Annotated in this window: 51 protein-coding genes, 6 tRNA genes and 1 pseudogene; 48 read left to right on the top strand and 10 right to left on the bottom strand. The window is 47.3% G+C overall.

From position 1 onward, the window contains the following. Positions 1-152 precede the first annotated feature (152 nt). Positions 153-1076 carry an AEC family transporter gene (locus tag V3C63_RS08910; RefSeq protein WP_329887440.1) on the bottom strand — a complete coding sequence of 308 codons (924 nt, stop codon included), beginning with the start codon at positions 1074-1076 and terminating at the stop codon, positions 153-155. A 166-nt stretch (positions 1077-1242) separates the two neighbouring features. Here V3C63_RS08910 and V3C63_RS08905 point away from each other — a divergent pair, with 166 nt between their 5' ends. Then, entirely contained in the window at positions 1243-1914 is a 672-nt protein-coding gene (locus tag V3C63_RS08905) for a GntR family transcriptional regulator (RefSeq protein ID WP_329887439.1), read from the top strand. Between the two features lie 47 nt (positions 1915-1961). On the opposite strand, the gene V3C63_RS08900 is transcribed toward V3C63_RS08905, so the two are convergent. Both V3C63_RS08900 and V3C63_RS08895 read right to left on the bottom strand, forming a co-directional pair. Beyond that, positions 1962-3254, bottom strand: a complete 1293-nt coding sequence (locus V3C63_RS08900) for an S-methyl-5-thioribose kinase (protein WP_329887438.1) — start codon at positions 3252-3254, stop codon at positions 1962-1964. Between the two features lie 182 nt (positions 3255-3436). Then, positions 3437-4714, bottom strand: coding sequence for an ATP-binding protein (locus tag V3C63_RS08895; RefSeq protein WP_329887437.1), 1278 nt, complete (start codon positions 4712-4714; stop codon positions 3437-3439). Positions 4715-4821: 107 nt separating this feature from the next. Between V3C63_RS08895 and V3C63_RS08890 the strand changes: the two genes are divergently transcribed. The 3 genes from V3C63_RS08890 to V3C63_RS08880 are packed head-to-tail and all read left to right on the top strand — an operon-like array spanning position 4822 to position 7289. Next, on the top strand, positions 4822-5586 hold the full coding sequence (locus tag V3C63_RS08890) for a regulatory protein RecX (protein WP_425355370.1): 765 nt from the start codon (positions 4822-4824) through the stop codon (positions 5584-5586). Between the two features lie 23 nt (positions 5587-5609). Beyond that, positions 5610-6557 carry an NAD(P)-dependent oxidoreductase gene (locus V3C63_RS08885; RefSeq protein WP_329887435.1) on the top strand — a complete coding sequence of 316 codons (948 nt, stop codon included), beginning with the start codon at positions 5610-5612 and terminating at the stop codon, positions 6555-6557. A gap of 18 nt (positions 6558-6575) precedes the next feature. Further along, positions 6576-7289, top strand: a complete 714-nt coding sequence (locus V3C63_RS08880) for a GTP pyrophosphokinase (protein ID WP_329887434.1) — start codon at positions 6576-6578, stop codon at positions 7287-7289. An 83-nt stretch (positions 7290-7372) separates the two neighbouring features. On the opposite strand, the gene V3C63_RS08875 is transcribed toward V3C63_RS08880, so the two are convergent. The 5 genes from V3C63_RS08875 to V3C63_RS08855 form a co-directional block, all read right to left on the bottom strand. Next, positions 7373-8614, bottom strand: coding sequence for an ABC transporter permease (locus tag V3C63_RS08875; protein ID WP_329887433.1), 1242 nt, complete (start codon positions 8612-8614; stop codon positions 7373-7375). Further along, positions 8611-9348 (bottom strand): ABC transporter ATP-binding protein, encoded by a 738-nt coding sequence (locus V3C63_RS08870; protein ID WP_329887432.1) that lies wholly within the window; start codon positions 9346-9348, stop codon positions 8611-8613. The genes V3C63_RS08875 and V3C63_RS08870 overlap by 4 nt, the downstream gene beginning before the upstream one ends. A gap of 9 nt (positions 9349-9357) precedes the next feature. Further along, positions 9358-10344, bottom strand: a complete 987-nt coding sequence (locus tag V3C63_RS08865; protein ID WP_329887431.1) for an efflux RND transporter periplasmic adaptor subunit — start codon at positions 10342-10344, stop codon at positions 9358-9360. Between the two features lie 487 nt (positions 10345-10831). Continuing rightward, the gene (locus V3C63_RS08860; protein ID WP_329887430.1) at positions 10832-10966 is read right to left on the bottom strand and encodes a hypothetical protein; all 135 of its coding nucleotides are present in this window, start codon (positions 10964-10966) and stop codon (positions 10832-10834) included. Between the two features lie 108 nt (positions 10967-11074). Continuing rightward, positions 11075-12490 (bottom strand): MATE family efflux transporter, encoded by a 1416-nt coding sequence (locus tag V3C63_RS08855; protein ID WP_329887429.1) that lies wholly within the window; start codon positions 12488-12490, stop codon positions 11075-11077. Positions 12491-12978: 488 nt separating this feature from the next. Between V3C63_RS08855 and V3C63_RS08850 the strand changes: the two are divergent. The 40 genes and pseudogenes from V3C63_RS08850 to V3C63_RS08655 all read left to right on the top strand — a co-directional run. After that, positions 12979-13389: pseudogene (locus V3C63_RS08850) on the top strand (biotin transporter BioY); the annotation flags it as partial. A 186-nt stretch (positions 13390-13575) separates the two neighbouring features. After that, entirely contained in the window at positions 13576-13914 is a 339-nt protein-coding gene (locus V3C63_RS08845; protein ID WP_329887428.1) for a metal-sensing transcriptional repressor, read from the top strand. An 18-nt stretch (positions 13915-13932) separates the two neighbouring features. Then, a complete protein-coding gene (locus tag V3C63_RS08840; RefSeq protein ID WP_329887427.1) occupies positions 13933-14304 on the top strand; it encodes a heavy-metal-associated domain-containing protein in 372 nt (123 codons plus the stop codon). A 17-nt stretch (positions 14305-14321) separates the two neighbouring features. After that, on the top strand, positions 14322-16910 hold the full coding sequence (locus V3C63_RS08835; protein ID WP_329887426.1) for a heavy metal translocating P-type ATPase: 2589 nt from the start codon (positions 14322-14324) through the stop codon (positions 16908-16910). Between the two features lie 167 nt (positions 16911-17077). Beyond that, positions 17078-17162, top strand: a tRNA-Leu gene (locus V3C63_RS08830). Positions 17163-17391: 229 nt separating this feature from the next. After that, complete coding sequence (locus V3C63_RS08825) at positions 17392-19839, top strand: hypothetical protein (protein ID WP_329887425.1); 2448 nt, start codon at positions 17392-17394, stop codon at positions 19837-19839. A 44-nt stretch (positions 19840-19883) separates the two neighbouring features. After that, a complete protein-coding gene (locus V3C63_RS08820) occupies positions 19884-20555 on the top strand; it encodes a response regulator transcription factor (protein WP_329887424.1) in 672 nt (223 codons plus the stop codon). Further along, on the top strand, positions 20548-21852 hold the full coding sequence (locus V3C63_RS08815; RefSeq protein WP_329887423.1) for a sensor histidine kinase: 1305 nt from the start codon (positions 20548-20550) through the stop codon (positions 21850-21852). The genes V3C63_RS08820 and V3C63_RS08815 overlap by 8 nt, the downstream gene beginning before the upstream one ends. Positions 21853-21880: 28 nt before the next feature. Then, on the top strand, positions 21881-24091 hold the full coding sequence (locus V3C63_RS08810) for an ATP-dependent helicase (RefSeq protein ID WP_329887422.1): 2211 nt from the start codon (positions 21881-21883) through the stop codon (positions 24089-24091). 15 nt (positions 24092-24106) lie between these two features. Continuing rightward, positions 24107-26065 carry an NAD-dependent DNA ligase LigA gene (ligA, locus tag V3C63_RS08805; RefSeq protein WP_329887421.1) on the top strand — a complete coding sequence of 653 codons (1959 nt, stop codon included), beginning with the start codon at positions 24107-24109 and terminating at the stop codon, positions 26063-26065. Positions 26066-26197: 132 nt separating this feature from the next. After that, on the top strand, positions 26198-26485 hold the full coding sequence (gatC, locus tag V3C63_RS08800; protein ID WP_329887420.1) for an Asp-tRNA(Asn)/Glu-tRNA(Gln) amidotransferase subunit GatC: 288 nt from the start codon (positions 26198-26200) through the stop codon (positions 26483-26485). 9 nt (positions 26486-26494) lie between these two features. After that, complete coding sequence (gene gatA / locus V3C63_RS08795; protein ID WP_329887419.1) at positions 26495-27946, top strand: Asp-tRNA(Asn)/Glu-tRNA(Gln) amidotransferase subunit GatA; 1452 nt, start codon at positions 26495-26497, stop codon at positions 27944-27946. Positions 27947-27961: 15 nt separating this feature from the next. Beyond that, positions 27962-29404, top strand: coding sequence for an Asp-tRNA(Asn)/Glu-tRNA(Gln) amidotransferase subunit GatB (gene gatB, locus V3C63_RS08790; protein ID WP_329887418.1), 1443 nt, complete (start codon positions 27962-27964; stop codon positions 29402-29404). Between the two features lie 8 nt (positions 29405-29412). Beyond that, positions 29413-30147: a ribonuclease PH gene (gene rph / locus V3C63_RS08785; protein WP_329887417.1), complete on the top strand. Its 735-nt coding sequence runs from the start codon at positions 29413-29415 to the stop codon at positions 30145-30147. Beyond that, positions 30144-30758 (top strand): RdgB/HAM1 family non-canonical purine NTP pyrophosphatase, encoded by a 615-nt coding sequence (gene rdgB / locus V3C63_RS08780; protein WP_329887416.1) that lies wholly within the window; start codon positions 30144-30146, stop codon positions 30756-30758. Before rph ends, rdgB begins: the two co-directional genes overlap by 4 nt. A 20-nt stretch (positions 30759-30778) precedes the next feature. Then, positions 30779-31264, top strand: a complete 486-nt coding sequence (locus V3C63_RS08775) for a metallophosphoesterase family protein (protein WP_329887415.1) — start codon at positions 30779-30781, stop codon at positions 31262-31264. 41 nt (positions 31265-31305) lie between these two features. Then, positions 31306-31890 carry a Maf family protein gene (locus V3C63_RS08770; protein ID WP_329887414.1) on the top strand — a complete coding sequence of 195 codons (585 nt, stop codon included), beginning with the start codon at positions 31306-31308 and terminating at the stop codon, positions 31888-31890. Positions 31891-31985: 95 nt separating this feature from the next. Beyond that, positions 31986-32059 (top strand) — tRNA-Gly (locus tag V3C63_RS08765). Between the two features lie 9 nt (positions 32060-32068). Continuing rightward, a tRNA-Arg gene (locus V3C63_RS08760) sits at positions 32069-32145 on the top strand. A gap of 18 nt (positions 32146-32163) precedes the next feature. After that, positions 32164-32239 (top strand) — tRNA-His (locus V3C63_RS08755). Positions 32240-32245: 6 nt separating this feature from the next. After that, positions 32246-32321, top strand: a tRNA-Gln gene (locus V3C63_RS08750). Between the two features lie 10 nt (positions 32322-32331). Beyond that, positions 32332-32407: transfer RNA gene (locus V3C63_RS08745), tRNA-Lys, on the top strand. A gap of 298 nt (positions 32408-32705) precedes the next feature. Continuing rightward, positions 32706-36218 carry a pyruvate:ferredoxin (flavodoxin) oxidoreductase gene (gene nifJ / locus V3C63_RS08740; RefSeq protein WP_329887413.1) on the top strand — a complete coding sequence of 1171 codons (3513 nt, stop codon included), beginning with the start codon at positions 32706-32708 and terminating at the stop codon, positions 36216-36218. A 190-nt stretch (positions 36219-36408) separates the two neighbouring features. Continuing rightward, a complete protein-coding gene (rho, locus tag V3C63_RS08735) occupies positions 36409-38025 on the top strand; it encodes a transcription termination factor Rho (RefSeq protein ID WP_329887412.1) in 1617 nt (538 codons plus the stop codon). A 95-nt stretch (positions 38026-38120) separates the two neighbouring features. Beyond that, entirely contained in the window at positions 38121-38330 is a 210-nt protein-coding gene (rpmE, locus tag V3C63_RS08730; protein WP_329887411.1) for a 50S ribosomal protein L31, read from the top strand. A gap of 48 nt (positions 38331-38378) precedes the next feature. Then, a complete protein-coding gene (prmC, locus tag V3C63_RS08725; protein ID WP_329887410.1) occupies positions 38379-39236 on the top strand; it encodes a peptide chain release factor N(5)-glutamine methyltransferase in 858 nt (285 codons plus the stop codon). A 111-nt stretch (positions 39237-39347) separates the two neighbouring features. Next, positions 39348-39905, top strand: a complete 558-nt coding sequence (gene efp / locus V3C63_RS08720; RefSeq protein WP_329887409.1) for an elongation factor P — start codon at positions 39348-39350, stop codon at positions 39903-39905. An 11-nt stretch (positions 39906-39916) separates the two neighbouring features. After that, positions 39917-40405: a CD1247 N-terminal domain-containing protein gene (locus tag V3C63_RS08715; protein ID WP_329887408.1), complete on the top strand. Its 489-nt coding sequence runs from the start codon at positions 39917-39919 to the stop codon at positions 40403-40405. 11 nt (positions 40406-40416) lie between these two features. Beyond that, on the top strand, positions 40417-40764 hold the full coding sequence (locus tag V3C63_RS08710; RefSeq protein WP_329887407.1) for an Asp23/Gls24 family envelope stress response protein: 348 nt from the start codon (positions 40417-40419) through the stop codon (positions 40762-40764). Next, the gene (gene nusB / locus V3C63_RS08705; RefSeq protein ID WP_329887406.1) at positions 40761-41282 is read left to right on the top strand and encodes a transcription antitermination factor NusB; all 522 of its coding nucleotides are present in this window, start codon (positions 40761-40763) and stop codon (positions 41280-41282) included. Before V3C63_RS08710 ends, nusB begins: the two co-directional genes overlap by 4 nt. Further along, on the top strand, positions 41266-42288 hold the full coding sequence (locus V3C63_RS08700; RefSeq protein ID WP_329887405.1) for a Kae1-like domain-containing protein: 1023 nt from the start codon (positions 41266-41268) through the stop codon (positions 42286-42288). Before nusB ends, V3C63_RS08700 begins: the two co-directional genes overlap by 17 nt. Beyond that, on the top strand, positions 42281-43474 hold the full coding sequence (gene xseA / locus V3C63_RS08695) for an exodeoxyribonuclease VII large subunit (protein ID WP_329887404.1): 1194 nt from the start codon (positions 42281-42283) through the stop codon (positions 43472-43474). Before V3C63_RS08700 ends, xseA begins: the two co-directional genes overlap by 8 nt. 12 nt (positions 43475-43486) lie before the next feature. Continuing rightward, positions 43487-43744 carry an exodeoxyribonuclease VII small subunit gene (locus tag V3C63_RS08690; protein ID WP_329887403.1) on the top strand — a complete coding sequence of 86 codons (258 nt, stop codon included), beginning with the start codon at positions 43487-43489 and terminating at the stop codon, positions 43742-43744. Continuing rightward, positions 43716-44651 (top strand): polyprenyl synthetase family protein, encoded by a 936-nt coding sequence (locus V3C63_RS08685; RefSeq protein ID WP_329887402.1) that lies wholly within the window; start codon positions 43716-43718, stop codon positions 44649-44651. Before V3C63_RS08690 ends, V3C63_RS08685 begins: the two co-directional genes overlap by 29 nt. Before the next feature lie 19 nt (positions 44652-44670). Then, on the top strand, positions 44671-46455 hold the full coding sequence (gene glgB, locus V3C63_RS08680) for a 1,4-alpha-glucan branching protein GlgB (RefSeq protein ID WP_329887401.1): 1785 nt from the start codon (positions 44671-44673) through the stop codon (positions 46453-46455). 137 nt (positions 46456-46592) lie between these two features. Continuing rightward, entirely contained in the window at positions 46593-47093 is a 501-nt protein-coding gene (locus V3C63_RS08675; protein WP_329887400.1) for a hypothetical protein, read from the top strand. Positions 47094-47183: 90 nt separating this feature from the next. Beyond that, on the top strand, positions 47184-47465 hold the full coding sequence (locus tag V3C63_RS08670; RefSeq protein WP_329887399.1) for an arsenic metallochaperone ArsD family protein: 282 nt from the start codon (positions 47184-47186) through the stop codon (positions 47463-47465). A gap of 70 nt (positions 47466-47535) precedes the next feature. Continuing rightward, positions 47536-47859, top strand: coding sequence for a hypothetical protein (locus V3C63_RS08665; protein WP_329887398.1), 324 nt, complete (start codon positions 47536-47538; stop codon positions 47857-47859). A 110-nt stretch (positions 47860-47969) separates the two neighbouring features. After that, positions 47970-48146 carry a hypothetical protein gene (locus V3C63_RS08660; RefSeq protein ID WP_329887397.1) on the top strand — a complete coding sequence of 59 codons (177 nt, stop codon included), beginning with the start codon at positions 47970-47972 and terminating at the stop codon, positions 48144-48146. Between the two features lie 75 nt (positions 48147-48221). Then, entirely contained in the window at positions 48222-48575 is a 354-nt protein-coding gene (locus V3C63_RS08655; RefSeq protein ID WP_329887396.1) for a hypothetical protein, read from the top strand. A gap of 56 nt (positions 48576-48631) precedes the next feature. Here the strand turns inward: V3C63_RS08655 and pta are convergent, their stop codons facing one another. Next, positions 48632-49654, bottom strand: a complete 1023-nt coding sequence (gene pta, locus V3C63_RS08650; protein WP_329887395.1) for a phosphate acetyltransferase — start codon at positions 49652-49654, stop codon at positions 48632-48634. Between the two features lie 139 nt (positions 49655-49793). Continuing rightward, positions 49794-50513: a tRNA threonylcarbamoyladenosine dehydratase gene (locus tag V3C63_RS08645; RefSeq protein WP_329887394.1), complete on the bottom strand. Its 720-nt coding sequence runs from the start codon at positions 50511-50513 to the stop codon at positions 49794-49796. A 123-nt stretch (positions 50514-50636) separates the two neighbouring features. Here V3C63_RS08645 and V3C63_RS08640 point away from each other — a divergent pair, with 123 nt between their 5' ends. The 4 genes from V3C63_RS08640 to V3C63_RS08625 all read left to right on the top strand — a co-directional run bounded on the left by V3C63_RS08640 (position 50637) and on the right by V3C63_RS08625 (position 54232). After that, the gene (locus tag V3C63_RS08640; protein ID WP_329887393.1) at positions 50637-51482 is read left to right on the top strand and encodes an ABC transporter substrate-binding protein; all 846 of its coding nucleotides are present in this window, start codon (positions 50637-50639) and stop codon (positions 51480-51482) included. Positions 51483-51601: 119 nt separating this feature from the next. Then, entirely contained in the window at positions 51602-52327 is a 726-nt protein-coding gene (gene trmD / locus V3C63_RS08635; protein ID WP_329887392.1) for a tRNA (guanosine(37)-N1)-methyltransferase TrmD, read from the top strand. An 86-nt stretch (positions 52328-52413) separates the two neighbouring features. Further along, entirely contained in the window at positions 52414-52923 is a 510-nt protein-coding gene (locus V3C63_RS08630) for a MarR family winged helix-turn-helix transcriptional regulator (RefSeq protein WP_329887391.1), read from the top strand. Beyond that, positions 52898-54232, top strand: a complete 1335-nt coding sequence (locus V3C63_RS08625) for a citrate/2-methylcitrate synthase (protein ID WP_329887390.1) — start codon at positions 52898-52900, stop codon at positions 54230-54232. The genes V3C63_RS08630 and V3C63_RS08625 overlap by 26 nt, the downstream gene beginning before the upstream one ends. The last annotated feature ends 166 nt before the right edge of the window (positions 54233-54398 follow it).

The following is a 54398-nucleotide window of genomic DNA, read 5'->3' as shown; positions in this document are numbered from 1 at the left end:
AATAACGAACGGATCCAGAGCAAAACAAAATGGATGCCTCCTGTAAAATACAGGAGAACATCCATCTATTGCTAACCTAGGTTCCAATGATGTGTCCAGGATTTTGGGTACATATCAAACAGTCGGGATGTTTTTAATGGAAGTAATTTGATCTATCGTTGATAAAGCAAAGTCAGCAAGGGCATGGTCACGATGCAAATTAAGGTCGTGATGACATTGATAGAACTGGCATAATCGGCATCGCGGCCGTAAAGCTGGGCCATCTGCGGAATGGTGGCACCGGATGGGGCAATCACAGCCAGCAGGCTGACCAGCAAAATCATCCGGCCTTGGGGAAGCAAAGTGTGAAGCGGTGCGTATTTTAATATCAGGAGAATAATGGCCGGCAGAACAATCATTTTTAATGCAACGATCCAATAAATACGGCGGTTGGTGAAAAGCTTGCCCCATTGAACATTGGCCAAGATCATACCGATGGCGATCATCGAGATGGGCCCGATCATCGCAGCGACGCCGGAGATGGTGTCGGCAACAATGCCGGTCAATTCGATTTGGCAGAAAAAGAGCGCAGCACCTATAAGCGTAGCGACAATGTTGATATTACCCAAAATCTGAAGCAGGTTAAATTTTTTTTGCCGCTGCATCATGGTTTTGCCATGAGACCAAAGCAAAATGCTCTGGACAAACATGAAGGCCAAAGCGTAGATCACCCAGGACGCGCCGAAAATGGCTGTGACCAGCGGGACGATCAAATTGCCGGCATTGGAATAGAGGATGCTGCCCGTTTCCTCATCTGTTAAATGAAGGGGCCGCTTAAAGACATAGGTGATGGCAAAGAGCAAAATATGAATGAACACGGCGGCGGTTAGTGATAGTAAGAACCCGTTGCGGATAGTGTCTGTGTAGTGAACCTGGAAGGCTTTGATTTGCATGCAGGGGACGACCAGATACAGGCAGATCGTCGACAGAATTTTGCTGTCGTCCGATTTTAAAAATCGACACTTAACAATGGTGCAGCCCATGCTCATCATGAGAAAGAGAACGAAAATTTGTTTAAAAAGCAGCAGTGCAATCATAGGGCCTCCCAAGTTGTAGTTGTGTGAAATGATGATCTTTATTATTGTAGCGTATTTTAGATGGATTGTGTCAATATTCGCGGGATTTATACCACACAAAACTTGTCTGGCGCCGCAAAACAGCCTATAATAAGGTATCAGCAAAAAACGAGGACCGGATGAAGTGATGAAAGCAAATTATCTTTTACAGGAAAAAGCCTACGAGACGATTAAAGAAATGATTAAAAACGGGGAACTTGAGCCCGGAGAGATCTATTCGCTGAATAAAATGGCAAGCCAGTTTGAAATTTCGCGGACGCCGTTTCGGGATGCGGTGTTGCGCTTGGAGCAGGAGCGCTATGTGGATGTATTGCCAAGCAAGGGATTTCAGGTGCATTTGATGACGCGGGAAGATATTGTAGAGACCTATCAAATGCGTGAAGCGCTAGAATTTTATTGCCTCAAGCACTTGATTGCCAACCAGGGTACGGAAGACGGTCAATTCTTTTTGCGTAAACTGGAAAAAAAGGTGAAGGCTCAGGTGACGATCATTAACGGGAACAGAAACGCAGAAGCTTTTGCCCGCAAAGATTACGAATTTCACCGATCAATGATTCAATCGATGCACAACGAATCGATGCTTGCCGTCTATCGGAATTTTATGTATCGAATTTTCTGGCTGAACGTCATGTCGTTTAAACAGCCGGGGCGCATCGACGATACCTTAACGGAACACCAGCAGATACTGAAGATGATCTATGATTGTGATTTAGAAGCGTTGGCAGTTTTGCTTCACGAACATCTGGTGGTGGCGGAAAAGATTAATTTGCGAAATATCGAAGCAAAAAATGAAAATTAGAGAAAAACATTAAAAAACCGCTCATGAATGAGCGGTTTTTTAATGCATTACCGGGCATCCGCCCTTTTAAAGAGCAGACGGCTTTGGATGGTCAGCGTTTTGATTGTGTCAATCAAAGTGTTGATGGAATTGAGCTCGTCGCGGTGCATAATCAGGTACTGGCCGATGATCAGACTGATGCGGCAAGCTTCGTATTGGTCTTTTCGGCTGGGTAACGTATCAAAATCCGGCAGAGGAACACATCCGCCGACACGGCTCATGATCTGACAGCCGATAAAACCAATGGATTCGTGAAAGAATTGTTCCAACAAATAATCACAATAGTCGCCAAAACCGCGATAAGTGAGGCGAACATCCTTTTGCCAGCAATCTTTAAAGACCTTGCGGTAGCTTTCGAGGAAGATCCGGATATAATGCAAAGCTTGGTGGCGCATATGCTTGGCTGTTCCCGCATGATCGGCATCATCAATATAAAACCAGCGCAGGTACTCATAGATGAAATTGCCTATCAGATAGCCGGCATCAGCCGAACAGGGCCCGACAAAAGCATATTCCATATCGATGGTTTTGAGGTGGTCATCGTCAATCATGATATTGGATGTATGAAGGTCAGAATGAATTAAGCATTCGGATTTGGCCATATAGATATGGCGAAGCTTGAGCATCTCTGTGCGGAATGCGTGGCTTTTCCACGGAATGTCACCCATCGCCAGCCGAATTGGATCGGCGTTTGGATCGTTGTGGGGATCCCCCAGTGGGTGTTCGTCGTGGAGGAAGAGGATCGTTTCAAAAAGATTGCGCATCTCGGGATTGGCAAAGCGCGCCGTGAGCTTTTGATGGAGATCTGGCGATAAATAAAGTTCTGAGGTGTAAAAATTATTTTTGGCCACGAGTTCCCCGATCATATAGGGGACTTTTTCCGGGGCGTGACCGGCCATCATTTCAAAACGGAGAATTTTGAGGTCGCTGCAATCCTCGCAAATATAAAGATGATTGGCGGCATCCACCCGATAGATTTCCGGAATATATTCCGGGGTGATGGCGTACTTGATTTTCAAAATTTCGGCTTCAATGGTATTGCGTTCCGGAAGATACCGCATTTGAATGTCGCGGGCAGTATCAAAGGTGCGGGCGTAGTTCCGGGCCTGTTTGACAATTACAGAGCGATTGGTGGCTTCGTCCCATACGCGAAAAACAAAATTAATAAAGCCGTCGCCGTCGGCCGCACTGCCATTGATGCCGATTTCGTAAGATTTTAAAATAGCATTATCCGGGAAAAGTTTGGTCTCCTGTTTAATATAGGGAATGACGCTTTCTGCGGTTAAATTTTGATAATCCATTGCAGCCTCTTCTTCGCAAAACGATAAATCCGCTTGAATCCATTAGTAATGTAACATTGAAAACGTCTATAATAAAGGCAGAAATTGGAGAAGATGCAGCAAAAAAGTGTTTAAAAAGACATGATGACGAAAAAAACGTGCGAAAGAAAACGCCCCAAACAGATGCTCGAGGCGTTGGCGGCTTAATTTTTGTGAATCAGCAGATAATTGATGAATTGTTCGGCGGTGCGTCCGGAACGATTCAAATGCCGCAATTCCCATTGGATGGCCTTTCGGTCCAAATCTTTGGGATCGATGCTAATGCCGGCGATCGCAGCCATTTGATGCACAATGCTGAGATATTCTTTTTGATTCGGCGCGGTGAAAGGGATCACCAATCCGAAGCGGGAACTCAGACTGAGTTTTTCTTCGATCACATCCCGCTGATGAATAGCGTCGTTGCGTTCGCTCATGGTTTCCGTGATCAAATGTCGCTTATTGGACGTTGCATAGATCAAAACATTTTGAGGGTTATCTTCAAGAGATCCTTCCAGAATATTTTTAAATAGTTTAAAATCATCTTCTTTGTCATCAAAAGAAAGATCGTCGACAAAAAGAATAAAGGGATAAGGGCGGTCTTTAATGGTAGCGATGACACCGGGAATGGCCCCGATCTGATCCTTTTTGAATTCGATCATGCGCAGTTTGGTGCCTTTAAAGGTTTCGAGAAGGGCTTTGATCATCGTGGATTTTCCGGTGCCCATATCACCTTGAAGCAAAACATTCAGACCGGTATAATGGTTGATAAAGGATTTGGTGTTTTGAATTAATTCCTTTTTTTGACGCTCGACGCCGACGAGGTCGTCCATCGATTTATAAATTCTCGCGGGAATGGGGACCAATACGCCGGTGTCGTCGATCTTAAAACAAATATTATTTTCAAAAATACCCAGGCCGTAATCGTGAATATAATGGTTGACAGCAGTGAAAATCACATCGATATCTTTCGCTTCAAAAGCACGGGCGATGGTGTCGTGAGGGGGTATGGGAAAGAAAATAACAGCGTCGAAAATATTATTTTCATCCAGATCGGTGAATGCTAAAAAAGTTTGCCAATCAAAATGGTACAAGCGCATCAGAATTTGAAAATCTGCCAGCATGCTCCCTCTGAAAGGATGGTTTTTCTGAATGATCCCGCGCTCGAAAAGTCGGCCCAAGGGGTTATCATCGCCGATGATAGCCGCGACGATCCAGTCTTTCCAAGGTGTTTTAGCATATTGATAGGCTTCGTTTTTATCAAAACTGTAGGCCAGAAGGGCGGCCTTCAATTTAAAATAATCATCTTGGATCAGCACCGTATTGCCAGGTTGCGACTGATAATCCTTGGCGAGCTTTCGGAAAAGGTCCATAATCGGATCGTTTAAAAGATCGCGGAAGAAAGAGAAGGATTCGACTTCCGGAAAAGTAATGGTGGATTGCATAGAGACCTCGATTCAATTAAAGTTTGAATTTGGGAAAATGATATATCATAATTAAAAAGAAGTAAACCCATTCAAACGATCAATTTTATTTTTTAAAGGAGGATTTGATGGGGCAGAAATTTATCGTGGACGATCAGGGAAAAGTAAGTCGCATCGCGAATAACGCTCCGGAGACGAAACAAAGAAAAAACAATCAGCGCCGGCTTGCCTTTGACGTGGCGATGGATTATTTATCCTATCGCGACCGTACAGAGCAGGAGATGGCTGAGTATTTGGGGAAAAAAAATTATACGGCGAAAGAAATCGCGGCTTGCATGGCAGAGCTGAAAAGTTATGGTTACGTGGATGATCAAGCTTATATCGCGCGGGTATGCGAAGAAAATCAATTGTATAAACATTTCGGAAAGTCACGGTTGCGCTGGGAACTCAAACGCAAAGGGGTGTCTGAACAATCCTTGCATACATTGGAAGATTATATCTCCGAAGACGATGAGATGAAAAATGCGCTTGCAGCCTTTGAGGCTGCAAACGACAAATATCGCACAGTTATCGATGCTAAGCGCAAGCAAAAAATAGCGGCATGGATGCAGCGACGAGGTTTTGCCTTTGAAACCATTCGCCCGCTTTTGGCTCAGATCAATCGGGAAGAGGACCAGGATGTTGATGAACAAAACGAGATGGATTCGGCGAAGCTTGAGCAGGATTATGCAAAATATTACCGGATGCAAAGTCGAAAGGGATATCATGGATGGGAGCTCAAGGCACGAATCAAGCGCAATTTAATGTCTCGAGGCCATTGCGGTGCAGCTGTGCAAATTATGATGGAACGGCATACATCAGATGGTGCTTTTGATGATGAACAGAAAGATTAAATAGATGTATGAAAGGTCGATAAATGAGGATTGTAATAATGGAGCCATTGGGAATCAGCAAAGACGCTTTCAAAGCGTTGGCAATGTTGCTTCGCGCAGATGGCCATGAAATCGTGGCTTATCCGAATCGTGCGGCAACAGTTGAGGCGCTGATTGAACGGGTTTGTGATGCAGACGTCATTATTTTGGCGAATCAACCTCTGCGCCGCGATGTCCTGTCCCATTGCAGCGTGCTGAAGATGGTGGATGTTGCCTTCACCGGGGTGGACCATGTGGATGTGGAGTATCTGCGTGAGCGGAAGATTCCAATCTGTAACGCGGCGGGGTATTCTACGGTAGCTGTGGCGGAACTGACGGTGGGGCTTGCCATCGATCTATTTCGAACAATTTCCTTTTCGGATCGTACCCTTCGGCATGGATCGGGAGCCTTTGCAATGGGTAGAGAGCTATCGGGAAAAACTTTTGGCATTATCGGAACAGGGGCCATTGGCTTGCATGTGGCTCGACTGGCGAAGGCTTTTGGTTGTCACCTCATAGGGTTTAACCGCACAGAGAAAGAAGAAGCCAAAGCTCTTGGGGTTTGCTATACCGATTTGGACACCTTGATGTGCGAAGCGGATTTGATTTCCCTTCATGTGCCGATGACAAAGGCAACGACCCATTTGATTGGCGAAAGTCAAATACAATTGATGAAATCGGATGCGGTTCTTATCAATACAGCACGGGGACCTTTGGTGGATTATCAGGCATTAGCTGATGCTTTGAGCAGTCACCGCATCGCCGGAGCGGGTATTGATGTATTTGAAACAGAACCGCCATTGCCGGTGGACCATCCGTTGCTTAAAGCACCGAATTGTATTTTGACACCGCACATGGCATACGCCACAAAGGAAGCCCTTTATCAGCGGGCCGTAATTGTTTTCGATAATGTTCGATACTGGCTCGAGGGCAATCCTCAGAATTTGATTTAACAGGGAAGCAGGAGTTGTATGCTCAATGAAAAAATAACCGATAAAACCCCGATGCTCGAAATTTTGGAAAATGTCGATCCGACGATTATTGCCAATGATAGTGAGCTGGATCCGCATAAACAGGCGCAACATCTTTTGAAAGAAATGTTTGATCTGCAGATGGTCTACCGATCGGCCATTCGAGAGATCAGCACGAAGCTGGAAATTTTAAATGATGAATTTCAAAGTCTGCATGAACGCAACCCGATTCACACCATGAGTTCTCGGGTCAAATCGCCGAAGAGCATCGTCGAAAAATTGGGGCGAAAGGGCTATCCGATCTCGGTGGATTCCGCAGTTGAAAATTTAAACGATATTGCCGGCGTGCGCGTGGTCTGCCCTTATATCGAGGATATTTATGCCGTTAGTCAATTGTTAAAATCTCAGGATGACCTTGAAGTTTTGCGAACGACGGATTATATTAAAAATCCCAAGCCCAGCGGTTACCGCAGCCTGCACATCGTGGTCAAGGTTCCGATTTTTCTGTCGGATCATAAGCAGCCGGTGAAGGTGGAAGTGCAGATTCGTACAATCGCCATGGATTTCTGGGCCAGCCTTGAACATCAGCTGCGCTATAAATCGGCGAGTAAAGTGGTTCCGGAAGTGACGGCCGCAGCGTTAAAAGAATGTGCGGACACCATTGCAGAGACGGATCGCAAAATGCAGGATATTCACAATCAAGTGATTCGATAGTCGGCGATTACAATAAAAATTCAACAAAAAACTCCGCTCCCAACTGGCGGAGTTTTTATTTGTAAGTCTATTGTTGAGAGGCTCTATTCGTAGCGCAGTGCGTCTATGGGGTTAAGCTTGGCCGCTTTGCCAGCCGGATACGCACCGAAGAAAATGCCGATCCCCATGGAAAAGAGCACAGCAGTAATGATTGACGACAGTGTAGGGTAGACTTTAATGTGAAGAAGAATGCCGCCCAAGGCACCGAGGCCGCCGCCGACAGTAATGCCGATCAGTCCGCCGATAATGCAAATGATGATCGCTTCGATAATAAATTGCATCCGGATATCGGCGTTGCTGGCACCGAGAGCCTTGCGAATGCCGATTTCCCGGGTGCGTTCGGTGACGGAAACAAGCATAATATTCATGACACCGATGCCGCCGACCAGAAGGGAAACGCCGGCGATCAGTGCAATGCCGGTCGAAAGGGTGTTCATCTGCTGATTGATCTGATCCGCTTCTTTTTCAATGTTGATGGTTCCGATATGAAATTCTGTATTGTTGGCGTAATATCGGGTGTTAAACCACTGGCGGATATCTTTGCTGAGCGATTCTGTGTTCGCATCAGATCGGACGGTAACAATCATTTCACCGTAGTTGGCGGTTGTACCGCTTAGATTGGCGGCCATGGTCGCCGGAATATAGACGGTGTCAGCAGTGTTTGACATATTGGATGAAAAGGGATTTTGATCGCTTTTAGCGTTTTTATAAACACCGATGATCCGAAAATCGCTGGTTGCGGTATTGCCGCTCACAGTGACATGTCGGCCGACGGGATCCGCATGTCCGAAGGTTTTAAGCGCCTGAGAATGAGATATAAGGGCCACCGAGCGGGTGTTGTCGATATCGTCGTTGGAGAAAAAACGTCCGGAAATCAGCTTGACTCCGCGAAAATGTAAATAACCGGTGTTGGCGCCGGAAAGGGTGACTTTGCTATGGCGAAGATCGTCGAGATGGCCGCTGCCCCCCGCAGTATAGACTCCGGCATCTTGAATGCGCCCGGCAAATTTGGTTTTAAAAGCCTTCAGCATATCCTGGGTGATTAAATCTGCAGATCGGGGTTCTGTGGCTGCTTCGCTGTTTCGGGCTTCAACGCTCACATCGATGGATTTTCCCGCAATATCCTGCAGGGATTGGCTGAGCGATCTGCTGATAGCGGAGCCGATGGAAGCAATGGCGATAACGGAGGCAATGCCGATGATGATGCCCAGCATGGTCAAAATTGATCGTAATTTATTGTTTTTCAGGCTGTTGATAGCGAGACCGATATTTTCCCGCAGGTTCATGCACGGCCTCCTTTCGACTGGCTGCCCGGACGGTCGCCGATGATGCATCCGTCCTTGATGGTAACGACGCGTTCGGCTTCTTCGGCAAGCTCTGTATTGTGGGTGATCAGCACAATGGTTTTCTGTTCCCGGCGGTGGAGATGATGAAAAATATCCATGACCATGCGGCCGGTGTGGGTGTCCAGCGCGCCGGTGGGTTCATCCGCTAGAATAATCGGCGGATCATTGGCCATGGCGCGGGCAATGGCCACACGCTGATTTTGCCCGCCGGAAAGCTCGTTGGGATGGTGATCGGCCCAAGCGCTCATCTGCACGGATTCCAGCAAGGCTTTAGCTCTTTTGTGACGTGCCTGGAGTTTGGTTTGTCCGTAAAGCATGGGCAATTCAACGTTGCTTAAAGCCGATGTGCGTGGGATAAGGTTAAAAGATTGGAAAACAAAGCCGATCTTTTGATTGCGAATTTGCGAGAGTTTTTTGTCGGCGACATCGTCCATCACCAGCCCGTCCAGGGTGTAGGTGCCAGAGGTGGGACGGTCCAGTGCGCCGATGATGTTCATCATCGTGGATTTGCCGGAGCCCGACGGGCCGACGAGGGCGACAAATTCGCCCCGATAGATGGTTAGATCCACATCGTTCAGGACCGTCAATTCATTGGGTGTGTCGATAAAGTATTTCTTGACAATGCGCGCCATCTGGATGACAGGTGGTCGCTTTGTATTTGAAGCATTTACCATATTGTCTCCTTAATGCTGAATGCGCACGCGCTGGCCGTCCGACAATTTCGCCGGATTGAGGATGATGAGCATGTTATCCCGCAGGCGATCGCTCTGTACCTCGATGTGTGAGTCAGATTGAAGGCCTAGGGTTACCGGCAGGGCATGAACCACAGCTGTGCCGTCCTTTTTCTTGGTGGCGTAAAAGAGTTCATCCGCATTTTTTTCATTTTTTGTGATCGCATCAAACGGAACGGAGAGCACATTTTGATGTGTGGCTACGATGATTTCCTGGTGTGTTTTCATGCCGATGCGCAGTCCGTCGATGGGCCGGTTGATGTTGGCGCTCGCTTCAAAAGTCGCCGAACTGTCTTTAGCAGCTGTTCCGGTGGTGTCGTTATTGCTGTTTGCCGTTGCCGCGTTGCCGATTGATTCGCTTCCCTCGGCGGCGGGCGAAATGCTGGCGACGATGCCTCGGTAATGTTGCCGATTGGTGCCTTCGGCAGTAATGGTAACCGCTTTGCCGGTGGCTACACTGGCAATATCGGCTTGTTTGATTTGCATGATTACTTTAAGATCGCCGGTGTTTTGAATGGTAAAAAGTTCGCCGTTGGCAGGAGCGCCTTTAACGGCGCCAATATGGGTGATGGTGCCGGCAATTGGGGCATAAACACCGGTCGTGCGACGTGTCTCCGCATTGTAAAGGGTGCATAAACGGGTGCCGCGGCTCACGTTATTGTTTAAACTGACATCAATGTATTGCACCTGTTGTCCGGAAGTATCGCTGACCTGGCGCGTGGTCTGACTAGCCACATAGCCATCGGCGGTGACGGTCCGGGTTAAGTTGGTGCGCCGAAGCGAGGTTGCCTTGACCGAGGTTAGCTTTGGATGCTGCTTTAAATAAAAGGTATGGCCTCCAATGATGGCTGCCAACAAAATAAGGGGAAAAATGATGAGCCATTTTTTATTTTTGGGAATGATTTGAATATGGGGAAATTTTTTTGATTTCAAAAACATGAAAAACCTCCTATTGCTTTTGTATTAATGCAATAATACAACCATAGAAGGTTAAAAGTCAAGGAGAATTTATTTAAAATAGAGGAGTTATTGTGATTATTCGATTTCCTTCTTTTTTGTTTTGGCCGGTCAAGGACGAGAAAAGCCAATGCGTGTAGGGAGCGGCTGCGTACATATTCCAGAAAAAAGCCATGGGGGAATTTTTGAAGGTGGTGCCAATTCAAATCGCGGGTAAATCGGCGACGGGCCGTCCTCCCATGATTAGATTAAAAAGAATGGAAGCAACCAGGCTCATCGTGGGGCACATAATGCCAACCGTGCAAGCTTGACGCATTAAGCGGTAGATATAGGAATTGTCTTTATCGTAATGAATGTGTTTCTCAGCAATTTTGGCACCCAATCGGTTTCCCCAAAGATTTGAAAAAATAAATACGAAAGCTCTCATATAAAGTGCTTCTAATGAGGGCTTCGAGAAAGACTTAGTTGGTCATGTTGAAAAGACCACCGGCCGATAGGGTAAATCCTTTTTTTTAATTGCGACGTTATAAACCTCCATGCCATAAGCCATGGGATAAGACATGATCAGACCAAATAGAATTTCTTGTTTTTTGTTTTTTGGCATTGCCAAACCTCTTTAATATAATGATGATAAAATTATAAATTCAAAAAAGCGCAGTCCTTACGAGATAGACTACGCCGATTGACTTATTTCTATTGTTTAAATCAATTGTTAAATTGTGTTATTGGGGAGCGGGATAGTGAGCACCAACCGCCGATAGGTCCTTTTGAGCAGGATAATTGTAAAAATAAGGGTGACGCCCTCTGCGATGGGGAATGCCATCCAAATCATCTTTGTGGCATGGGCAAAAGTAGTGAACCAGTAAGCTAACGGCAAGACGACTACGCAAAGTCTGAGCAGTGAAATCACAAGTGAGCTCCATCCGCATTCCAGGGCCTGAAAAATCCCTTGCCCGGCAATGTTAATCCCGGCGAAAAGAAACCCGATAGAGATAATGCGGACGGCAAGCACACATAGAGCAGCCGTTTGAGATGTCAGTCCAAAAATACTCACCAAGGGCTCGCCAAAGAGTTCGAGCACGATGGTGCCGGCCAACATGATGACTTCGGTATCTAAAAGGCCATAGCGAATGCCACTTTGCACGCGACGACGATTGCGCCGGCCGTGGTTAAATGCAATTAGCGGCGTGATGGCATCCCGCAAGCCAAAGGCGGCAAAGAAGAGAAATTGCTGGATTTTATAAAAAATACCATAGGCGGTCACCGCTTGTTCTGAGACCAGACCAAAAATGATATTGATGCCATAGGTCATGAAGGACATCAGTGCTTGCATGATGATGGCAGGCAATCCGATCACGTAGATTTTCTTGAGGGTGTCTTTGTGCAGTTTCAAATAGGCAGCGCCATTCGGGACTTCTTTGTTTTTGCTGCAGTGAAACCCCATGGCAATTGCCATGGAGACAATCTGCCCGATGACGGTGGCCAAAGCCGCGCCGGTGACGTTTAATCGGGGGAAGCCGAGCAGGCCGTAAATCATAATTGGGTCCAGAATGATATTGGTCAGAGCACCGGCAATTTGACCAATGGTGGAATAAACGGTTTTGCCGGTGGCTTGGAGCAATTTTTCAAAAATGGTGTAAAGACAGATACCAAAGGACATTAAACAGCAAACCTTGAGATAATCGTGTCCCATTTTGAGGATGATGGGATTACTCGTCTGAGTTTTTAAATAAACATCGATGCCGAAAAGACCGAAAGCAAAAAATAAGATAAAAATGAAAATGCCCAGCGAGATGCCATTGCCGGCGGTCTGCGCGACTCCTTTGCGATTGTTTTGTCCCAGTTGATTGGCCATAAGCGCATTGACACCGACGCCGGTACCGATACCCAAAGCGACGATGAGCATTTGGATCGGAAAAGCCAGGGTTAGTGCATTGACGGCATATTCGCCGGCGTGAAGAATGCCGCCGTAATCCGACATGCGAGCCACGAAGATACTGTCTACAATATTGTAACACGCTTGCAACACCATGGATAAAATAATCGGGATTCCCATATTGAGTAAAACCTTTGGAATCGGCATGGTTCCCATTTTATTTTGTGACGGGTTTTGAGATAAGTCTTGCATAACAAAGAGCCTCCTTCAATATAAATAAACTAATTTTTCGGGAGACTTTTTCGGAAAGCTGCCATAACCGTTTCTTTGTTGGAAAAAATAAAGCGCAAGCCCATCCGGACTTACGCTTTCGCTACACGATGACATTATTTTATCCGGGCAAATTAAAAAAGTCAAGCGTGACCGATGGACAAAATAAAAACCTGCAATATTTTCGCAGGATGATGTGCTATGCTCAAAAGCAAACGGGGAAGAGATGCGGTAATAAATCGAAATGCGCGTCGCCAGGAAAAAGTTGGCGAAGGAAATACCCAAGAGAAAAGGAGCAGCATATAACTTTATCAGATGAATCATTAACTTGGACGACTTGCATGATACGGATTGCGATTGTGGCAGCGGTGATTTGCATCATAGTCCGCTTTCGATTCCGATTCTGTCAGCTTATTTCCCGTCAGCTTGACATAATTGGACATCTATAAGGCAGCGTATTTCTTGGAGCGCAAGAATGTGACGCTGGATGTCTTCCACTATTATTAATCGATACGATTGGCTTGCTGGTCTTCTTTGAATTTGCCGGTGGATTTTCCAAGCTGGCAGGGCCAATGGGAAAGTACCTGATTGGGTTCTTGTTTTTGGCTGGAATTACGAGAATTTTTGTCGATTCCGATGTGAGCGATTGCAAAGAGTTGGCCTTTGGGATGGTAATCGGCAATTTAGTGATTTATCTTTTTGGCAGCGCTTGGCTTGCGGGAGTTGCCCACCCGAGCTTCATTTCGACGCTAATCATTGGTGCTTTGCCGTACATTGGCTTTGATGTGGTTAAGTTAGCGGTGGCGTTAGCCACCGTCCAAAGATCAGCCAAGCAATTCAAAAACGCAATCGCACCGGTTGAACGTAACATAAACAGTTAAAAAACGCTCCGAAATTGATACATACCTCTTTGCTGTTCGTCCAATAAGGGAGTACATATCAAAATTGGTGTGTTTTTTTGATGTTTAGTGTAAGAAACGCTTGACAAATACCCTAATAGAGTATAAAATGATCAAAATACCCTAATAGGGTATTTTGAGGATGAAAAGAGAAAGATTGAGGAAAAGATGACAGTAGAAAATCTAAAAATCCAAACGATTCATTCTGATACAGATGAATCCTGTTGTGTTCGGCACAAAAAAAGGAACGATGAAGAATACCGATGCCTGATCAATCGTTTGAATCGAATCGAAGGGCAGGTGCGCGGTATCAAGAAAATGGTCGAGAAGGATGCTTATTGCCCGGATATTTTAACGCAGAGTGCAGCGGTGACAGCGGCAATGCGCTCCTTTAACAAGCTGTTGCTCGAAAATCACATTAAAACCTGTGTCGTTGAGGACATTAAAGCGGATAAAGAAGGCACAATTGAAGAACTTATCCGGGTCCTCTCAAAATTGATGAAATAATGATCAGGAGGTATTCAAATGGCTGCAACTATAATTATTATTGCCGTGCTGGCAGTGGCGGTTATTATCGGAGTTCGAAGTGCAAGAAAGCGTTTCTCTGGTGAAGGCAGTTGCTGTGCAAGCGGCGGAGAAGCGATTATTGCCGAAGAAAAGAAACTTAATAGCAAAAAAATCGGCGAAAAGAGGATTCACATTGAGGGAATGACCTGTGAAAATTGTCAAAAGCGCATTGAACGTCAGCTTAACCGCATTGACGGCGTTGTGGCACATGTCGATTGGAAACAAAAGCAGGCAGAAGTCGAATTGGAAAAAGAAGTATCCGACGAGGAGATGACACGTGTTATTGAACGTTTAGACTATCGGGTGACAGGTATCGAATCCGTCGATTGAAACAGTTGGAGTGGACAATGGAACAATATAATGTGACGGGGATGAGCTGTGCGGCATGCAGTAATCGTGTTGAAAAAGCAGTCTCCAAAGTTGAAGGGGTTACCTCATGCTCGGTGAGCCTTTTGACGAACTCCATGGGCGTCGAGGGAACAGCGAGCGAATCAGCCATTATTCAGGCGGTGATTAATGCCGGCTATGGAGCTTCGCCGAAGGGTATCCGGAAAGATAAAGCGCAAGGCGCTGATCACGAAGTAGCGCTGGCCGCTTTGGAGGATCATGAAACGCCGGTGCTTAAGCGCCGCCTGGCGCTTTCTGTGGGCTTTCTGCTCATGCTTATGTACTTTTCGATGGGTGTTTCCATGTGGAACTGGCCGGCACCGTGGGTTTTCAGGGATAACATGGTAGGAATAGGCATTCTCGAAATGCTTTTGGCCATTGTGGTGATGCTTATCAACAAGAAGTTCTTTACCAATGGTTACCGGTCGCTTTTCATGGGCGGGTCCAATATGGATACACTGGTGGCCCTAGGGTCATCGGCGGCGTTTGGCTATTCGGCGGTGGTGATCATTGGGATGACCAAGCACTTGTCTGAAGGTCACGCGCAGATGGCTATGCAAATGGGACATCATTTTTATTTTGAATCAGCAGCCATGATTGTTACGCTGATTACCGTCGGGAAGATGCTGGAAGCCACGAGCAAAGGGCGGACGACGGATGCGCTTAAAAGTTTGATGAAGCTGGCGCCCAAGACGGCAGTGATTGAACGCGCTGGCGAAGAAATGACGGTCCCGATTGAAGAAGTGGTTATCGGCGATACCTTTGTAGTGCGCCCGGGCGAAAACATTCCCGTGGATGGTATTGTGCTTGAAGGCGCTACAGCGGTGGATGAATCGGCATTGACCGGAGAAAGCATTCCGGCGGATAAGGCAGAGGGTGATGTGGTTTCAGCGGCGACGCTCAATCAATCCGGGTTTATGAAATGCCGTGCGACACGGGTGGGAGAAGACACTACATTGTCGCAAATCATTCAAACGGTCTCGGATGCGGCGGCGACCAAGGCGCCCATTGCCAAGGTGGCAGATAAGGTTTCCGGTGTGTTTGTGCCGGCGGTTATTGCTATCGCCCTGGTCACGATTGCGGTTTGGCTGGTCGCCGGGAAAAGCGTTGGATTTGCGTTGGCGCGCGGAATTTCGGTATTGGTGATTTCCTGCCCCTGCGCACTGGGCTTGGCGACACCGGTTGCCATCATGGTCGGATCTGGAATGGGTGCCAAGCACGGCATTATGTTTAAAACGGCCGCCGCCCAGGAGGAAACAGGACGAATCGAAATTGTTGCGCTGGATAAAACCGGTACAATCACTGAAGGGACGCCCAAGGTGACGGAGGTTCTGCCTGCGGACGGTGTGGATCCATCGACATTGATGCAATTAGCCGCGTCTTTGGAAGTGAAAAGCGAGCATCCGCTGGCAAAAGCGATCATGGATTATGCCAAAGCAAATCAGATCGCGCCGCAGGTCGTGACAGATTTTTCGGCATTGCCGGGCAATGGCCTGTCAGCCTCTTATCACGGGGAAAGGCTGATTGGCGGCAGTTTGCAATATCTTAAGCCGCAGGTGGCTGTCGATTCGGCGTTTGAAAATCGGATGGAAGCATTGGCGGCGACCGGCAAGACGCCGCTGCTTTTTGCTAAGGGCGGCGCATTGATCGGTGCGATCGCCGTGGCCGATGTGATTAAAGCGGACAGCCGCGAGGCGATCGCACAACTTAAAGGCATGGGCATTCAGGTGGTCATGCTGACCGGCGATAATGAGCGCACGGCCAAGGCTATCGGCGATCAGGCCGGGGTCGATCAAGTGGTGGCCGGCGTGCTGCCTAATGGGAAAGAAGCAGTGATCCGAGATCTGCAGAAAAACGGCAAGGTCGCGATGGTTGGCGATGGGATTAACGATGCGCCGGCACTCACCCGGGCCGATATCGGCATGGCCATTGGCGCCGGCACAGACATTGCTATTGATGCGGCGGACGCCGTATTGATGAAAAGCCGGCTTCTGGATGTGCCGGCGGCCATTCGTTTGAGCCGGCAGACCTTAAAAAATATTCACGAGAATCTATTCTGGGCATTTTTCTATAACGTCATCGGGATTCCTCTGGCGGCGGGCCTTTATCATGTTTTATTCGGTGCGCCTTTTTTGAATCCGATGGTCGGTGCGGCCGCGATGAGCTTGTCGAGCTTTTGCGTCGTGACGAACGCGTTGCGCCTCAACTTGTTCAAAATGGACGATCCTTCAAAGGATAAAAAATTGGTGCCCAAGCATCGTTCGACAGAAAATATTATAGCGGACAACAACTTAAAGAAATTCAATAATCAGAAAATTCAAGGAGAAACAAAAGTGCAGAAAAAAACCATTAAAATTGAAGGCATGATGTGTGGTCATTGTGAAAGCATGGTAACCAAGGCGCTGGAAAGTTTAGAGCAGGTTGACAAGGCGATGGTCAGCCACACTGCCGGTGTCGCCATGGTTGAACTAAATCAGGACGTCGACGACGCCGTATTAACTAAAGTCGTCGAAGACAAGGATTACAAGGTTATTTCTATCGAAGGTTAAACGCGTCATCTCCGCAGGATTTATTTCGCGGATGAACGCGTAGGTGGGCGCTTGCTCAAGTTGTTGAGTTTGACGTCAAAAAGTCGGTCTTGCGGCCGGCTTTTTTTTGTGGTATGTTATATGAGCACGTTACAGGCGAGTGCTTGTTCGCTCGAGTGACGTTGCCTGCGGATGTGGCGGAATTGGCAGACGCGCCAGACTTAGGATCTGGTATCTTTTGATGTGAAGGTTCGAGTCCTTTCATCCGCACCAATTGCAATATTTTACTGAATTCGCGCTAATGGTGCGAAGATCAGATTTTCATTCCTTATCGGGGAATGGTTTTATAGACTGCTCGGGCAAAGTTTCGGGCAGTTTTTTGTATGGTTTTGACAGCCAGGGTTTTAATCTTCAAAGGCGTTATGATAGAATAAATGCATTCAAAAGATATCAGATTTCTGGAGGGCCAGAGATTTTTTGAGCGGGAAAGGAGCGATATCCAATGAAAAAGGATACCTGCGAAAGATGTGGAAAGGAATTGGGTGTTTTTGCCAGAACGTATCAGATTAATAAACCGCGTCTGAATATTCAATATGAATGCTTGTGTTCGTCGTGTTACAAAACGCTGACCCAGGGGATCGATCTGATGGAAAAAATGCGGGCCGACATGCTGACCACCCTTAAAAAGGATTATCGGGTTACAAAATTGGGATCGGTCGACATTGACACGTTAATTTTTCTGGCGGTTGCGGTTGTCCTGAAATTTGCCCCTCACTTCACGGCAAAGGACAACCCGTTATTTATGACCTTTATTAATCGGGAAGAAGCGGATCCGGACTTCACCCGGGATTTGGCACGCATTGTGTATCAATTGCTTTCTTTTGGCTTTTCAGCCAATTTGGCAGATGCGGAATTGATGAGTTTCCCCAAATATTTCAATAATACAACGTTTTGGATCAAACAAGTTCAGGCTAATTGTAGCGATACAGTACCACGCGTTTGGGTCAACGCATTCTTATCGTCGCGTGGGATTGTTCTTCAGCAAATTGAAGGATCAAAAATCATTGCGATTTCCTTTCCTTCAGATATGGAAATCCGGTATGCTACCAAACAACAGGAAGGCATTCAAGCGATTAATCTGACGTCGGTCAAATACGTGGATAAGGGGCTCGACGACGATAAATTTGTCAGTTTATACAGCAATGATGAAGTGCCCTTTAAAAAAGTCGTGCACATGATTGACAAATACAATGAACATTTAAAAGAACGGCACGAACGTAAACGACGTACTGTGCTTAATATCCTGGGAGAGAAAGCGCGGTCGGATTTGCGGAAAATCCGTCCCAATGAACCTTTTTCTGCGATTCATATCGATTGTATTCTGCTTTGCATCGTCAAAAATCTTAAAAAGGCAGGGACAGTTCCCATTCTGGATTTGTATGATCCGTATGGAGTGACATTGGATCTTCTGGTGCGAGATTATTTGAGCAATTTTTTGACCTTAGGCATTCGGACCCGGGATGATATGGTGGACTATATTCGCAGCAATTGTTATTATGCGGATCATTTTAACGTTAAATTTGAAAGAAGAAAGCCGGAACCGGCCTGGGGATTCTTTGCCTCGCGGGGATATATTCTTTGCTTCAAGCGGAGCAAACGTGTAATGTTTATCTATCAGGATGCCTATCCCAATGACGTTTATTACCCGTTGAACGATCTGATCTATCAGGGGATGCGCTATATTCAACTGCCGACGGAAAATCATCAGAGTGAAACGGTCTCCGTTTATGAAACCTTTGAAGGACTGATTTTCTTTAGCAAGGATATTGAAACCATTGGAGAAATGGGACAGTTCTTCTCAGAGAATAATCGTTATTTCCAGATGGATCGCTATGTGGCAGAGGAAAAACGCATTTATGCTGATCGAGAAGCGGTGATAGAAATCAAGCGGATCTCCGATCACCTTTTTCGTGACTTTGGATACATTCCTTTCTGTCTGTACAGTGAGTGGGCAGCCATCCAAAAGGCGATCGGCGAAGATGACGCCTTGCTCAGTTATTTAATGGACACACAAAATGAAGGGCAGCTGCGAGAACCGAGAAGCGAAACATCTTATACAGCGCGTATCGCCAGAGCTTTTGCCAAAGGCGGAAAGGATTTGATGCAATCACTTAAAATAAAGGATGAATCTGTTGCACGGGGGATCCTGTGGACGTATTTTGATAAGTCGCTAACGACGAATTTGTCCAGAGAATGGATTCGCCTCGGCGGCGATATCGTTCAAGACGGAGATTCTTTGGAACGAGCTTTTGATCGTTACGCCAGTCTCACAGAGCTTGATCCTGATAAAGCTTATTATCTGGGACTCTTCATTTATTATTTGATGGCTAAAGGGATTTTGCCAGATGACAGTTTCCTAGTGAATTACGATCGTGCTCTGCCGGTGTACATCCACTGCCATCGTAAAGTGGAATACGATCAGGGGGTGGACATGCCGGCGGCAATGTTTGAAAGCATTAAAGATAACTCAGAAGCGCATCGGGATTCGCGGGGGAAGGCCCAGAAAGTTGGCGACGAACGTCAGAGTATTGATGATTGGGCGTTGACGCAGGCAGAGGCAGATGCCCGAGCGAAAGTTGAGAAACCTTCTGAAAAGATCACAGAGACACAAACGGTCACTAAAAAAGTACTCAGTGACGAGGGTGAAATCGTTGAAGTGACGGAAGAAGTTATCGTGACGCCTTTGGGGATAGGGCCGGAAAGCGGTGAAACAAGTGATGTGTCTGCCGTTGATACACAAGCGAATAATGCAGACGGGGAAGCGAAAAATAAGGCAGTACCGGAATCCGATCCCGAGAAACCATTGGCAACAGACGAGAATCAACTAAATGATGCACGACATCGTTGGTGGCGCGGCCGAAGAAAGAACAAAAAAGAATTAAACCAATAATAGATAACGGTAACGATCAAATTAAAGCGTTGCAGAGGGATAAGATGCGGGTATTATTAGTTGAAGATGAGATCTCGTTGTCTGCAGCTTTGGCAAAGCTGCTGAAAAAAAACAAAGTGGAAGTCGATGTAGTCAACGACGGGGCAAGCGGAAAACAGATGGCTGACCGTGATATCTACGATGTGATCGTCTTGGACATTATGTTGCCGGAAGTGGATGGCCTGACGGTTTTAAAGCACATTCGGCAGACCGGCAAAAAAGTTCCGGTTTTACTGTTGACGGCAAAAGATAGCACACAGGATAAAGTCAAAGGACTGAATATGGGTGCGGATGATTATGTGGTCAAGCCTTTTGAGACGGATGAATTAATCGCAAGAATTCGCGCGCTGGGACGCCGCGCTGGAGAGCAATATGCCGACAATGTGATTCAATATGCGGATCTTGTGCTCGACACAACCAGTGGGGAATTATTAATTGGGACCAAAAAGGTGCGGTTGACAGCAAAGGAATCTCAGATGTTGGAGCTCTTTATCCTCAATCCGAAACAGACCATTGCGAAGAAAGTACTTTTAGAACGCATCTGGGGCAATGACGGTAAAGCCGTCGAAAATTCGGTAGAAATTTATGTTCATTATCTGCGAAAGAAGCTATCAGGTGCGAAGGTGACCATTAAAACATTAAGGGGCATGGGATACGTGCTCAAAAGGGATGAATAAATTAACGAAGCTGCGTTTCAATCTGACATTGATTAATACCTTGGTCTTGATTGGTTTGACGGCATTATCCATTTTTATTATCAGTATCAGTTTGAATATGCGCCAGCAGTCGGAATTGAACGGTACGATGACGGCTTACGCCTCTCAGCTGGTTACCAATCTCGACGGCATCAACCGACATTCTAAAGATTCGTCGCAGATTCAAGCGCTGTCCCTTTTAAAAAAGAATTTGGAGAAAAACGACGCTGGCTATTTGGTGTGGGATGATATGTTCAACGTTGCTGCAACAGCGTCGGTCGACGGAAATGTCAGTCGGAAAGCGCTCAAACATTTAACGCAACGTTATTTTAACGAGCATCACACCGGCTACTGGACCGTGGATTATCAGGAAAAGGGCGGAACCTATAAAATTTGCACCGGTGGTGTTGTCGATGCGAACGGGCGGTTGACGATCATTCAGATTGTGCGAAATATGCATGCCGTTCATACGCTTTCAAGCGTGACATTGACAGCCATTTTATTGGTAGTCGCTATTGGCTGCGGCATTTCACTGGCCGGCGGCTTCTTTTTATCCGGGCGCGCCCTCAAGCCGATTCGTGAAAATCTGGAGCGACAGCAGGAGTTTTTAGCCAATGCGTCGCATGAATTGCGAACACCGATCGCCGTGATTTTAACCAACCTCGAGGTGATTAAAGAAGATCGCGATCAAACTATCGCCGAAGAGATGCAATGGCTTGACAATGCCTATCAAGAGACGAAACGTATTCGGCGCATCGTCGAAGATTTAATGTTTTTGGCACGGGTGGATGCAGGGGAAACCAAAATTGAAATGGAACGCATTGATCTCGCGTTTTTATCGCAGCAAGTCATTGAACGGATGCTGCCACTGGCGGCACAGAAAAATATCCTGTTAGATTGGGAAATGCCTGACGAAGCACTCGCTGTCAGTGGCGATCGGGCGCTTTTAACACAGCTGATTGTGATTTTGGTGGATAATGCCATTAAATATAGCGGCGAAAATACCGTTGTGAAGTTAATCGGTCGCCGTAAGGACACGCAGGTTGCTTTGTCGGTAATAGATCGGGGTATCGGGATTGCCAAAAGCGATCAAGATAAAATTTTCAGTCGATTTTATCGGGTGGATAAAGCACGGTCTCGGGCGGTCGGCGGTACGGGTTTGGGCCTTTCGATAGCATTTTGGATTGTGACGCAGTATCACGGGAAGATTTTGGTTGACAGTGAGGAAGGTCAGGGTACGACAATGACTGTTTTGCTGCCTATTGAAAAGTCAGAATAAAGGAAAGTGTTGAAAATTTGGAGGATGAATGGGTTTACTGGACGGATTAAACGAACAACAAAGAGAAGCGGCACTTGCAACAGAAGGGCCGCTTTTGATATTGGCTGGTGCTGGCTCAGGCAAAACGCGGACGATCATTCACCGTATTGCGTATATTTTGGAACAAGGCTTAGCGTGGCCCTCTCAAATTCTGGCCATTACCTTTACTAATAAGGCGGCGGGAGAAATGCGGGATCGAATTGCGGCCATGGATATCCCAGAAACGAACCGCATTTGGATGTACACCTTTCATGCGATGTGTGCGCGGATCATGCGCATGCACGCAAAGCTTTTGGGCTATGGAGATAACTTTGTGATCTATGATGCGGACGATCAAAAGCGGCTTTACAAACAAATTGCCAAGGAATTGGATTTATCGGATAAGCAATATCCCTTTGGCTATGTGATTGGCGAAATTTCCGCGGCCAAGGAAAAGGGAATGCTCCCCAATGCCTTTGATCAATTGGCGGCCGGGGATTTTCGACTGAAGAAAGTGGCTCTTTTTTATCACCGTTATCGGGAAGCGCTGATGCAAAACAATGCGATGGATTTTGACGATTTGATTCTTAACACGTTGATTTTGTTTAAGGAACATCCGGAAATTCTCGCGGGCTATCAGCAGCGCTTTAAATATATTTTGGTGGATGAATATCAGGACACCAACCACAGTCAGTATGAATTGGTGAACCTGCTGGCCGGCGGGCACCGCAATCTTTGTGTCTGCGGGGATGATGACCAATCGATTTATGGCTGGCGCGGCGCGGATATCCGCAATATCCTCGATTTTGAAAAAGACTATCCTGACGCAAAAGTCGTCAAGCTGGAAGAGAATTATCGCTCGACGCCGGTGATTCTTGAAGCGGCCAACGGGGTGATTGCCAATAATACCGGCCGAAAAGAAAAAAATTTATGGACACACAACCCGGGAAGCGAAAAAATCGCTGTATCGGCTTACGATCAGGGCTGTGAAGAGGCGGATGCCGTCTCCGATGAAATTGAACGACTGCGACGGGATGAGGCGTTTACCTACGGCGATTGTGCGGTGCTTTACCGCACCAACGCTCAGTCGCGTTTGTTTGAAGAGGCTTTTATGCGACGGGCGATCCCTTATCAATTAGTGGGAGGAACGGGCTTTTATGCCCGGATGGAAGTCAAGGACATCGTGACTTATTTGCATGTGTTGCTCAATCCGGCGGATAACCTGGGCACGGTGCGCATCATCAATACGCCCAAGCGGGGGATCGGCGGCATGACGATTCAGAAACTCCAGGATTTCGCCGACTTTAAAGGTTACAGTCTGATGGATGCGGTGCTCAATGTCGAAGCGGTGCCAACGCTTTCGGCGGGCATTCAAACCAAGGTGCGCCGCTTTGCAGATATGATGCAGGAGCTCATGACCGCGGCAGCAGAGGAATCGGTGGCGTCGCTTATTGAACACGTGATTGACGCGACGGGCTATATGACGATGCTCGAAACGGGTAAAGTGGAAAGGGCGGAAGCGCGCATTGAAAATTTGCAGGAACTGATTTCTTCGGCGGCAGATTTTGAAAAGAATTCTGATGACACGAGTTTGACCGCCTATCTGGAAACGGTGGCGCTGACCAGCGAAACGGATAAATATGAAACCGATGAAGGCAAGGTCCTCTTGATGACATTGCACAATGCGAAGGGGCTGGAATTTCCTGTGGTGTTTATGCCGGGAATGGAGGACGGGATTTTCCCCAACGCGCGTTCTTTTGATGATCCTGCCCAGATGGAAGAAGAACGGCGCATTTGTTACGTGGGGATTACCCGGGCAGAGAAAAAGCTTTATTTGTCTCACGCGTCAGAACGAACGGTATTTGGCAGACGCCAACCTCAGATTGCCTCGCGGTTTTTGCGGGAGTTGCCGGTGGACTGCATCCACGAAGAGGAGCATCATTCCCGGGAGGCGGTGATCAGTGAAGCGGGGAAGCGGGCGAATCAGACCTTTGGTCGCAGACCCAGTGCCTTCGGTGCCAACCTGACTTATGGTAAAAAGAAAAAAGCAGCGCCTGACATCGGTTCGGGGACGAATAATTATCAGCTTAGCGACAAAGTGAAGCATAAAAAATTTGGCGTCGGGACCATTGTTGAAGTGAAAGCGCATCAGATTTCGGTGGCCTTTCCCGGAGTCGGTATTAAAAAACTTGATCCTGGATTCGTGCTGCCGGCAGATTAAAATTAGAGGATGACCATGGCAGAATTAACCATCAATCAGCAAATGGCCGATTTGATCGAGAAGATCAATGCGGCGTCAGAGGCATATTACGGCGGCAGAGAAGAGCTGATGTCCAACTATGAGTGGGATGCACTTTTTGACGCATTGATTCGGCTTGAAAAAGAAGCTGGCTACGCGCGCTCTGATTCGCCGACCCAACGTGTCAGCGCATCGTCATCAGAAGCAAGCGGCGAAAAAGTAGCTCACGAATATCCGATGCTGTCGCTGGCGAAAACCAAAACCGTTGCCGACCTAGTGAAATGGGCCGATGGCCGGGATGTCTGGCTTTCGCTCAAACTGGATGGACTCACTTTAGTGGCAACCTACGACGAAGGGCGGTTGAGCCGGCTGGTGACCCGGGGCAATGGCAACGTCGGCACAGACATCACCCATTTGGCCCCGGCCATTGACGGTGTGCCGATTCAAATATCGGAGCCGGGACATTTGGTGATTCGCGGTGAGGCGTTGATCACCTATAAGGATTTTGAATCGTTTTTACTGGAGAGTGAAGAGACTTATGCCAATCCGCGCAATTTGGCGTCGGGGTCGCTGAGCTTAAAGGATATTGACGAAGTTAGGCGGCGGCATTTGCAGTGGATACCTTTCACGCTGGTGCATCTTGATCACGAGATGATCTCCTGGGGTGCGCGGATGGACTACCTTGCGTCTTTGGGATTTCATCCGGTGGCGCGAGAACGCCTGCAGGCCGATACGCTGAGCGATGGCATCGCGCGCTGGAGTGAACAAATCAGCAAAGGTGCAATTCCCTATCCGGTAGACGGATTGGTGATGACTTACGACGACACGGATTATGCCCGGACAGGATCCGTGACCGGGCATCACGCGACACGCGCAGGATTGGCCTTTAAATGGCAAGACACATCGGTCGATTCAATTTTGACGGAGATTGATTGGTCCTGTGCAGCATCAACTATTACGCCGGTGGCTATTTTTGAACCGGTGGCGCTCGAAGGCACGATCGTCAAGCGGGCGAGTCTGCACAATATTAGCGAGTGTCGGCGCCTGGGGATCGGCGGGGCCGGGACCAGGGTGACAGTGATTAAAGCGAATAAAATTATTCCGAAGGTCATCGCGGCAGAGGGTGAGGGGAATTTTGTCATTCCAGAGACCTGCCCGGTTTGTAGCGCGCCGACGACTGTGGCCGTATCGTCATCCGGTGCGGAGACACTGCATTGCTCCAATCCCGAATGCGCAGCCAAGCACCTGCAGAAATTCAATCGCTTTGTTAGCCGTTACGGGATGGATATCGACGGTCTGTCCATTCAAACGATGAATAAATTTATTAATCAGGGATTTATCAAAAGTTTTTCAGATATTTATCAGTTGTCAAAACATTTTGACACTATTCGTGAGATGGATGGATTTGGCGAAAAATCCGTGACCAATTTGGCTGCGGCAATTGAAAAGAGTCGTCGGGTTAAACCGGAAAATTTGCTCTTTGCTTTGTGTATTCCAATGATCGGGGTGGATGCCGGCAAACGGTTGACCAATGCTATCGGCCTTGAAGGCGTGCTGAATCGATTGAACGCAAACGAAGGATTTGATGATATTGAAGGCATTGGCCCGGAAAGATCCGATTCGCTTCTAACCTGGTACGCCGATGAGAAAAATGCAGCGGATTTAACGCAACTGCTGGCAGAACTTCAAGTCGATATGGGAGCGAAACAAAGTAATCGTGGTCGATGCGAAGGGCTGACTTTTGTGATCACCGGCAAGGTGCGGCATTATCAAAATCGGGATGCGTTTAAAGCTTATGTCGAGTCTCAGGGCGGGCATGTCAGCGGATCGGTTTCGAAAAAAACCGATTATCTGGTAAACAATGATGTGGAAAGCACTTCCGCAAAAAATCGAAGGGCCAGAGATCTGGGCGTTTCCATTATTTCTGAAGCCGAATTTGTCGAACGCTTCGCCTGAACTGATTAAAGTTGTGCGAAGCAATTTTAAACGGGCATTCTGTGATTGGCGTTGAAAATGCCCGTCGAATCAACTATAATAAATCAATATGGTAAAACGAACTTATGAACTTTTAAATGAGGAGATATTGCAATGAGTATTTCAAAAGAAGACGTTACCTATGTGGCAAATCTTGCCAGGTTGCGCTTTGATGGAGCGGCAACCGAGAAAATGGTGAAGGAGCTGGGCAGCGTTTTGGATTACGTCAATACGCTGAATGAAGTCGACACGACAGATGTGGCCGCGACAGAGCATATTTTACCGGTGAAAAATGTGTATCGCAAGGATGAAATTGGCGAGTCACTTTCTAATGAGGCGGTGCTGGCTAATGCGCCGGATTCTGAAAATGGCTGTTTTAAAGTGCCGAGAGTGCTGGAATAGGAAATGAATTTGGATATCACACGATTAACCATTCACGAAACGCTAGATCTATTGAATCAGGGTGAACTGAGCGTCTTTGATGTGGCCCAGGCTTACGCGGATCGCATTAAAAGCCTTGATGGCCAATTAGATGCTTTTTTGCTTGACCATACCGCACAGGCTCTTGAAGTCGCCATGACAATGGACCAAAAAGGTAGAGGAGATGCTCCGTTAGCAGGTATTCCCTATGCGTTGAAAGACAACATCTGCACCAATGGCATCCACACGACGGCGGCTTCCAAGATTTTGGGTAATTTTGTCCCGCCGTACGATGCCGATGTTTACACCAGACTGAATCAGTCCGGGGCGGTTATGCTGGGGAAAGTCAATATGGATGAATTTGCCATGGGTTCTTCCACAGAAAATTCTGCCTATCAAACGACTAAAAATCCCTGGGACATTACCAAAGTACCCGGCGGCTCCTCCGGCGGCTCTGCTGTGGCGGTGGCTGCGGATATGGCAGCCTTTTCACTGGGGTCTGACACTGGCGGCTCCATTCGCCAGCCGGCTTCGTTGTGTGGGGTGGTCGGTCTCAAACCGACTTATGGTTTGGTGTCGCGTTATGGACTCATCGCCTTTGCGTCATCGCTGGATCAGATCGGCCCCTTTACCAAAGATGTTGAAGATGCCGCAATCGTTCTGAACGCGATCGCCGGTCACGACTCGAAAGATTCGACGTCGCTGAATATTCCCAAGAAGGACTATCTGGCCGGCTTAAAAGACAGTGTCCAAGGGATGAAGATTGGCGTGATGAAAAGCTCTTTTGACGATGGCGTTCAGGCGGAAGTTCAAAAGGCGGCTAATGACGCGCTCGATGTGTTTCGAGTGGCCGGCGCGGAAGTCGTCGAGGTGGATTTTCATTATTTGAAACAGGCACTGGCGGCGTATTATATTATTGCCTGTGCAGAAGCATCTTCTAATTTGGCACGCTATGATGGCGTGCGCTACGGGGTTCGCGCCGAAGAATACACCGATTATATTGACATGTACTATCAGACTCGGACTCAGGGCTTTGGCGACGAGGTTAAGCGCCGAATCATGCTGGGAACTTATGCCCTTAGCTCTGGTTATTATGACGCCTACTATAAGAAAGCGATGCAGGTTCGCACGCTCATTGTTGAAGACTTTAAATCTGTTTTTGAGCAATGTGATGTGATGTTGACGCCGACTTCGGCCTCAACGGCTTTTGGCATCGGCGAAAAAATCGGCAATCCGCTGGATATGTATCTCAACGATATTTTCACGGTGCCGATGAATATCGCTGGGGTGCCGGGGATCTCGCTACCGACGGCTTTGGATGATGCCGGGCTGCCGATTGGCATTCAATTGGTGGGGCCGGCGCTTGGTGAAGACCGTATTTTAAGAGCAGCCCATGTTTTGGAAAGTGCCGTGAATTTCCGGCAGTATCAGCCGCAACTTTAAGGATGGAGTTACACAATGGAATACGATATTGTCATCGGAATGGAAATTCACGCCGAACTGCAGACGAAGACCAAGATCTTTTGCGCTTGTCCGACAAAGTTTGGAGATCCCGAAAACACCCACACTTGCCCGGTTTGTCTGGGGATGCCCGGAGTATTGCCGGTTATTAACGAAAAAGTGATCGAATTTGCGACGAAGGCGGGTTTGGCGCTCAATTGCAAAATCGCCAATTTCAGCAAGATGGATCGTAAAAATTATTTTTATCCGGATCTGCCGAAAGCCTATCAGACATCACAGTTTGACAGGCCGTTGTGTTTGGGCGGATCGGTGGATATCAATGTGAATGGGGAAACCAAACCCATTGGGATTACTCGAATTCACATTGAAGAAGATGCCGGGAAACTGCTGCACGAATCGGCGGACGGCACATTAATCGATGTGAACCGTTGCGGTGTGCCGTTGATCGAAATCGTCAGCGAGCCGGACATGACCGGACCGGAGGATGCCCGGGCCTTTGCTGAAAAGGTGCGCAATACGTTGGAATATACCGGCGTATCCGATTGTAAAATGGAAGAGGGGTCCATCCGTTTTGACGTGAACCTATCGGTCAAACCCAAGGGCAGTGATGAACTGGGAACACGGACCGAAATGAAAAACCTAAATTCTTTCCGCGCCTTAGAAAGAGCGGTGCGCTATGAAAGTAAGCGGCAGATCATTGAGCTCAAGAAAGGACATCGGATCATTCAGGAAACGCGGAAATGGGATGATGCCAAGGGTGTCAGTTCTTCCATGCGTTCCAAAGAAGATGCCCAAGATTATCGCTATTTTCCGGAACCGGACCTGGTGCCAATTGTCATTACCGACGAACAGATCGCCAAGGCAAAATCCGAACTGCCGGAATTGCCGGAAGCGAAAAAGGCACGTTACGTATCGGATTATGGTTTGCCGGAATATGATGCTGAAGTCCTCACCACATCGAAAGAAACCGCGCGCTTTTTTGAAGAGACGGTCGCGATCCTCAATGAACCCAAGCAGATTTCTAACTGGCTCATGGTGGATATTCCCGCCCATTTAAAGGAAAGGGAACTTACCATGGCGACGATTCCCTTCGCGCCAAAGGATTTGGCTGAGCTGATCGCCATGATTACCGACAACACCATTTCCGGAAAAATTGCGAAAAAAGTAATGGATAAAATGTTTGAAGGCGGCGAAACGTCGCCGAAGACCATTGTTGACGTTAATAATTGGGCGCAGATGAGCGATACAGACGCTTTGACGGATGTGGTTGCTCAGGTGATCGCCGACAATCCGAAATCCATTGCAGATATTGCCGCCGGAAATAAAAAGGCTTATGGGTTTTTGACCGGACAGGTGATGAAGGCGACCAAGGGTCAGGCCAATCCGCAAATGGCCAATCAGATTATCCAGGAACTGGTTGAAAAGCAGTTGAAAGGCTGAGGACGGACATGACAGAACAGCTTAAAAGACCGGATGGACGATTTTATAATGAAGGCCGCCCGGCACAAGTAGTGCGACATTTCACCAAGCACGCATCCGGATCCGTGCTCATGGCCGTTGGAGATACCAAAGTGCTCTGCACAGCGATGTGCGAAGAGACTGTACCCGGATTTATGCGCGGTGAAGGTCGGGGATGGGTGACGGCTGAATACGGCATGCTGCCCAGTGCGACAGAAACGCGTAAGCGGCGGAACCGAAACGGCAAGACGGACGGACGCTCGGTGGAAATTCAGCGGCTGATTGGCCGAAGCCTACGCTCGGTTGTCGATATGGAAGCTCTGGGCGAGCGCACGATCCGCGTCGACTGTGATGTGATCCAGGCCGATGGTGGCACCAGAACCACCGCCATCACCGGGGCTTTCATTGCCCTTTGGGATTGCGTGGCGTCACTTTTGGATAACGGCATGATCGAAAAGAATCCGATTCGCGGTTTTGTCGCATCGACGTCCGTTGGCGTCTGGCAGGGTATGCCGATTTTGGATTTATGCTATCTTGAAGATTCCCACGCAGAAGTTGACATGAATTTGGTCATGGCGGACGATGGCCGCATCATTGAAATCCAGGGGACCGGCGAGGCCCGTCCGTTTACCCGGGATGAATTTGATCAGTTAATGGCATTGGGACAGGATGGCATTGCGCATCTGATTGCGGTGCAGAAGGATGCTTTGGAGATACGCGAATGAGCAAACAAAAGATTATTTTAGCCACCGGCAATCCGCACAAAGCCATTGAAATTCACGATATGCTGGATGGCGCGTATGGAGTTCTAACGATGGCGGATGCTGGCATCGATGTGGAAATCATTGAAGACGGTGCGACTTTTGAAGAAAATGCCCTGATAAAAGTACGCGCTATTCGACCGTATGTAAAAGATACCAACGCCATTTTAATGGCGGACGATTCTGGGTTGTGCGTGGATGCTTTGGATGGTGCGCCGGGCATTTTTTCGGCGCGTTATGCCGGTGAGCACGTTACCTATGCCGACAATAACCGTAAATTGCTGAAGGCACTGGCCGATGTGCCGGCAGAAAAACGCGGAGCACAGTTTGTGTGTGCCGTGGCTTTGATTTTTCCGGACGACGAGGAGTGGACCGGCCGCGGCATTGTCGAAGGGCGGATTGCTACATCGCTCCAGGGGGATGGCGGCTTTGGCTATGATCCGCTTTTTATTGCGAAGGAGAGCGGTCGTGCCTATGCCCAGATGCGTGAAGCTGAAAAAAATGCCATTTCGCATCGTGCACGAGCGATGGCGTTGGCGAAGGAAAAAATGACGGAAAAGCTGGGAATTCGTTAAAGTAAAGAAGGGTGGCGTTAATGAAACGGATAGGGGTCGTCTCAGATAGTCACGGCAATATCATGAATCTTCAGGATGCGGTTTTAGCGATGGGTGAAGTTGATGCGATTTTTCATCTGGGGGATTATGTGCGCGATGCTAAAAAAATCAATGTATGGAGCAAGGCCCCGGTTTATTGGATCCGCGGCAATTGCGACATGGGAGATCCGGAAGGGGTCGAACTGGCCAAGATCAAAGTAGCGGGGAAAACCATTATGGCCTGCCACGGCCATCATTTTGGTGTCAAGCAGGATCTCGCGCCTTTGCTATACCGCGGCATGGAGGAGAACGCCGACGCTGTATTGTTCGGGCATACCCATCATACTTTCATCGCCGAAGAAGAAGGCATCTTACTTTTGAATCCCGGCGCGCTTATTGGCGGGCACTATGGCGATGTGCCGAGCTACGCCATCGTGACGATCGATCGGGACGAAATAACCGGTGAGATCCATTCATTGAATCAATAAAACCTGCGGTGATTTGAAAAGATAGATAGGGGATAACGCTTATGCGAATCATTCTGGCTTCGGCTTCTCCCAGACGGTTGGAATTATTGCAAATGATCGGCCTTGAGCCTGAAGTGCGGCCTTCAAAGATTGAAGAATTGACAGTTTCCGATTTGCCCGAGGAGATGGTGTGCGAGTTGGCGGAAAAGAAAGCGCATGCTGTTGTTGAAGCCCTGATCGGAGAAGCGAAACAAGAAATGATTGTTATTGGGGCAGATACTTTGGTGTCTTTGGATGGCCGCGCGTTGGGGAAACCCCAAACAAAGGCAGAGGCTATTGATATGCTGCACGCCTATTCGAATCGGACGCATCTCGTTTGGACGGGCGTGAGTATCTGGCGCTTGGGAGAAAATCCGAAGCATATGACTTTTTTAGAGAAAACGAAAGTACATGTTTATCCAATGACAGATGTGGAAATTGAACGCTATGTGGCAGAAAATCATCCGATGAATAAAGCGGGCGCATACGATATTCAAGGCCCCTTTTCGGCCTTTGTTTCCGGAATTGAAGGGGATTATTTTAATGTGGTGGGATTGCCGATTGGCCATGTATATCAGGTGATTAAAAGGCTGACAAATTTGAAATGATTTCATGAAAAATATGTTGACAAAGAGGTTCTTTATCAGTATAATGAGTTCTGTTCTTGCGAGAGAATGTGAGTGCCAGCTGGCTAAAGGCATTTGCGGGTGTAGCTCAGTGGTAGAGCCCTGGCCTTCCAAGCCAGTCGCGAGGGTCCGATTCCCTTCACCCGCTCCATTATTTTATGCGCCAATAGCTCAGTTGGATAGAGCAACGGCCTTCTAAGCCGTGTGCCCGGGGTTCGAATCCCTGTTGGCGCGCCATTTCTCTCTCAAATTGTGGTGGATGTAGTTCAGTTGGTAGAGCGCCAGATTGTGGTTCTGGTTGTCGGGGGTTCGAGTCCCTTCATCCACCCCATTTCTTAGGGGTATGGCCAAGTGGTTAAGGCACCAGACTTTGACTCTGGAATTCGCAGGTTCGACTCCTGCTACCCCTGCCATCAATCAAACGATCCATTAGCTCAGTTGGCAGAGCACCTGACTTTTAATCAGGGTGTCCGGGGTTCAAATCCCCGATGGATCACCATCTTTTCGAAAAAACAGATCGCTTCGGCGATTTTTTTATTGCCATTGTGAGAGCGAGCATATGCAGATTGCTTCAATTATTATGTGGAAAATGGCTTAAATCACACTGCCATCAATACGTTTTCATCAAAAAGATAATTTTTTGTACAATTATAAAGAGTTGCCAAAAGTTAACATAATCAAAAATATATCCAAATTTACAACTGTACAAAATTGCCCAATATGGTATAATATTTTGCAATAAATACTTTTTAAAGAGTGTTTGATTGTTTATTTTATAATTCATGAAGGAGGATTATATGTCCAAACAAATGATGACGATGGATGGTAATCAGGCTGCTGCACACGTCGCATATGCCTTTACCGAAGTCGCGGGTATTTTCCCAATTACACCTTCATCGCCAATGGCAGAGCATGTTGATGCTTGGTCAGCTGCGGGAAGAAAGAACATTTTTGATGAAACAGTTAAAGTGTCCGAACTGGAATCCGAAGGTGGCGCTGCCGGGACGGTTCACGGTTCACTTCAGGCTGGTGCATTGACAACAACTTTTACGGCTTCGCAGGGGTTGCTGTTAATGATTCCGAACATGTACAAAATTGCTGGCGAATTGCTTCCGGGCGTTTTTCATGTTTCAGCGCGTACTTTAGCAGCACAGTCACTGTGTATCTTTGGGGATCAGGGCGATGTGATGGCTTGCCGTCAAACCGGGTTTGCTCTGCTGGCCTCCGGGTCCGTTCAGGAAGTCATGGATATTGGTGGGGTTGCTCACTTGGCAGCTATCAAGTCCAGAATTCCGTTCCTCCACTTCTTCGATGGCTTCAGAACTTCGCACGAAATTCAGAAAGTCGAAGTCATGGATTATGATTTCTTTAAAGATAACGTTGATTGGGATGCGATTCAGGCCTTCCGCGACCGTGCTTTAAATCCGGAACATCCGGTCACACGCGGTACTGCCCAAAACGGCGATATCTTCTTCCAGTCGCGTGAAGCGTCAAACAGTTTTTACGATGCCGTTCCGGAAATTGTTGAAGATTATCTTCAGAAGATTTCTGAATATACCGGTCGCGAATATCATTTATTTAACTACTACGGGGCACCGGATGCAGACCGCATCACTATTGCGATGGGTTCCATTACCGATACAATCGAAGAAACCATTGACTATTTAATGGCGAAAGGTGAAAAAGTCGGCGTGGTGAAGGTTCATCTCTACAGACCGTTCGCTAAAGATTATCTGCTTAAGATGATTCCAAAGACCGTTAAAACCATTACGGTGATGGACCGCACTAAAGAACCGGGTGCTTTGGGGAATCCGCTATACGAAGACGTGGTGACATCCTTCTACGCAGAAAAGGAACAGCCGAAGATTCTGGGTTGCATTTATGGTCTGGGTTCCAAGGATACGACTTCCAGTGATGTTAAAGCCGTTTATGACAACATGAACGAAGCGGAACCGATGGATCAGTTCACTTTGGCCATTATTGACGATTTGACGCACAGAAGTTTGGAAACCAAGGAAGAAATCAACACGATTCCGGAAGGCACCACTTCCTGCAAATTCTGGGGATTGGGTTCTGACGGGACCGTTGGCGCCAACAAATCGGCGATTAAGATTATCGGGGACAACACCGATCTTTATGCTCAGGGTTACTTCGATTATGACTCGAAAAAATCCGGCGGGATTACCTGTTCGCATCTGCGTTTCGGCAAGAAACCGATCAAATCGCCTTATTTGATCAACCAGGCAGATTTCATCTCCTGCTCGACAGAATCCTATGTCCATCAGTATGATCTGTTGGATGGTTTGAAAAAAGGTGGTGCTTTCCTGCTGAATACCGTTTGGACACCGGAACAGATCAATGAAGAGCTACCGGCGTCCATGAAACGCTATATCGCTCAGAATAATATTCAATTCTATACGATCAATGCGACCAAAGCGGCAGAAGATATTGGTCTCGGCCGCAGAACCAACATGATCCTGCAGGCGGCCTTCTTCAAACTGGCAAAGATCTTGCCGATTGAAGATGCTGTGAAGTTCTCCAAGGCTTCCATCAAAAAGACTTATGGCAACAAGGGCAAAGCCATTGTTGAAATGAACTATAAAGCAGTTGACGCTGGGGTTGATCCGACGATTCTGAAACAATTTGATGTGCCGGCGGATTGGGCCACTGCAGAAGATAATGCAGAGATTGTTGATACGGATCCGAAATTTATCAAAGAAGTGGTTCGTCCGATTGGTAAATTTGTTGGGACGACAATTCCGGTTTCCGCCTTTGAAGGCAGAGAAGATGGGACTTGGGATGCTGGGACCGCGGCATATGAAAAACGCGGCATTGCTGTCAATGTTCCGAGATGGGATATCAGCAAATGTATCCAGTGTAACCAGTGTTCATTTGTCTGTCCACATGCGGCTATTCGTCCGGTGCTTTTAACTGAAGAAGAAAAAGCAGCGGCGCCGGCTGGCTTTGAAACGAAAAAAGCCATGGGCAAGCCATTGGCCGGTTTGGAATATCGTATCCAGGTCGATGTGATGGATTGTACGGGGTGCGGCAATTGTGTTGATGCCTGTATTGCAAAAGAAAAGGCTCTTTCCCTTGTTCCGATCCACGAAGAAATGCATCAAGTTGAAAATTGGGATTACGCGGTGACGGTTCCGGTCAAAGACGACAAGATGGATAAATACTCTGTTAAAGGCAGTCAGTTCCAACAGCCGTTGCTTGAATTCTCCGGCGCTTGCGCAGGCTGCGGTGAAACACCGTACATCAAGACCATTACCCAACTTTACGGCGATCGCATGATGATTGCCAATGCAACCGGCTGTTCCTCGATTTGGGGTGCTTCTGCTCCAGCCTCGCCATATTGCACCAATGCGGAGGGGCAGGGCCCGACATTTGCCAACTCTTTGTTTGAAGACAATGCCGAGTATGGTTATGGGATGCTCCAGGGGACAAAAGCTATTCGCAACACCATCGCCAGTTATCTGACACAGATTAAAGCGGTTGCACCGGCCGATTTGGCAGAAGCCATTGACGCTTGGATCGCCGGGAAAGACGATGGGGATGCTTCCAAGGCGGCCACACCTGCACTGAAAGCAGCACTTGAAAACTTTAAGGCACCGGCAGAGTTGGCTGACAAATATAAATTTGTCATGGGCAATCAGGATCATCTGGTCAAAAAATCTGTTTGGATTATCGGCGGTGACGGTTGGGCCTATGATATTGGCTTCGGCGGTTTGGATCACGTTCTGGCTTCGAAAGAAGATATCAATGTTTTCGTGCTTGATACCGAGGTTTATTCTAATACCGGTGGTCAGGCATCTAAATCCACACCGACAGCAGCGATTGCGCAGTTTGCTGCTTCCGGCGAACGGGTTAAGAAAAAAGACCTTGGCATGATTGCTGCGACTTACGGCTATGTTTATGTCGCTCAGGTGGCCATCGGAGCTGATAAGAACCAGTTCATGAAGGTTTTGAAGGAAGCCGAAGCTTACAAGGGACCGTCCCTAATTATCGGTTATGCGCCCTGCATTAACCATGGAATCAAAGGCGGCATGGGCAAGACTCCAAGTCATCAGAAAGCAGCTGTTGATTGTGGCTATTGGCACCTGTACCACTTCAATCCGGAAGATGAACACCCCTTCCACTTAGATTCCAAGAAGCCTGACTTCGATAAATTTCAAGACTTCATCATGTCGGAAGTGCGTTATAATTCGTTGCGCCGTGGTTTCCCGGAAATCGCGGAAGATCTGTACAAACAGACCCAGGAAGAAGCGATCTCCCGTTATGAAGGTTACGTCAAACGTAACGCTTAAACGCAGATTGAACAATCAAATACATTCAAAGAGACTCTTAACGGAGTCTCTTTTTTATGTGCGGGTACATTTTGACAGTTTGTCATTTTTTTGATACACTTCAAAACATATTTATCAATTTTCTGTGATTTTTTCTTTCAATTTTTTCGGTGAAGATCACCAATCGTTTCGAACATTTCGGAGGTTTTTCTTGAATTTAAATCAAATGACGGTTTCTGAATTAAAACAACTTGCCGCATCGCTGAATATTCCGTTAAAAGGTCGGGTCCTTAAAAAGGGATTGATCGAGCAAATTAAAGCGCTGCAACAGGCAGCGGATTCGGCAAATCAAAAAGAATCCGAGCCGACTGAGATAAAAAGAACATCTCGGGAAAAAGAATCGCGGCGGCTGGGACGTTATAAATTAAATGATAATATTGAAGAAGCTGTCGTTTGTGAAGGGGCAGTGCGCGTTTTGCCGGAGGGTTACGGCATTATCGACCGGCAAGATGAGCTTGGTATTTATGTGTCGGCTTCACAAATTCAGAAATTCCGCATTGAAACCGGCGATGTGCTCGGAGGCCGTGTGCGCGCGCCTAAGCCTGGAGAAAAATATGCGGCCATGCTCTTTCTGGATCGCGTCAACGGCAAACGAACTGCCGACCTCATCAAAAAAATGGAAGAGTTAATGGCCTCCAATGCGGTGGCGGATGAGGCGCGATATCAGAAAAGCCAGTCGGGCATTTTGGACATTACGGCCGATGGCTACGGTTTTTTGCGCACTGAGGATTTTTTGCCGGGAGAACAGGATATTTATGTGGCGGCGAATGTGATCCGTCGCTATTGGTTGCGCACCGGGGACAAAATTGAAGGCCATGTGCGCAAGTCTGGCGAAAATGATCGTTACGACGCATTGCTTTACGTCGAGAAGGTGAACGGTGATTTGCCGGAAATGGTGACACACCGGCCCCATTTTGTGCGTTTGACACCGATTTTTCCTAACGAGCGGATTAACCTTGAAACGCCGGAGGAAACCCTGGCGGCTCGAGTGATCGATCTTTTTGCGCCTATCGGTCGAGGACAGCGGGGGCTGATCGTGGCACCGCCGAAAGCCGGAAAAACGACATTGCTTAAAATGATTGCCAATGGTATTCGAATCAATGCGCCGGAGATGGAGCTCATTGTGCTTTTGGTGGATGAACGGCCAGAAGAAGTGACCGACATGCAACGTTCAGTCGATGCCGATATTGTGTATTCCACCTTTGACGAGCCGGCAATGAAGCATCTGCAGGCGGCGGAGATGGTGCTGGCTCGTGGACAGCGCCTGGTGGAGCAGGGGAAGAATGTGGTGATTCTTGTGGATAGCCTGACACGGTTGGCCCGCAGCAACAATTTGGTGATTGAGCCCTCGGGGCGAACGCTGACCGGAGGGCTGGATCCGGAGAGTTTGTATTTCCCAAAGAAATTTTTCGGGGCGGCGCGTAATATTGAAAATGGCGGGAGTCTGACAATTCTGGCAACAGCGTTGATTGACACCGGCAGCCGAATGGATGATGTTATTTATGAAGAGTTTAAAGGGACGGGAAATATGGAATTGACGCTCAGTCGCGATCTGGCAGAGCGGCATATTTTTCCAGCCATTGATATTCGCCGCAGCGGTACCCGCCGGGACGATTTATTGTTAAGCCGGCAGGAAGAACAAATTGCCGTGCAACTGCGCAAAGCCTACGCCAAGGATTCAGTGGTGACCTTTGCAGAAAAAATGACGACATTGCTTGAGCATACGCCGAATAATGTAGCGTTGATTCGGCGATTTAATCGTGAGTAAGACTTGCAATTCCAGTATCGGTTTGTTATAATAGCTCCGCTGAAATCCAATCAAAGCGCTTTGATTTCGAATAAACGACGAAAGAGGTGAATACGATGAAAGAAGGCATCCACCCGAATTATGGGAAGTCTGTCGTGAAATGTGCTTGTGGCAATACCTTTGAAACAGGTTCTGTCAAGTCGGAACTGCGTGTTGAAATTTGTTCTGCGTGCCATCCGTTCTTTACAGGGAAGCAGAAGCTGGTTGACTCCGGCGGACGCGTCGAACGCTTCAACAGAAAATATGCGAAAGCACTCAAAAAATAAGTCGGTATTCCGACTTATTTTTTATTTATGAAAGGATAAGGAGGCGAGATGGCATCAGAGCAAAAAATAACCATTCAAGATGCATTGACGGCCGGTGCTCAGAAACTGCAGTTAACGGGCTTGGAACAGTCGCGTTTTGAAGCGGAGGTCCTGTTGGCGGCGGTGATGCATCAGGAACGGCTGTATTTTTTAATGCATCCGGAAATGCCATTATCTTTAGAGCAGATCCGTGCATTTGACAATGCGCTCAAACGCCGTGCCGCCCACGAGCCTTCGGCGATGATCACCGGCCATCGGGAGTTTATGGGCTTGGATTTTGATGTCAACGCCCATGTATTGATTCCGCGTCCGGATACGGAAAATATTGTTGAAACTGCGCTGGCATGGATTTCCAAAAGATCGCGGCCCAAGGTTTTAGATCTTTGCTGTGGATCGGGAGCCATTGGGATCGCATTAAAGCATTATTGCCCAAATATTCAGTTATGGCTGTCGGATATCTCCAAAGAAGCCTTGGCTGTTGCTAAAAGCAATACGCAAAAACATCATGTGGAGGCACAATTGATTTTGGGTGATTTGTTTGAGGGACTGCCTCAAAGGCAGCGCTTCGATATGATTGTGACGAATCCGCCTTATATCCCTACAGATGAAATTGCCGATTTATCACCTGACGTCAAAGACTATGAACCCCGTGCGGCATTAGATGGCGGCGAGGATGGTTATGATTTTTACAAGCGATTATTTGCATCGGTTCATGATCACCTGAAAGAGCAAGGGTATTTGATTTTAGAATGCGGATGGAATCAAGCAGATACATTAATCGACATGGTGCGGTCACGGTCTTTTTCGCATATTGAACGCATTCACGATTTAGCCGGATTTGCTCGGGGCCTCGTTTGTGGCAAATAAAAAGAAAAATTGAAGAATCAAACTTCTTATGATAAAATAAAAGAAATTCTGAAATATAGATTTTGGCGCCGATGAGTCAAAATTCTGAAATACGCAGGAGGTACGAGTAAAATGGTTACAGCAGGTGATTTTAAAAAAGGTGTGACATTCGAAATGGATGGTTCGGTTTATGTGGTGGTGGAATTCCAACACGTTAAACCGGGGAAGGGGGCTGCTTTTGTTCGCACCAAAATCCGCAATGTCATGACGGGAGCGGTCACCGAAACAACATTTTCTCCTAACGAAAAGTTCCCTTTGGCCCATATTGACACTAAAGAAATGCAATACCTGTATTCCGACGGTGATCTGTATTACTTTATGGATCTTGAATCTTATGAACAGATTCCGCTGGAATACGAAAAAGTTGAAGAAGCTCTAAAGTACCTCAAAGAAAATGACAATGCGACCATTCGCTTTTTCAAAGGGAAACCCTTTGAAGTGAAGGCGCCGAATTTTGTTGCATTAAAAGTCACACAGACGGAGCCCGGCTTTAAAGGCGATACTGCGACAGGTGCCAATAAACCTTGTACCGTGGAAACCGGAGCAACCATTATGGTGCCGCTGTTTGTTAATGAAGGGGACACGATCCGCGTCGATACGCGAACCGGCGAATACATGGAACGTGTCTAAGCGTCAAAATTATGAAATACATTATTAATGAAAAAGTTGCTTATCTGAAGGGCTTATCGGAAGGCATGAAGTTGGCGGAGGCCTCCGATGAAGGGAAAATGATCGGGCAATTGCTCGACGTTTTAGGGGATATCTGCGATGCGCTTGACGGCATAACCGAAGCCCATGATGATCTTCAGGATTATGTGGAGATGATCGATGATGATCTGACGGACATGGAAGATTTTCTGATTGATATCGCCGATGAAGACATCACGTTTGAGGACGAAGATGATGAGACCGACGATTCATTGGATATAATAGGCACGGAGGATGAAAACGACGATATTTACGAAGTCGAATGTCCTAATTGTGGTCATGTGTATTTAGCCGATTTTGAATCCTTTGAGGCCGACGATGTGATATGTCCCGAATGTGACACGAAGTTTTCCTTGAACGAGGAAACTATCGAAAGATTAAAACAGGCAGAGGACGATTTGCATCACCACGAAGAGGAATGATGGAGTAAGCGATGGATAAAAATATACAAAACGCACAAAATGACATTTCTAATGAAATGATTTGCTCTATTGCGAGCATGGCTGCTTTAGGCGTGGAAGGCATTGAGAAGATGTTTATGCGCATTTCTGATGAGATTCTGGATGCGATTTATCCTTCAGCGGTTTCCAAAGGGGTAAAAGTGGTTAAACGCGATGACGGTTATCAGATTGATCTGCACGTGATCACAGGATTGGGCATTAACGTCAAAGAAGTGTGTGAAGAATCTCAGCAAAAGGTGAAAGAATCAGTTGAGATCATGTCGGGCAAGTCTGTGGCTGAAGTTAATATTTTGGTCAAAGGCTGCGGAAAATACGAATGAAAACAAAGCCGCTTAATGCGGCTTTTTTAACAGGTGAAAATATGACAGAGGCAAAAAAACAAAATCGCCGGTACGAAAGAGAGCTTGCCTTGCGTGCCGTTTTTCAAATCGAGTTTCACCAAGATGCGCGGGATCTTCAAAAGGGAATTGCCGCAGTGATTGATAGCGATGCGGGTTTTGAACATGACCATGGATCCGGTGGCTATGCCGCTTATTTGGTGGATGTGGTGGTTGATCACTTGACAGCGATTGACGAAAGAATTGCTCAATATCTGCGTAAGGATTGGCGCATGGATCGCTTGCCGGGAGCGGAGAAAGCCATTTTGCGTGTGGCAACAGCTGAAATGTGTTATTTGGATCAGCCATTGGAAATTGCCATTAATGAAGCCGTGGAATTGGCCAAACGCTATTGTGACGAGGATGCGCCGCGTTATATCAATGGTATTTTGAATAACTTGGGCCATCATCTGGCGGTTGGCTATTCAGAGGAAGTGTCATCGTATGATTCTGGGAATTGATACCAGCAATTATACAACTTCTGTGGCGTTGATTAACAGTGACGGAAAAATTTTAAAAGACTGCCGACGGGTGTTGCCGGTCAAAAAAGGACATCGCGGGCTGAGGCAGTCAGAGGCATTGTTTGATCATATTCGCAATCTACCGGAATTAATGCATACGGCGATTGGGGATCAACCGATTAAAAACGCGTTAAAAGCCATTGGCGTGAGCGTTGCACCTCGTCCTGTCCGCGATTCTTATATGCCGGTTTTCCGCGCGGGAATTGGCGCTGCAGAGATATTGTCGGATGCCATTCAGGTGCCCTGCTATCGCCTGAGTCATCAGGAAGGTCACATTCGGGCGGCCATGCGCGAAACAGAAATCTTTTCATGGCAGCATCAGTTAGATGCAGATTGGCAACGGCAATCTGAACCGATGTTAGCCGTACATTTTTCCGGCGGTACATCGGAAATCTTGTATGTAAAGCGGGAAAAGAAGGGCTTTCAATGCAAAATTGTCGGACGGAGTTTGGATCTGCATGCCGGTCAACTGGTGGATCGCATCGGCGTGATGCTGGGCATGGATTTTCCGGCAGGGCGCGCACTGGAGCGATTGGCAAAACCTTCGCAGACTACGTTGCTTAAATTGGCAACCCAAGTCATCGATGGGGACTTTCATTTCTCCGGGATGGAAAATGCGGCGAAGCAGGCTCTGCAAAAAGGGACTGACCCGGCAAATCTGGCTTATGCGCTGTTTGAAGCCGTCGGCAGAACGCTCGGACGGGCAATTATTACGTTGTTGGAGAAAACAGAGGTATCCGTGGTATTATTTTCCGGCGGCGTGATAGCCAACGGGATTGTCAAAGAAGAAGCCCGGAAGCGCATCCTTGCTTTTTGCCGGCGGTATCGGCGGCCGGTTTCTTTGTGCTTTGCAAAATCCCGGTATGCGACGGATAATGCTGTTGGTTGTGCTTTGTTGGCAAAAGAAGCGTTTGAAGTTGAACAAAAGAAGGCGTGTAATGATTAAGCGGCAATTATCCGTCACGGAAGTCAATCGATTTGTCAAAACTCTGATCACAACCAATAGCGTGCTTAAAAGCCTTGAAATTAAAGGTGAAGTGTCCAATTTCAAGCGGCAGGCCAGCGGGCATCTTTATTTTTCTTTGAAAGATGCCGGTGCAAGGATTGGTTGCGTGATGTTTCGAAGCGATGCAGCTCATCTCGATTTTGAACCGGAGGATGGCATGCATGTCATCTGTAAAGGGCGAGTCGATGTTTTCGAACAGGCCGGACAATATCAGATTTATGTTCGGACGATGCAGCCGGCCGGTACTGGCGATTTATATCGAGACTTCGAAACGCTTAAGCGAACACTGGAGACATTGGGTTATTTTGACATGTCTGCCAAGAAAAAAATACCGGAAGCGGTTGAGGCCATCGGTGTGGTGACATCGCCCACCGGTGCGGCGATTCACGATATTATTTCCGTTTGTCATCGGCGTGATCCGCATCTGGAAATTGTCTTGGCGCCGGCCCAGGTTCAGGGAAAGGAAGCGGGCGGCAGTATTGCTTCCTCCATTCGGCAATTGGATCAACTGGATCAAATCGATGTGATCATCGTTGGCCGAGGCGGCGGATCGATAGAGGATCTTTGGGCTTTTAATGAATGCGCCGTGGCCGATGCGATTTATCATGCCAAAACGCCGATCGTTTCCGCCGTTGGTCACGAAACCGATTTTACCATTGCTGATTTTGTGGCGGATCTGCGGGTGCCAACCCCCTCGGCGGCGGCCGAAACAGTGACTTGGGATCAACATGCGGTTCGGTATCAGTTGGACGGCCTGCAAGGGCTATTGCAGCAGGAGATTCAGCAAGTTATAGCGAATCATCGGGAGGCCGTCGATCGGACAGCGCGTCTTCTTTTGGCGCATAATCCGGAAGCGATGGTTGATAGCTGGCGGATGGTCATTGATCATTTTCAGGAGCGTTTGGTGCAGGGGATGCGGCAACAATTCGCACAGTCGCGTCAAACTTTGGATAGTTGTCGCATCAAGCTGGTTGCTTTTAATCCGCGGCACGCACTGAAACGAGGCTTTGCCTGGGTGCATACTGAATCCGGTGAGCTTGTTCGAAGTGCAGAACAAGCAAAAACAGCCGGGAATTTACGGCTGAGCTTTGCCGATGGCGATGTTAAGGTAAAGGTTGAGCAATAGAGAGGGAAAGGCATGGCAACAAAAAAATTCAAAACAAAAATGAACCGGCTGGAGACCATTGTCGATACAATGGAAACCGGTGACTTGGAATTAGAGAAGGCTTTAAAATATTTTGAAGAGGGGATGGCGCTGGTTGACGACTGTCATCATGAACTTGATCAAGCGGAGGCAAAGGTTATGAAGCTCATAGAAAGTGACAACGGTCAGGCTGTTTTTGTGCCGTTTGAGGGGGAGGAAGCGGATGACGATGCATCAATCCAAAGAAGATAGAGTCAGAACGGTCAAATTTGCCAATCGACTGACGAAAAAGGGTCATCAAATAGAAGCCTATCTGACAGATTGCTTTGTCGGCCCTTTTGATGCGCCGGATATTATTGTGTCGGCGATGAAGTATAGTCTTTTTGCCGGCGGCAAACGGGTAAGGCCGATTCTTTTGATGGAGACATGCGCCATGTTTGGCGGCGATGAACGCGTCGCCATTCCCTTTGCCTGTGCCATTGAGATGATTCACACGTATTCGCTGATTCATGACGATTTGCCGGCTATGGACAATGATGATTTACGCCGCGGGGAGCTGACCAACCATAAAGTCTATGGAGAAAATATTGCGATTCTTGCCGGTGATGCACTCTTGAATGCAGCGGTAGAAACCGCTGTTAAAGGGATTGAAACGATGGAACCCGCAGAGAGAGCACGCGGCATTGCTGCGCTTTCCATTTTGATGCGCGCAGCCGGCGTGAATGGCATGATCGGCGGCCAAACGGGAGATCTGTTAGCAGAAGATGACGATGCCATCAACGAAGATAAAATTGTTTATATACATGCGCATAAGACAGGTGCGCTGTTAACGGCCGCTGTTTTGATTGGTGCCGTTTTGGCGGGCGCCAGCGAAGACGAACAACAGGCGCTGAGGAGCTATGGCTCTGCGGTTGGGATGGCCTTTCAGGCGGTGGATGATATTTTGGATGTCGAATCGGAAACCGCGGTATTGGGCAAACCAGTCGGATCGGATGCCGAGGAAAGTAAGACGACATTCGTATCACTTTTTGGCCTTGAAAGCGCGAAGGTCAAAGCTGAAGAATACCATCAGGAGGCGATAGCGGCTCTTGATGGGATTCAACGCGATACGATTTTTTTAGAGGAAATGGCTGATTTTATTTGCCGGCGAAACCGATAAAAGACAGAGGGAGAGGACAATGGATTTTCAAGAATTTTATCGCGGTGAAAGTTTCGATGCTTATGCGTATTTAGGGGCGGCAGTGACGCCTGACGGCGTTGTCTTTCGAACTTTTGCACCGGCAGCTGAATCAATCGAAGTGATTGGCGAATGGAACAACTGGAAGGGACAGGCCATGTCCCGGATTTACGATGGTAATTTTTGGGAAGTGTGCCTGCCGGCAGCCCGGATCGGCATGATGTATAAATACCGCATTACCGGTGCCGACGGCAGAACGTTGGATCATTGTGATCCCTATGGCCGCATGATGGAGAAACGGCCGGAAACAGCCTCGATGATTTGGGACGATACTTTTGAATTCGCAGATTCAGACTGGATTCGAAAGCGAAGCGATGGCGTCAATGGTCCGGTGAATATTTACGAAATGCATTTTGGCAGTTGGAAACGCAAATCCGATGCGCCCGATGACTGGTATAGTTATGCAGAGATGGCCGAAACATTAATTCCCTATTTGAAGGCACAGGGATACAATTATGTGGAGGTGCTACCGTTAATGGAACACCCGGTAGACGCGAGCTGGGGCTATCAAAATACCGGCTTCTATGCACCAACATCGCGCTATGGTACGCCGGAGGCTTTGAAGGCCTTTGTCGACGCCTGCCATCGAGAAAATATCGGCGTGATTATGGATTTTGTGCCGGTACACTTCGCCGTGGACGATTACGCACTTTGGCATTATGATGGGACGGCTTTATATGAATATCCACACGAGGATGTGGGTGTGTCGGAGTGGGGCAGCTGCAATTTTATGCACTCTCGTCCGGAAGTGCGCTCATTTTTGCAGTCCTGTGCCGATTATTGGCTGAGCGTGTTTCATTTGGATGGGTTGCGTTTTGACGCGGTCAGCAATCTGATTTACTGGCAAGGGGACGAAAGCCGCGGTGTTAATGCCGATGCCATTGCCTTTATGAAAAAGATGAATGCGGGGTTAAAAGTCAGACATCCGGAGGCGATGCTCATTGCGGAGGATTCAACCAACTATCCTCAGGTGACCGATAAAGTTGAAAACGGCGGGTTGGGCTTTGATTATAAATGGGATATGGGCTGGATGCACGACACGCTTTCGCTTTTTCAAACGGCGCCTGAAGATCGCCCGCGGGATTACCACAAGCTGACTTTTTCGATGGCTTATTTTTATCGGGAACGCTATTTATTGCCGTTGTCCCACGATGAAGGTGTTCATGGCAAGGCGACCATCGCTCAAAAAATGTACGGCGATTACGAGGAAAAATTTCCCCAAGCGCGCACGCTCTATTTGTATATGATGAGTCATCCCGGCAAAAAATTAAACTTCATGGGCGGAGAGTGGGCCCAACTGCGGGAGTGGGACGAAAAGCGTGAACAGGATTGGCTTTTGTTGGATTTTCCCGTTCATAATGCATTCCGGCAATATATGGCGGATCTGTCAAAGCTTTACTTGGCACACAGCGCTTTATGGGCGGCCGACTACAAGGAATCGGGTTTCCGGTGGGTTGACTGTCATCAGGAGTCCAGGTGCCTATATCTTTTTGAGCGTTTTTCGGAAGAGGAGACCTTGCTGATTGCGCTGAATCTTTCGGATCGCCAGGCGAGATACCCATTGCCGGTGAACAAGAAGACGCGTCTTAAGCTTTTGCTTTCAACCGATTGGGCTTGCTACGGTGGGGCAGAAGACCCTGGAGACGACGTTCTGTCATTGATTTGTGAAGAACAAGTCATTCTGAAACTTCCGCCTTTCTCGGCTAAATTATATCAGCGGTTTTAAACACGACTTCCCCCTTGCATTGGCAAGGGTTTTTTCTTGCGATAAAATAAATAAAATCGGCCCCTCAGACAGAGATGCTTGCACGGATGAGCGCTTTGGGGTAAAATAATGTAGATGAAATCATTTGCGAGGAGAAAATGGAAACCGTACAAACCAATTTTATATATCAGCGAATTCGAGATGAATTGTTTGAACGTGAAAATTGTATTCACAGTATTTCTTATCCCGTTATTCGCAAAGTGAAAGATCGATATTATCTGGCTGTTTTTATTGATCATTACAATTTGCAAGAATTGATGGATAATCAGATTACACGGCCGGATGAATGGGCGCTGGCCGATCTGGAAAGCGGCAAAATCACAGCGGTGTATCAATGCGAAACCCATGATTTTTGTGACAAGGCATCCATTCCTCAAACCATGGCAGTCAGCCGAGAAGGGATGAAAACAGATCAGCATTACTTCCAGCAGCTCTTTCATCGGTTGGATCAAATCCGCGATGAAATCTTAATGGGGCAAGGATTTAACCAGGATCTGTACAATACTTATCTGGCAACGGTCATTGAGCAAGTCCCGGAATCCATGGCTTATTTCTATCGTGCATTGTCAAAAACCGGGGATGATGTTGGAGAAGATTGAAAAATTATCTTTATTCTTAAATAAATTTTATCGAAAGTGTCGCCTGATTTTGGTAAAATAAAAAGCAATAAGATCAATCGAGGTCAAGTTATGTGCATTAATATCTATAATCCCATCGGATGTGATCCAAAATCACCGGTTGTTTTGCAAATCAATGTGATGGTCAATAACCTTAAAAAGGTCGGGTATCCCATTAATCTTATTAATTTTGAAGAGGATCCGGTGCGATTTACCAGCGAAAGAGGGGTCGAATCAATCCTTTTGACGGATGGACCGGACGCATTTCCAGTGACGGTTGTCAACGGAGAAGTATACCAAAAAAATCACTATCCCGATTATGCACAGTTATTGAAATGGAGCGCAGCACATTAAAAGTAAATGGAGCCTTCTTCAGGCTGAGGTGCCGGAGGAGGCTTTTTAATTGCTTAAAATGGGAGATATCATGAAGAATCAAGCAATGCAATTATTCCAGGAGGGCATGGAAAAAACCGAGTGGATGCCGGAGACCGGAAAAGATCCCGAAGCGATTCGCGATTATGTGGCGTGCGTCTCTGGAATCGTTGATTTTTTAGAAACCAATGATGTGGCGATGATTGATATGCTTGATTTTGAAGAACCGTTCAAGCAGAGTCTGCGGGCGGATAAGCGTATGATAGAAACCATTATAAAAACGAAAATTGAAAAGATTAAGCTGATCACAATCTTTGTTACTTATTGTTATTGCCGATTTATCGGTTTGAAAAATTACAGCGCCGTGTATATGTGATTTGTTAGGGAATTGCATCAGCGCATTGAGGCGTATTATGGAGCGGTTGTGAACACAGGAAAAGCAATGCGATGATCAGGGGAAAAGAGAATCCGAGATCAATGATATTTATGCATCCATTGGAGGCATCTCTGGGAGAACCCCAGACGGCTTATACTTTAATTTGGCGCTCGGTGGCGAGTCTACTCATCGTTTTATCCGGCGATTTCGATCGGCTGCATAATGATTTGTTGGCAGTGATGATGACGAAGATCAATCACACCGATGCTTATTGCAATGATATTTAGTGGCCGGTGCGCGCGCAGTATCAACGCGATCAAAATTCGGGACTATACAAACGAATTTATACGGCAGAAGATCGCATGGTGATCGAAGAAACAGATGCATTTGAAATGAAATGTAATTTTGGATTTCGGGGCGAGACGTTAGGGCAATGGTGGCAGAAACAATTAACTGTGGATAAGACGGAGTTATGGGAAAATTGGTTTAAAGTTTACATCGAAAGTTTTTTGCCCGGTGTTTTTGAATTGATTGGTCGATATGGCCCAAAGCTGCTGTTTAGGCAACGGAGGATGCCGAAACTTTCCTCGTTTTTGAAAAAATGGCAAGCGCGATTAACCCAATGCTGGCAGAGTCGGAAAGAAATGATTGAGGAATCACAGCCAATGCGGCAAAAATCTTTTGCCCAATATTCGGTAAACAGAGTAGACCAATAAAAAAGTCCCAAAGGCGTTCGTTTATGTCCTTGGGCTTTTTATTGGTTTAACTTGAATTATTCGGAAAGGGAAGCAGTGACGAGCGCCATTTTGTAGACTTCGTCAGCAGTGCAGCCGCGGGATAAATCGTTGATCGGTGCATTAAGCCCCTGCATAATCGGGCCGATGGCTTCAAAGCCCCCTAAGCGGGAAGCAATCTTATAGCCCATATTGGCGGCTTCAATCAGTGGAAAGATAAAGGTGTTGGCCTGGCCGGCAACTTTGGAGTCGGGGCACTTGGTTTGAGCGACAACGGGGGAAACGGCGGCGTCAAACTGAAGTTCACCGTCAATGTCTAATTCTGGTGCCATTTTTTGTGCTTCGATGGTAGCATCACGCGAAAGCTGGACAGTGCCGCCTTTGCCGGAGCCCTTGGTGGAGAAGGAAAGAATCGCTACTTTGGGATCGATGCCGAAAATCTTCGCAGTCTTAGCGGATTCAACAGCCACCTCGGCCAATTGTTGAGCGGCGGACAACATCACATTGCCGTCTTTATCCACGCGGTCTTTGTAGTCGATGTTAATGGCACAATCGGAGAAAGCCAGTTTTTCCTTTTCGTCGTTGCGCATCAGGATAAAGGTAGAACTGACGAGGTGGGCGTTCGGCTTGGTTTTGATAAACTGTAGTGCCGGGCGGACGGTGTCTGCGGTTGAGTAGGTTGCGCCGCCGAGCAGGCAGTCAGCCTTGCCCATCTGAACCAGCATGGTGCCAAAGTAATTGGTATGCATCAGGGCTTCACGCGCTTCCTCTTCTGTGAGCTTGCCCTTGCGCAGTTCGACCATGCGCGCCGCCATGGCATCCATATCTTCCTTGGGGTAGGTTTTAGGATCGATGAATTCCGCTTCGTTGATGCAGTCATATTGATCGTCGCGGGTGGCGAGAAAAACTTTCATGGTGTCACCCAGCAAAATGACGTTTAATGCTTTTTCTTTTAAAAGACGATTGGCAGCATAGAGAATACGCGGATCATCGCCTTCCGGGAAAACAATGGTTTTGTGATTGGCTTGGAGTTGTTCTTTTAATTCGTCAAAAATGGACATGTTTTAAAATCCCCCTTGAAATGACTTTATAATATCGCTTTTAATTATACCGTAATCCCACCGTCGGAAATAACAATATCTTGTCCACTTAGAGAAAATATTTCGGATAACAGGTGATGAGCCGCAATGCTAATGGTGACTAACGATTTTGGATTAAATCTTTGATAACCTCTCCGGCGATAATCAGGCCGACGACACCGGGCACGAAGGGAACGGAGCCGGGAACGGGATGATGATCACGGGGTTGTTGAGGATCAGTGGCGGTTTGCGGGCGAATCGGCTGTTCTTTGGAGTAGACCACTTTGAGATGGTGGACACCCCGCTTTTTGCACTCCCGGCGAATCACCTTCGCCAGCGGATCGACAGAGGTTTTGGCGATATCTGTCACTTCAAACTGGGTTGGATCAAGTTTATTGCCTGCGCCCATGCTTGCGATGACCGGGACCCTTTTTTCTTGAGCTTCTGCGATTAAGGCGAGCTTGGCGGTTACGGTGTCAACGGCATCGACGATATAATCGTATTGGTTGAAATCAAAATCCCCTTTGCTTTCCGGCAGATAAAAACAGCGATGGGACGTGACCTGCGCTGCGGGATTGATATCGTGGATCCGAGTCGACATGGCATCAACTTTAAACGTGCCGATGGTCTGATGGGTGGCGATGATCTGCCGGTTGAGATTGGAGAGGCTCACGCGGTCGCCGTCGATCAAATCAAAACGGCCGATGCCACCGCGGGCTAGAGCTTCACAAACGTATCCGCCAACACCGCCGATACCAAAAACGGCAATATGGGCGCAGGATAATTTTTGAATCGCTTCCTCACCCAATAAAAGTGCTGTTCTTGAAAATTGTTCTATCATAAAAATGCTCCCAATATTGATAAGATGCATTTTATCTTAGCATAAATGAGATGGGCTGAGGAAAAATAAAAAATGGACATCCTGCAATAGATAACATATAATAAGGCTGAAAAGGAGGTAGCGATGATGAAAAAATTAGTCATTATCCTTTTTGCCGTGATCCTTTTATTGGGAGCGACCGCTTGTGGGAAAGCCCGCCAAACGGATCCTTTAGCGGATAACGTATTGACGATTGGAACAGATTCGGATTTTGTGCCGATGGAATACCGTGATAAAAATAAAGCGCTCAAGGGGTTTGAAATTGATTTGGGAAATGCGATAGCTCAAAGGATGAGGGTTCGTGCATTTTGGATTGATACCGGCTGGAACAGTATTTTCAATCGAATGAACAGCGGGAAGTATGATTGTGTGATGTCAGCCATTAACGATACAACCGCGCGGGAGCAGAATTTTGCGATGACAGATCCGTATTTTATCAGCTCGATTGTTATCGTCTCTCGAAAAGAAACCAGTGAACAGCAGGCGGATGCCGGCGATCAGCCGGCAAAAGAAACGATCGACCGCGCAGAAAAATTAAACGGGCGAAAGGTCGGCATGTTAAAGGATATTAAACGACGGGACACGATGACCGATTTGCAAACGCGGTATCCAAAAATTAAAATCAAGGGTTTTTCCAACAGCGCCAAGCTATTTAAAGCGCTCAAAAAGAAAAAGATTGATAATATCGTGGTGGATGAAGCCGTCGCCATTACCTATCAAAAGAAGGATTCCGAACATTTAGCGATCACCTCGGTAGCGATCAATCAAAAGGCCTTTGCGATTGCCTGCCGGAAAGATAACAGCGCGTTGAGCGAAAAAATTAGCCGGGCGATTGCCGATTTGAAAGCCGATGGCACCTATCGAAAATTAACGCTTAAATGGTTTGGCAGAGATATGACGAAAGACGCACTGACACAGACGATGCAATGACTTTTTAATTAAAGTAAAGGCATAATGTGATGTGAGGCAAAAGGGATTTCAGGCAGGACCTGGAGTCCCTTTTATGATATAATAAATCCAATTATCTCCCGTAAAGATCGGAAAAACATATGATGAAAATAACCATTCTAACCATTTGCCCGGAAATGTTTGACAGTTTCTTGCAATCCCATATTGTCATGCGCGCATTGCAGTTGCTAACAGCTGAAATTGAAGTAATTGATATTCGGGATTATGCAGATGGCAGCTTCCGTCATATCGACGATGCGCCTTACGGCGGCGGCGCGGGGATGGTTCTCCGCTGTGAGCCGGTGTTGTCGGCTTTAGCATCTGTCAGAATCCCCGAGAGTATGACGATTGCCTTAACACCCAAGGGAGAAGTTTATTCACAAAAGCAGGCTGTCCAATTGGCGCAAACTGATCAAGTGGTTTTAATTTGCGGTCACTACGAGGGAATGGATGCCCGAATATTATCTGAAGTGGACACGGAACTTTCCATTGGTGACTATATTTTAACGGGAGGAGAACTGGCGGCGATGGTTGTGGCCGATAGTGTTCTGAGGCTTTTGCCCGGGAATTTAAAATCCGGTAGTCTTGAATGGGAGTCTCATGATCGGGATTTACTGGAATATCCACAGTTTACCCGGCCAAATGTTTATCATGGGAAAATCGTTCCTCCCGTTTTACGCAGCGGCAATCATGAACAGATTCGGAAATGGCGTTTGCAGCAAGCATTGCTGCTAACTCGGGAAAGACGCCCGGATTTGTTTGCACGGCATGATTTAACCTCGGAAGAAAAAATGTTGTTGGCAAAGGCAGATCAAGAGATGGAGTAAGAATGCTTTTTTAATTTAAAGTAAAGTTGTATTTTATATAATTTTTAATTAAATGGCGAATCATCACATTAAGAGAGGATAGGACGATGGATCATCAATCAATTGTCGATTTGACAAATTTATCGAACGAGTTAATGTACCGACGTTTTTTGGTCAACAATGACGAAGTGCGCCAGTTTTTTTATGAGCTGACGGTTCCGGAATATATTGCCTTGAATTTAATCATCGAGAATGAGGCGAATGATCCCATTTATGGGGGGAAAACATATTTAAGCGATCTGTCAGAGCGTCTGCAGCGACCAATGCGCATGATCTCAAGCATCGCCCGCAATCTGCGGGATAAGGGGTTTGTCATTTGGAGCCACGACGGGGATGGCGAACAGGGAACTTATGTGACGATCACTGAAGAAGGCCGCAGCATTGAAGAAAAGCATCAACAGGTCACTAAAGAATTCTATGGCCGCGTGATTGAAAAGTTCGGCCGCCAGAATATGGTGGAACTTTTGAATCTCATGAAGCAACTGGATACGGTCATGACGGTCGAACTGGAAAACAGCAAACAGGAGGAAAATGGCGATGGGGAAGGGACAATCTAAATATTTAGAAAGACAAATTGCCATTTGTCGGGATAATGACGCGATTTCTCCCCGCTTATATGAAGAATACGGGGTTAACCTTGGGTTGCGCGATGCGGATGGCAAGGGTGTCTTGACGGGCCTGACTAATATTTCCGAAGTGGATGGCACCAAAGCACAGGGCGGACGCAATGTGCCCTGCGAAGGTGAGCTATGGTATCGGGGCTATAAAGTCCAAACACTCATCAATTCGCTTGGAAAAAGTGAACCGGGCTTCGGGAGAATCGCTTATCTGCTTTTGATCGGGGAATTGCCGTCGGACGAAGCATTAAAAACCTTCAAAGCATCTATCCGTCAGTATCGTAAGTTACCGACCAATTTTACCCGGGATGTCATCATGAAGGCGCCGAGTGCCGATATCATGAACAGCATGACGCGCTCTATTTTGACGTTGGCATCCTACGATCCGATGGCGAAGGATGCTTCGCTTGAAAACAATTTGCGACAGTGCTTGCAATTGATTGGTCAATTTCCGATGTTAGCTGCTTACGGTTATCACGCGCATGTTTTTGCCAATTTGGATGGATCGATGTATATCCATAACCCGAGTCCAGAATTGTCAACGGCGGAAAATTTTTTGATGATGCTGCGGCCGGACCGTTCTTACACGCCGGTGGAGGCAAAAACATTGGATACGGCTCTAATTCTCCATATGGAGCACGGTGGCGGGAACAACTCTACCTTTACGACCAGAGTGGTGACTTCCAGCGGCTCAGATACGTATTCGACAATTGGGGCGGCGATGTCTTCTTTAAAAGGGCCGAAGCATGGCGGCGCGAATATCAAAGTGATGAACATGATGGCGGATATTCGCGCACATATCAAAGATTACAGCGATGAAGACGAGATCGCCGCTTATTTAAGCCGCATTTTGGATCGCGATGCCTTTGATCATAAGGGGCTTATTTATGGGATGGGGCACGCGGTTTATACCCTGTCCGATCCGAGAGAGCGCATTTTTAAAAAATATGTTCGCGATCTGGCCGCGGAAAAAGAACACGAAGATGATCTTCTGCTGTATGAAAATATTGAAAAGTTAGCGCCGGATTTAATCAACAGCAAGCGCAGACACCCCAAACCGGTCTGTGCCAATGTCGATTTTTACAGCGGCTTTGTGTATGAGATGTTGGATATTCCGGAAGAACTTTATACGCCGCTGTTCGCCGTGGCCCGTATCGTAGGGTGGAGCGCCCACCGTATGGAAGAACTTATCTGCACAGACAAAATCATTCGCCCGGCCTATATGAGTGTGATGGAACATTTGGAATAAAAAATATTGCGCCATTAAAAGAGCCTGTCAGTGATGGATGATATGTACCCTCTTTACTGGACATAAAAATGTAGCAGTAAGGAGGGTGTTTTTATGCGATACAGTTATGAATTCAAGGGGAAATGTGTAGAAGTATATCGTCAGGGGAAATGGCCGGGCACCCCGG

It is taken from the genome of Pseudoramibacter faecis (genome assembly GCF_036289405.1).
Lineage (GTDB): Bacteria > Bacillota > Clostridia > Eubacteriales > Eubacteriaceae > Pseudoramibacter > Pseudoramibacter faecis.
The sequence above is the reverse complement of the archived record's forward strand: the minus strand, read 5'-3'. Positions and strand labels throughout refer to the sequence as shown.

Bases quoted from the DNA above. Each gene is read 5' to 3' on its own strand.
- V3C63_RS08910 (WP_329887440.1), bottom strand. From the start codon at position 1,076: ATGATTGCACTGCTGCTTTTTAAACAAATTTTCGTTCTCTTTCTCATG.
- V3C63_RS08905 (WP_329887439.1), top strand. From the start codon at position 1,243: ATGAAAGCAAATTATCTTTTACAGGAAAAAGCCTACGAGACGATTAAA.
- V3C63_RS08900 (WP_329887438.1), bottom strand. From the start codon at position 3,254: ATGGATTATCAAAATTTAACCGCAGAAAGCGTCATTCCCTATATTAAA.
- V3C63_RS08895 (WP_329887437.1), bottom strand. From the start codon at position 4,714: ATGCAATCCACCATTACTTTTCCGGAAGTCGAATCCTTCTCTTTCTTC.
- V3C63_RS08890 (WP_425355370.1), top strand. From the start codon at position 4,822: ATGGGGCAGAAATTTATCGTGGACGATCAGGGAAAAGTAAGTCGCATC.
- V3C63_RS08885 (WP_329887435.1), top strand. From the start codon at position 5,610: ATGAGGATTGTAATAATGGAGCCATTGGGAATCAGCAAAGACGCTTTC.
- V3C63_RS08880 (WP_329887434.1), top strand. From the start codon at position 6,576: ATGCTCAATGAAAAAATAACCGATAAAACCCCGATGCTCGAAATTTTG.
- V3C63_RS08875 (WP_329887433.1), bottom strand. From the start codon at position 8,614: ATGAACCTGCGGGAAAATATCGGTCTCGCTATCAACAGCCTGAAAAAC.
- V3C63_RS08870 (WP_329887432.1), bottom strand. From the start codon at position 9,348: ATGGTAAATGCTTCAAATACAAAGCGACCACCTGTCATCCAGATGGCG.
- V3C63_RS08865 (WP_329887431.1), bottom strand. From the start codon at position 10,344: ATGTTTTTGAAATCAAAAAAATTTCCCCATATTCAAATCATTCCCAAA.
- V3C63_RS08860 (WP_329887430.1), bottom strand. From the start codon at position 10,966: ATGCCAAAAAACAAAAAACAAGAAATTCTATTTGGTCTGATCATGTCT.
- V3C63_RS08855 (WP_329887429.1), bottom strand. From the start codon at position 12,490: ATGCAAGACTTATCTCAAAACCCGTCACAAAATAAAATGGGAACCATG.
- V3C63_RS08845 (WP_329887428.1), top strand. From the start codon at position 13,576: ATGACAGTAGAAAATCTAAAAATCCAAACGATTCATTCTGATACAGAT.
- V3C63_RS08840 (WP_329887427.1), top strand. From the start codon at position 13,933: ATGGCTGCAACTATAATTATTATTGCCGTGCTGGCAGTGGCGGTTATT.
- V3C63_RS08835 (WP_329887426.1), top strand. From the start codon at position 14,322: ATGGAACAATATAATGTGACGGGGATGAGCTGTGCGGCATGCAGTAAT.
- V3C63_RS08825 (WP_329887425.1), top strand. From the start codon at position 17,392: ATGAAAAAGGATACCTGCGAAAGATGTGGAAAGGAATTGGGTGTTTTT.
- V3C63_RS08820 (WP_329887424.1), top strand. From the start codon at position 19,884: ATGCGGGTATTATTAGTTGAAGATGAGATCTCGTTGTCTGCAGCTTTG.
- V3C63_RS08815 (WP_329887423.1), top strand. From the start codon at position 20,548: ATGAATAAATTAACGAAGCTGCGTTTCAATCTGACATTGATTAATACC.
- V3C63_RS08810 (WP_329887422.1), top strand. From the start codon at position 21,881: ATGGGTTTACTGGACGGATTAAACGAACAACAAAGAGAAGCGGCACTT.
- ligA (WP_329887421.1), top strand. From the start codon at position 24,107: ATGGCAGAATTAACCATCAATCAGCAAATGGCCGATTTGATCGAGAAG.
- gatC (WP_329887420.1), top strand. From the start codon at position 26,198: ATGAGTATTTCAAAAGAAGACGTTACCTATGTGGCAAATCTTGCCAGG.
- gatB (WP_329887418.1), top strand. From the start codon at position 27,962: ATGGAATACGATATTGTCATCGGAATGGAAATTCACGCCGAACTGCAG.
- rph (WP_329887417.1), top strand. From the start codon at position 29,413: ATGACAGAACAGCTTAAAAGACCGGATGGACGATTTTATAATGAAGGC.
- rdgB (WP_329887416.1), top strand. From the start codon at position 30,144: ATGAGCAAACAAAAGATTATTTTAGCCACCGGCAATCCGCACAAAGCC.
- V3C63_RS08775 (WP_329887415.1), top strand. From the start codon at position 30,779: ATGAAACGGATAGGGGTCGTCTCAGATAGTCACGGCAATATCATGAAT.
- V3C63_RS08770 (WP_329887414.1), top strand. From the start codon at position 31,306: ATGCGAATCATTCTGGCTTCGGCTTCTCCCAGACGGTTGGAATTATTG.
- nifJ (WP_329887413.1), top strand. From the start codon at position 32,706: ATGTCCAAACAAATGATGACGATGGATGGTAATCAGGCTGCTGCACAC.
- rpmE (WP_329887411.1), top strand. From the start codon at position 38,121: ATGAAAGAAGGCATCCACCCGAATTATGGGAAGTCTGTCGTGAAATGT.
- prmC (WP_329887410.1), top strand. From the start codon at position 38,379: ATGGCATCAGAGCAAAAAATAACCATTCAAGATGCATTGACGGCCGGT.
- efp (WP_329887409.1), top strand. From the start codon at position 39,348: ATGGTTACAGCAGGTGATTTTAAAAAAGGTGTGACATTCGAAATGGAT.
- V3C63_RS08715 (WP_329887408.1), top strand. From the start codon at position 39,917: ATGAAATACATTATTAATGAAAAAGTTGCTTATCTGAAGGGCTTATCG.
- V3C63_RS08710 (WP_329887407.1), top strand. From the start codon at position 40,417: ATGGATAAAAATATACAAAACGCACAAAATGACATTTCTAATGAAATG.
- nusB (WP_329887406.1), top strand. From the start codon at position 40,761: ATGAAAACAAAGCCGCTTAATGCGGCTTTTTTAACAGGTGAAAATATG.
- V3C63_RS08700 (WP_329887405.1), top strand. From the start codon at position 41,266: ATGATTCTGGGAATTGATACCAGCAATTATACAACTTCTGTGGCGTTG.
- xseA (WP_329887404.1), top strand. From the start codon at position 42,281: ATGATTAAGCGGCAATTATCCGTCACGGAAGTCAATCGATTTGTCAAA.
- V3C63_RS08690 (WP_329887403.1), top strand. From the start codon at position 43,487: ATGGCAACAAAAAAATTCAAAACAAAAATGAACCGGCTGGAGACCATT.
- V3C63_RS08685 (WP_329887402.1), top strand. From the start codon at position 43,716: ATGACGATGCATCAATCCAAAGAAGATAGAGTCAGAACGGTCAAATTT.
- glgB (WP_329887401.1), top strand. From the start codon at position 44,671: ATGGATTTTCAAGAATTTTATCGCGGTGAAAGTTTCGATGCTTATGCG.
- V3C63_RS08675 (WP_329887400.1), top strand. From the start codon at position 46,593: ATGGAAACCGTACAAACCAATTTTATATATCAGCGAATTCGAGATGAA.
- V3C63_RS08670 (WP_329887399.1), top strand. From the start codon at position 47,184: ATGTGCATTAATATCTATAATCCCATCGGATGTGATCCAAAATCACCG.
- V3C63_RS08665 (WP_329887398.1), top strand. From the start codon at position 47,536: ATGAAGAATCAAGCAATGCAATTATTCCAGGAGGGCATGGAAAAAACC.
- V3C63_RS08660 (WP_329887397.1), top strand. From the start codon at position 47,970: ATGCATCCATTGGAGGCATCTCTGGGAGAACCCCAGACGGCTTATACT.
- V3C63_RS08655 (WP_329887396.1), top strand. From the start codon at position 48,222: ATGGTGATCGAAGAAACAGATGCATTTGAAATGAAATGTAATTTTGGA.
- pta (WP_329887395.1), bottom strand. From the start codon at position 49,654: ATGTCCATTTTTGACGAATTAAAAGAACAACTCCAAGCCAATCACAAA.
- V3C63_RS08645 (WP_329887394.1), bottom strand. From the start codon at position 50,513: ATGATAGAACAATTTTCAAGAACAGCACTTTTATTGGGTGAGGAAGCG.
- V3C63_RS08640 (WP_329887393.1), top strand. From the start codon at position 50,637: ATGATGAAAAAATTAGTCATTATCCTTTTTGCCGTGATCCTTTTATTG.
- trmD (WP_329887392.1), top strand. From the start codon at position 51,602: ATGATGAAAATAACCATTCTAACCATTTGCCCGGAAATGTTTGACAGT.
- V3C63_RS08630 (WP_329887391.1), top strand. From the start codon at position 52,414: ATGGATCATCAATCAATTGTCGATTTGACAAATTTATCGAACGAGTTA.
- V3C63_RS08625 (WP_329887390.1), top strand. From the start codon at position 52,898: ATGGCGATGGGGAAGGGACAATCTAAATATTTAGAAAGACAAATTGCC.